Raw genomic sequence first — 57671 nt, 5'->3', positions numbered from 1 at the left:
GGATGGCGCCCTTTGAGCTCGACCGAGCCGCTGAGCTGTCGCCGCCCCAGCAGCCACGTTTGCAGCGGCGCATCGACCGTGTCGATACGATCGCCGGCCCGGACGTACGTCCTCGCGATACCGGTCTGCATATTGGGTTCGACCGCGACGATACCCGACGTCGTGCCGTGCCCCGCAAGGAGCGTGTCGGATGGATTCACGTCAGCGACCTACCGCGCATCGCTGCGCCGTCCCTCTCTGAAAATCGTTAATTATCTGCGACCTCGTAGTCGTTCGGCATTCTCTCCTGCTCTGCGAAAGGGTGTCCTTTGAAGAAGCGCACGTCGTCGTTTTCCGTCGCGTTGGCCGCCGTCGCGTGCCTCCTTTGGGTGGCACCCGCCAGGGCCGATACGCTCACGACGGTCGATGTGTTGCGCCGCCTGGTGAGCGCCTACGGCGTGAGCGGCTCCGAGGCGCCCGTGCGCCGCGAAGTCCAGAGCATGCTGCCCAGCTGGGCTCATCCGAAGACCGATGCCATGGGCAACCTCGTGCTCGACGTCGGGCACGGCTCGCCGTCATTGCTGTTCATCGCGCACATGGATGAGATCGGCTACTACGTCACCGGCATCACTCCAGACGGTTATCTTCGCGTCGAACCGGCCGGCGGTTTTTGGCCCGGCACGTTCGAGGGCCGCCTCGTGCTGATCCACACCGACAAGGGCGACGTCCCAGGAGTGGTCGCGACAAAATCTATTCACCTCACCGCGGGCGAGGCGCCCCCGGTGACCAATTCTTCGATCTTCGTGGATGTCGGCGCGAGTTCGCGCGCGGACGTCGATTCGCTCGGCATCAAGATCCTCGATACGATCACGATCCGCAAAGATCTCACCAAGCTCGCCGGCGACCGTTACGCAGCGCGCTCGATGGACGACCGGTTCGGCTGCACCACCCTCGTGCAGGCGGTGCGCGCGCTCGATCCGGCAAAGCTCACCGGCACTGTGACCTTCGTCTGGTCGGTCCAAGAAGAGCTCGGCACACGCGGCGCAGCGGCGGTCGCGAAATCGTACCGGCCGGACTTCGTCTTTCCCGTGGACATGTTCGTGACGTCGGACACGCCGCTCGAAACGTCTCAAGAAGCCTACGCGCCGATAGGGCACGGCACCGTCATGCGCGCTTTGGACAATTCCAACATTAGCCCCGTGGATTGGAACCGCCGCATCCTCGCCTGGGCGAAGGCCAAGGGCATCGCGCTCCAGATCGGCGCGACCGGCGGCGGCAATGACGGCGAGAACTTCTGGAGCGAGTCGACGCTCGTCATTCCGTTTGGAATACCGATCCGCTACTCACACTCGATGGAAGTGATCGACATGCGGGATCTCGACTCGATGATCCAGATCGTCAACGGTCTGATCGGCGACGGCGGGTGGCGCACGGTCAAAGAGTAGCGGCGTCACGAAGACGTCGGCGTGGGGCCGGGCGGAGGCGAAGCCACCGGTTGGTCGCTTGGATTTGAAATGGGCACGGGCGGCAGGGATTCGTCCGGCGATGGAGCCGCCGTCGGCGGTGCGCTCGCGTTCAGTCTGTCGATGACATCGGGATCGATCGACGCGGGCTCGAAGACGTCGGCGGGCGAGCTTGGCGAGTACACGTTGGTCGCGGCCGGTGCCGCCCCGCCCATTTGCGTGACCGGAATGCCGATGCCCGGCGAAATACCGGGACCCGGCAGCGTGCCGGGCGCATAACCCGCGAGTTTGATCGACCAGTGCGACAATAAAGTGTATGCGCCGTGCCGGTTATGCGCGTCAGTCACGTTGCCGTTGCTGACCATAGTCAAGTCCATGCCGAGCAGCAGCCGCCGTTCCGGCGAAAAAAATGCGGTGCCCGCCAACGCGCCGTCGCCGGAAAGCCGGATCGCGCCGAATGGAGCGACGACCGGCCTTCCCGATATGCCGGCGTCGCCCGTCAGAAGCGCCTGCAAGAGGGTCATCTGCGCGTCGCCCGACCTGAAATTCACCTGGCCGTTGAGCCGTAACGCCGCCGTTGCGAACGGCAGTGGAAGGTCGCCTCGCCCGTGCCACGTCATGCCGATGTCGAGTGCTTGCGCATTGAACCCGTTCATGAGAGCGGCCGTCGGCGCGAGGTCCGCGAAGCTCTCGCTTTGCACCCGGCCGTCGTTTTCGATGACCGGACTTGCCGTCGCCGCCGGACCGGATGTCGTACCGCTGCGATCGGACTTGCGTAGGGTCGCTACGCCGAGCACCGGCGTTCCCGCGTCGGTGAATCCCTCGACGGTGAACGCCACGCTGCTCTCGTCGACGGCCGTAACGGTCTTGGATAATGTCGATCCGTCCGGCCGCGCGAGCCGAACCGTCAGGTGAGCGTCGCGGTCGATCAGGTATGTCTGGTGCTCACCCAATCCATACGCGCGCCCCGGAAAAAATATCGGCCCGGTGGGCGCCGCCGCGGCCACGCACGCAAGACCCAAAGCGGCGATGATGATCGCGAAACCAGATGGACGCACCGCTCAATTTCCCGTCGAGATGGGACTCGGCGTGGTAGTCGTAGCGGTCGCGGGAGTGTACGCGGGTGCCGGCGCCGGCGAAACATCGCCGGTTGCGGATCCGCTCGGTTCCGGTGACGCCGCCGCGCTCAGCGTGGGCGACGCGGCTGCCGGCGACGCAGCCCGCGCATGGTTCCACGAGCGCATCTGCACGTTGACCATCGTTGTCGCACTGATATGGGCGATGTTGGCGTGGGTCAGCGCCATTTCCGTTTGCCCTCGAGCCGCGCCGCCGATCAACACTTGGTCGGCTTTGTCGTAGTACACCGTTCCACCCATCGCGACGCTTCCGACACCGGGAGAACCCTCGACCGACTGGGTGAATGAGCCAGCGCCGTTCTGCTCGATGACGAACGTGCGAAATCCGTGATACGGCTGCACTCCGATGACTCTGCTCGTGACGAACATCGAGCCCGACGAAGATCCGAGCGGTTCTTTCGAGGTCCACGTCGAGCCGGATGCGAGCGCTCGCGAGCCAAGTCCCTTGGCCAACGCGTTGATGTACGAAAGCGCTTGGTCGAGGTTGTCACTGAGCGCCGGCCGAGCGCCGACTGAGAGGATCTCGCCATCGGGCGCGAGCTGTGCGCGCCACGACCGGTTGAACTTTATCGGCCGGCCGTCGGTGGAGCCGCGATACGTCAAGGTCAGGCCCGCGTAGGCGGTGCCGTCCGACAAAACACGATCGACGGCGAGCGTCTCCGTGCCGGCGCCGCTCGTGACGCTCGTCATGGATGTCCGAGAATTCGGTCCGAGCGCGTACATCTGCACGTCGACGGTGACATCGTACACCAGCGTGTCGCCCGGCGCGATCGACCGCGATGCTGCGAGGATGCGACCGCTATCGAATGCTGCGGACGCTGCGACAAGTGCCACGCACGCCGCGATCGCCGGCGCGACAATTCTTTTCATGCTGTTTCTCCGGTGGTGCCGCGCTGATATCTCGCATAGCAGGTTTGACCTGAAGCGAGCCTAAACCCTCGCCATGCCCGATCGATGGCGGTCGAATCGCACCGTGGTGCGCACGTCGGCCATGCCAATCGCGCTCATCGCAGCGCTGCTCGCGTCTATCGCCACGATATTACCTGCGCACGCCGACGACGGCTACGACACTGCGTTCGCCCGCGCCGTGCGCGTCGCGACTGAACCGTATCGTTTGTCGGTCTGGGCGCGCGCGGACGGCTACGTCCAGTCCACCGATCCTGTCGCCGGCATCGGCACCGTATTCACAAACCACGACGACTTCAATCCGCCGGATCTCGCGCATCCGACGGTATTGTACTTCAACGACGCCGGCCAACTGGTGGCGTGCGGTTATCAGTTCTCGAAAGGTGTGGCGTTCGGCACGGATTTTTCCAGCGTGCCGCCGGGCGCGTGGTATGACATCCCACGCCACTTGCACTACAACATCACGGTCGGAGCCAAGGCATACTACGCGCAGGCGCAATGGGATGACGATGCGCAACCCACCGCGGCGGAGCTTATCCGCCGCGGGCTGATGCCTGCCGACGGAACGCTTCTTTTCGCATTCGTCCATCCGGCATCACGCGCGCTGCTTGTTTGGGCGTGGCTGCCGAACGAGGACGGTTTGTTCGCCGGCGAGAACGCGGCGCTGCCTTGACGACGCGCGTGCCGGAGTGTCAGATCACTTTTTCCAGCCGCGCGTTTGGCCGGTACGGTCTTCCGGCTTTGTGGCAGCTCACCATGGTGCCGTCTTTTTCGGCGAGCGCGATATCGGCGGTGAAATCGAATTTGCCTTCGAACAGCACGGAGCCGACGGCATAGGCGTCCACTGGGATGCTCGCCGATTCGAACGCGCGGATCTTTTCGACGTTGAATCCGCCGGATACGATGATCTTCACCCGGTCGAATCCCGCGTCGTCCAAACCGCGGCGCACGTTGAGGACGAGTTGCGCGTTGACGCCGGTGGGATCGAAAGTGCCCATCTGATCGAACAGGCTCTTGTCGACGAGCGTGGCCGACGTGTCCAACCGCACGCCCCATAGCCTCGGACCCAACGCCGCCGCGCACGCCTTTGCGGTGTTCACGCAGTCGTTGTCAAAATCGACCAGCGCGATGACATTCACCGACGATTCCGCATACTGAGCGAACTTCTTCACCGCCAATACCGTGTCGCCGCCGTATGCCGCGATCAAACCGTGCGGCACGGTGCCGAACCCGCGGCTGCCCCACCACTCCGCTTGCGCGTCGGTGCTCACGCCGAGCGCGCCGCTGATATATGCCGCGTAGCCGTCGCCCGTCTGAACGAGATGATGGTCGAAACGTGCCGGAAAGAACAGGACATTCTTGCCGCTCGCCGCCGCGACGACCGCGCTCGTATTCGTCGCCACCCTCGTCCGGCGAGCGAGCACGCCCAAGTAGTCGGTTTCGAGATGCGTGAACAACGAGTAGTCGCCCTCGATCGTCATCACGGTCTCGTACGGTCCGACCCGATCGCCGTCATACAGCGCGCGCACGTCGAGCGCGCTCCAGCCCTCTTGCCACGGGCCGCCGGCGACGGACCGGCCGCTGCACAACTTGAGGATCGCGATCGCTTCGTCGATGCCGCACAGCACAGCATCCTTCTTGTTGAAGACCTGCATCAGCACGCGCGGATTTCGGCCGTCGCGCTCGAGGATCTCCTTGACCCGGTTGAAGTAGGCGTCGGAATAATATCCCGCGCGCATCTTCTGGACCGGCAAGTTGAAGATGGCGGGATCGAGGCGTCGTCGGGCCGGTGCCGGGGTCATGGTGGCCGCCAATTCTTGCGACGCGGGGCGGCGGCCTGTGCGGCGCGAACGCCCCTCCAATGAACAACGTCGACATCGCCGCCCGTTTGGGTGAGATAGCCGCGCTAATGGAGTTCGACGGCGAGCCTTTCTTCAAGATCCGGGCGTACGAACGGGCGAAACGAAGCCTCGAAGATGCCGAATCGACGGCGCGTTCCATGATCGAGGCGCACACGCTCCAGGATCTTCCCGGCGTCGGAAAAGCCATCGCGATAAAGATCGACGAGATCGACCGTACCGGCACATGCCCGTATCTCGATGAGCTGCGCGGCAAGTATCCGCCGACCGTGCTCGAGCTGCTGACGGTGCCCGGCGTCGGGACGAAGACCGCAGTCGCCCTCTACAAAGACCTTGGCGTCGTGAGCGTCGCCGGCTTGCGCAAAGTGGTCGACGACGGGTCGATCGCAAATCTGCCGCGGCTCGGCGCCAAAGGCATCGAGAATCTGCGCACGGCGCTGGCCCAACTGGCGCAAAGGACAAAACGCATGCGCCTGGGCGACGCGTGGCCCATCGCGCAGTCGGTGGTGGCGGCGCTCGCCGAAAGCGGGTTAGCGAAGAACGTCACCGCTGCCGGTTCGTTGCGGCGCATGGAACCTACGGTCGGCGATCTCGACATCATCTGCACGAGTTCGACTCCCAGCGAGGCGCTGGCGTTCTTTGCCGCCCTGCCGATGGTGGAGCGCGTCGCAGGTCTCGGCGACACGAAAGCGACGGTGTGGGCCGCCCCCGGTATCTCGATCGACTGCCGGGTGGTGGCGCACGAGTGCTTCGGCAATTTGCTTCAACATTTCACCGGCAACAAAGAGCACAACGTCCAGTTGCGCGAGCTTGCTAAGGCGCGCGGCCTCAAAGTGAGCGAATACGGCGTCGAAGAGATCGCCACCGGTAAAATCCGGACGATGCAGAGCGAAGAGGACGTCTACGCGGCGCTGGATCTCCAATACATCCCGCCCGAGCTGCGCGTGGGATTGGACGAGATCGACCTCGCGAAGAAACATTCATTGCCGCAGCTCGTCACGCTCGACGACATCCGCGGCGATCTGCACGATCACACCACATGGAGCGACGGAACGCGCAGCATCGAGCAGATGGCGCGCGCGGCCGCCGAACGCAAACGAGAATATCTATCGATCTCCGATCATTCGCCGGGGCGTGCAGTGGCGAACGGCCTCAATGCCGAGCGTCTTCACGCGCAGATCGCCGAGATAAAGAAAGCCCGCGACCAATTCGGCGTCCGCCTGCTCTGCTCGTCCGAGGTCGATATCCGCGCAGACGGATCGCTGGATTGGCCCGACGAGATCCTTGCGGAACTCGACATCGTCGTCGCCTCGATCCACTCCGCGTTCACGCGTTCCAAAGCGGAGCAGACGGAGCGCCTGATCCGCGCCATCCGCAATCCGTTCGTCAATATCATCGGGCATCCGACCGGCGCCCTCATCGAAAAGCGCGCCGGATACGAATTCGATCAAGAAGCGGTGTTCCGCGCCGCCGCTCAAAGCGGCACCGCGATGGAGATCAACGCCAATCCGAAACGGCTCGACCTCAACGCTGCGATGGCGCGCCGTGCGAAAGAGATGGGCTGCACGATATCGATCGACACCGACGCGCATAGCGTCGAGATGCTCGATCATATGCACTTCGGCGTCGGCACCGCCCGCAAAGCCGGCCTGACCCGCGCCGACGTGCTCAACACGCGGCGGCTTTCCGACGTGCTGAAGTTCGTGAAAGCCAAGCGCTCGAAGTCATCAAATCTGTAGGAGGGCCATTGTACTAGGGCAAGCATCGCTTGCCCCGTTTTTTTTTCAAATAAAAATGGGGTGAGCGTTGCTCACCCTCCTACAGAACGGTGACCATCAAGACGCGCGGAGGCGTGCGAGCAGCTCGGGCGGCGCTTCGAATTTCGGATTTTGGTACTTGCCGAAGAAATGGCCATGGTAGTCGCTGCCGCAAGAATATAGTAAGCTATTGGCCCGCGCGATTTCGAGCAGCGATTCGCGCTGCGCCGGCAGATACGTCGCATACATCGCTTCGATGCCGTCCATGCCGTCAAGGATCTCGTGCCACGAAGCATCTTCTGCGATCCTGTACGGATGCGCGAGTATCGCGATCCCGCCGGCGGCGCGGATCGTATCGGCCGCCGCGCGTGGTGAAGGAAGCGGGGCGTATGCCTTGCCCGGCAGCGCGCGAAAATACGCCCGGAACGCAGCGTGCACGCGCTGAGGGTCGCCGCCTTCGAAGCCTCGCTGGCACAGTCGTTCGATGAGGACCGGCAGCCGCACGGCGCCGTCGGGAAAGTCGCGCTGCCACCAAACGGTGGCACCCTGTGCTGCGAGCGCGTCCACCCAAGTTTTCTGGTTTTGCGCGAAGTTGGCGCGTGCGGTTTCGCCCGCTCTGACGAGCCCTTCGTTGTGCGTCCGCACCCCAAGACCCAAGACATGTATGACGCGGTCCATCGCATACGTCGTCATTTCGATGCCGCGAACGAACGCGATTCCGCGCTGTCTGCAGCGCGCTTGCGCTTGAGCGTGGCCCGACGTCGTATCGTGGTCGGTGAGCGCCATGATCGCGACCCCCGCGTCGGCGACCACGTCCACAAGCGCCGAAGGCGAGAGCTCGCCGTCGCTGTGATTGCTATGGAGATGAAAATCTGCGATCAATCGGGCAGTGCGGCTTACAGTCTACGCGCCGCCGTAACGGCGTGCGCGTCGGGCAAAATCGGCGATCGCGAGCGAGAAAGTTTCGCGCGTGAAATCGGGCCAATAGACGTCGGTCAACCAAAGCTCGGTGTACGCGAGCTGATAGAGCAGGAAATTGGACAGACGCGCTTCGCCGCCCGGCCGGATGAGCAGATCGGGATCCGGCATGCCGCGAGTATGAAGGTAGCGGCCGATCGTGTCTTCGTCGACAGCAGACGGCGCGACGGCTCCCGATGCGACATCCGCGGCTAGAGCGCGAGCGGCATCGCCCAACTCCGCACGTGCGCTGTAGTTGACCGCGAGGTTCAAAATCGTGCCGGTGTTGGCGCGCGTCTTGTCGACCAGATCGGCGAGCGCTCGACGTGCGGCAGGCGGCAACTCCTCCGGATGCCCGATGAGCTGCACGCGCACATTTTCGCGCACGAGTCCTGCGAGTTCTTTGCGCGCGAACGCACAGCACAATTCGAAGAGAATGGAGAGCTCCGCATCGTCGCGCTTCCAGTTCTCAGTCGAAAACCCGTAGACGGTCAGGTACGGCACGTGCAGCTCGCTGCATGCGCGCGTCACCTCGCGCAGCGAGATGATCCCGCGGCGGTAACCCTCGACGAGCGGCAAGCTCCGTTCGCGCGCCCAGCGGCGATTGCCATCCATGATGATCGCGATGTGACGAGGCGATGTCTGCGGTGCGGCTTCGGCCGCGGCGCTCGCCGTTTTGCGGATGATCATGCTATGTGGTCGCCAATCGCGGCATGGCACGGCTTCGCGATTCACGTTGCGCGTCTTCCGCGCGGTCGTGCACGTCGCGCACGACCGACTCCAATTCATCCACGTAGGCGAGAAAGCGGGCACGGCCGCCCTTCGTGATGCGGCAGACGCTCGTCGGCCTGCCCGGACCTGTGAGCCGCACGATCGAGACGATGTCCATATCCGCGAGTGCGCGAAGATGACGGCTGAGATTGCCGTCGGTCAGGCCGCAGGCGACCTGCAACTCAGTGAAACTCATGCCTTCCGGATGCGCGATGAGACACGTGCAGACCGCGAGCCGGCCGCGCTCGTGGAATATCCGCTCGAGCCCGGCATAGGCGAACGGCGCCTCGGCGGATTGCGAGCCGCCGGATTTCTTGGTTGCTTTCTTCGCGCTCATGCGGTTACGGGAGACTCCTCTTCGCGAGCTAATATCCAACCGATGTAGGTCTGCATAACGCCGAATCCGAGCGGCATCACCCACCACGACAACGGCAGCGATTGATCCGGCACGAGCAAGAGCGCGGCACCGGCGATCGCGAATAAAATGCCGGCTGCCGCGACCTGACGCGGAACCATCGCGCGCGATGCGAACAGACCGACCGCGTAGCACGCATACCAGACTCCCGGCAACATCCAGTACATGCCGTGGAGCGAGAGCGACGCGCTCAAGATCGCCCCGAGCACGACGGCCGGCAAGATGCTCAAGCCCGCGGTGCGCGTCTGGCTGCGCTCTTGCAATCCAGCAGTGCGCGCGTACCATATCGCGAGCGCCCCGTAGTTCGCGGCGAGCGCGACGCCGAGGCAGACGCTCCAGATGAGAAAATACGCCTGGATTTGTGCGCTTGTGACCGGATACGGCGCGACGATCAGCTGCACGAGGCCTGCGGCGATCGCACCGATGCCGCTGAATGAGGCGGCCGGGCCCGAATACCCGCGGAACTGTTGGCACGATGCCAGCCGGTCGCGGACTTCAGCGAGATCGGCTAACGCTCGTTCGACTTCCATGCGCCCTCACTTTGCATGACAAAGCAAAATGTCCTGCGGCCGTGCGGCCCATAAGCGCCGGAGGGTGGTCACTCGATCGGTGCGCGCTTCAGCGTGAGCGCGTTGAGAACGACGGAGACGGATGACAAGGCCATGGCGAGCCCCGCGAACTCGGGCCTGAGCATAGCATGCGTGACCGGAAAGAGCACGCCGGCCGCGATCGGAATTCCGAGCACGTTGTAGGCAAGCGCCCAGAACAAGCCGTTTTTGATCGTACGATACGTCGCGCGCGCGAGACGCAACGCGCGCGAAACGTCGAGCAGGTCGTTGCTGACGAGCACGATAGAACCCGCTTGGGCGGCCGCGTCCGCGCCGCTGCCGAGTGCGATGCCGACGTCCGCGACAACGAGCGCGGGCGCGTCGTTGATGCCGTCGCCGACGAGCGCCACCTTGTGGCCCTCGCGCTGCAGCGACCGGACCGCGTCGGCCTTTCCGGATGGCGTCACGCCCGCCCGGACGTCGCTGATGCCGACCGAATCGGCCACCGCGCGTGCTGTGAGGACATTGTCGCCGGTGACCATCGCTACCGATACGCCAAGTGCGCGCAGACGATCGATCGCTGCGGCGGCGCCGGCTTTCGCTCGGTCGCTGACGGCGAACGCGGCGATCGCGCGCTGGTCTCGCGCTGCGATCACCACTGTGGCTTCCGGTGGTAACGCCGCGAGCGCCTCCGGCGCCACCTTCACGCCGTACGACGCCACGAAGTTCGGACTTCCGACGAGGATGTTCGCGCCTCGAATCCGGCCCCGCACGCCGCGACCCGCTTCGGAGTGGAAGAGCGTCACGGCGTCCAACGCCGCTCGCGCGCACCCGCGCCGGCGAGCCTCGTTCACGATCGCACGCGCGACCGGATGCTCGGAAAGCGCCTCCACCGCCGCGGCGTCTGCCAGTGACGCGTCGATATCGGCGCCCGCCAATGCGATCGAAGCGGTGACCTCGGGCTTGCCTTCAGTCAACGTGCCGGTCTTGTCGAGCAATACCGTGTCGAGCCGGCCCGCCGCTTCGAGCGCGGCACCGTCGCGGATAAGAATCCCGGCTGCGGCGCCGCGCCCCAAACCAACCATCAGCGCCGTCGGCGTCGCGAGGCCGAGCGCGCACGGACAGGCGATCACGACGACGCTGACCGCCGCCATGACTGCGAACTCAAGGGTGGCGTGCAAGGTGAAGAACCAGACGAGAAACGTCAGCGCTGCGATGACGATGACCACCGGAACGAAGACCGCCGAGACCGCGTCCGCGAATCGCTGAACCGGCGCCTTTGCCATCTGCGCCTCGTCCACCATGCGCACGATCGATGCGAGCGCCGTGGCGCTCCCGACCTTGGTCGCGCGAAAGCGCAGCGCTCCGTCCAGATTGACCGTTCCGGCGTAGACCGGGTCGCCTGGGCGCTTGGCGCGCGGCATGCTCTCGCCCGTCATGAGCGCTTCGTCGGCGGACGATGCGCCGTCGGTCACAATGCCGTCGACCGCGAACGATTCGCCCGGGCGCACGATGACTTCATCGCCTGCTAGAACGGCAGCGGCGTCGATCTCGACTTCCGATTCGCCGCGCACCACGCGCGCGCGCTTGGGCGCGAGATGCAGGAGCGCGCGAATCGCATCGCCAGCCCGCGTCTTCGCATTGATCTCGAGAGCTTTTCCGAGCAAGACGAACGTGATAAGCAAGGCGGAAGTCTCGAAGAACACGTCGCCGCTGCCGCGGATCAAGTTCACCAGCGAGTAGAAGTAGGCCGCACTTGTGCCGAGCGCGACCAAAGTATCCATATTGGCGCTGCCCTGACGCAACGCAGCGAGCGCGCTTCGGTAGTAGCGTGCACCGGCGACGAATTGCACCGGCGTGGCCGCTGCGAGCATCCACCAATCGCGGCCCGGCACGCCCATGAAGACCATCGAGAGGAGCAAGATGAACGCCGCCGGCAGCGCTGCCGCCGCGAACCACCACCACGCCGCTTTTGCTTCGCGGTCCTGAGCTTCGCGTTGGGATTGACCGCTGTTCGCATCAGAAAGGGCGGCCGCGCGATACCCCGCGTCGGTCACCGCCGCCGCGATCGTCGTGGGCGACGCGACGTCCGGATCGTAACGCACGCTGGCGCGTTCGGTACCGAGGTTGACGGCGGCGCGAACCACTCCCGGTTCGCGCGCGAGACGGCTTTCAATCGATGCGACGCACGATGCGCACGTCATGCCGTAAATGGCGAAGTCGGCGCTCGCGTCGGCCTTCGAGCGCACCTGATCATTCATTGGAGTTTTGCGTGGAGGAGGCTCGACGTTTGGACGGTAATATACCCCCTACCCCTATAATACATCGGGACTTTTGGAACGTCAATATGTCTTTACAGTCGCGGACCACAGGCGTACCATGAGGCTGCGGCAGCATGGGGTATACCCCAACCGCCCAGGAGCAGATCGATAGTGGCGCACCCGTACTTCAAAGACAAGACCGCGCTCGTTTCGCGATTGCACAAGATAGAAGGCCAAGTCCGTGGTCTCGCGCGCATGGTCGAGTCCGACGAGTATTGCATCGATATTCTCACGCAGATAGCATCGGCCCGATCCGCGCTCGAAAGTCTTGGGATGGTGCTCTTACAAGAGCACATCGAAGGCTGCGTTCGCGATTCGCTGAAAGCCGACACAGGGCAAGAACGCGTTGACGAATTGATCGCCACTGTCAACCGCTTCATCAAGACGTAAAGACGACAAAGGGAGCGCGACTTCGCATGGACCTCGGTGACGTTCAGATCTATCACGGCGGCAAATACAAGGCCTATCGCGACGCGAAGGTCGGCCTGCTCACCCACGGACTCAATTACGGCACCGGCTGTTTCGAGGGCATCCGGGGTTATTGGAACGCCGAGGAAAAGCAGCTGTATTTCTTCAGGCTCGCCGAACACTACGATCGCATGCGCGCTTCGGCCAACCTTCTTCTCATCAAATTGCCCGCCAACACGAAGGCGCTGTGCGATCACACGTTGGAGCTCGCGCGGCTCAACGATTACCGGCAAGACGTCTACGTGCGGCCGATCGCGTTCAAAGCGGCCGAAGAGATCGGCGTCCGCCTGCACAACGTCAAGGATGATTTTGCCATCGTCGCCGTGCCGCATACGTCGTACTTCGACGCGACGCAAGGTTTGAAGGTCTGCGTCGCATCGTGGCGGCGCATCGATGACAACAGCGCACCCGCGCGGGCCAAGCTCACGGGCGTCTACGTCAGCTCCGCGCTCGCCAAAACAGAAGCCGTGACGAACGGCTTCGACGAGGCTATCTTGCTCTCAGGAGATGGCCACGTCTCCGAAGGCAGCGCAGAGAACATCTTCGTCGTGCGCAACGGCGTCGTCTTCACGCCGCCCGTCACCGACAGCATCCTCGAAGGCATCACGCGCGAAACGCTCATGGAACTTTGTCGTGCCGAACTCGGCATCGATGTCGTCGAGCGCAGCATCGACCGGAGCGAACTATACGCAGCGGATGAGATATTCTTCTCGGGCACCGCGGTCGGCGTTGGTCCGGTCGTCGAAGTGGACCGCCGGCAAATCGGAACGGGATCCGTCGGCCGAATCGCCGCCGCACTGTCCGATGTCTACCGCGATGCGTCACTCGGCAAGCTAGAGAAGTACCGCAAATGGGTCACGCCTTGCTTCCCGACGCTCGTCGCAGGCCGCGCCTAACACGGAACAACGCAATTCCGCATCGTGGATACTAGGTAGTTCTTAATAATTAATATTCGATCAGCCGAACATAGGCTATAATACTATGTGTGACGGGGGTCACTTGCTGGCCCCGGATCATCGATGTACGAATCGGGCGCTCTGTCGACACAGATTGATTCGAACAGCGAAGTTTCTTGAGGATCGTTGAGCCGGCAATTTCACGGCGCAAGGAATCGTACCACTTGAATCAGTGGGGCGGCTTCTGTGAAAACCGGGTCCGTGGGCAAGTTTCGGGATAGCCGTGGGCCGGCGATCTTGTGAACTTATCCCAGAAGCGGATGTCAAAAAGATCCTGAGCTCGCGAGCGAATCACTGGAAAAGGACTACTAATAATGCATCTTCATGAATTCGGCGGCGTTCTGTTAAACGTCATCAACAACATGGGCGGCGTACTAGCCAGCATCGGCCACTTCATGCACACGCTCGACACTGGCGTCTTCGGCGTTACCCCGCATGACACCGGAGTCTTTGGCGCCAACAAGCCCTAAGCGTTGTTCCAACAACTCAACTAGTTCGGGGTCATACAGCGCTCCGCCGCCTGCAGCCAGGCGCGCGAGCGCTGTTTCTTTATTGGTCATCTCCACGCCATCGTAGCCCGTGAGCATCGCCACGTACTGGCGCGCGATCGCGATGATGCGGGAAGCGATCGGGATCGCATTGCCGCGCAATCCTCGCGGCCCGCCGGTTCCATCGAAATGTTCGCGGTGGAACTCGATCCAGTCCGCGATCTCTCTCGGCAGCAGTGCATCGGTGCTTCGGATCATCACCGCCCCGAGGCGCGGATATGTGAGATTCTGTGAGAGCTCGGCTTGATTGAGGCCGGCGTTCGTCCGCACCCGCACCGCCAACCGGCACTTCCCGATCTCGTGCAATTCTGCCGCCAGGCCCACCATCGTCACTTCTCGCCGGCTCATGCCGACCTTACGCGCGATCATTTGGGCGATGTTCTGCACCTCGCTCCCGAACTCGACGTTTTCGGCGTCGAGCAGGTGCGAAAGGTCGCGCGCGAGCGTGGTGGCCTGCTCTTGCGCTCGATCGAGCTTCAGCAAGCGGACTGACGTGCCAAGCGTTTGTTCTATCAGATTGAATTGCGCGACGACGACGTAGAAGAGCGCGGCCGCGAAAATGCCGCCGAAGTTGAACATCGCGACGAGCATGTACGCGTAGAGCGATGCCACAAGACCCGGCCGCACGAGGGCCAGCACCGGGAACGACCCGCCCGCGATCTTGTGTTCGAATGCGACCATGAGATTGAACGACGTCTGCCAGGCGAAGCCGACGGCGATGACGCCGACGAACGAGAAGAGCCCGGTCGCAAGAGGCCATCGGACGATGAGATCTTGGACCGTCGCCCACGTCGCCAACATCGCGTATGTGCTGATCGTGGCAGCGCCGGCCTGACAGGCGATGAGGAACGGGGCGAATGCGTTCGTGATTTCCTTCGTGCGAAGACGATGCACTTGGATCGTCACCGCCGCGACGAACCCGATGACCAGCGCCCACGGTCCGAACGTCACCGCGGATGCGGTCATGATCGCGGTGAGCGGCGCTACCGTCGAGCCGGCCGCGGTCTGCGATCGTTCGACGAATACGAGAAACCCCGCGATGATCGCCACAGCGACGATCGTGCCTGCGCGGATATCGAATATCGGCGGAAATGCGAGAATCAGTGCGATTCCGGCGAGCGCCAGGAACACGTGCAAGATTCGCCGGGCAACGTAGCGCCATCGCTCGGGCTTCGTCGCATGTTGCCGTCCGGCTGCGGCCACGTTCGTGCTCAAAAAACTGGCGTCGTACCATCGCGGTGTGCGTCGTCATTGCGCGCATGACTATTCGCACGGAGGTCCTATATAATGAATATCGTGCAAAAGCGCGTTGGGCAGGACCTCACGGGAAGTAAGCGCAGGTTGTGACGGACGTCACACACACATGTTCGACCGGCGGAGATGCGAACTCTCACCTGCGTCGGGTGGACGCTTCCGACGCGAATGCCTGGTAGGTCAGTCTCGACGCGGCGCGGATAAATCGTTCGCCATCGTCGAGATCCGTCAAATGCGTGGCGAACGCGCAGAAGACATACGGTGCGCCGTCGAGGTAGACGATGCCGACGTCGTTGAGCGTGTCGTGGAGCGTGCCGGTCTTGTGCGCGATGGCCAGCCCTTTCGGGAGATACTTCGGCAAAAGCTCGTTATGGCGCTGGCCCATGAGGATCGCAAGCATCTCGTCACATGCCCGATCGTTGACGATTTCGTGGCCGGCGATCATGATGAGCAGCTGCATCATCTCGTTCGTGGTCGTGCGAAGCTCGCGGATATCGCCGTCCGAACGGATGCTGTCGCCGAGCCGCGTCTGGACCAAACCAAGTCCCGCCATAGTCGCGTTGACGTTTTGCCTGCCTACTTTGCGGATCAGCATGTTGGCGGCGGTATTATCGCTGCGCGTGATCATCAGCGATAAAAGTGTGCTGATGCTGTAGCGTGTGCCCCACCGCGCGTCGCAGAGGCTGCCGTAGCCGCAGTCGCGGTCGCCGTCGGTCAACGCGAGCGTGGTCGCCTGCGTGAAACGGCCTTGCGCGATTTGCCGAAATACCTCGACCATCACCGGTATCTTTATCGTGCTCGCGGCGGGCAGGTTGTCGTCGCCGTTGATCGCGATTTCGTGGCCGCCGTCGAGGTCCGCTATCGAAAGCGCGACGATGCCGGGCATGTGTACGGCAAGCCGTTCGAGTTTGGGCGCCAACGCGGCAAGCGTCGAGTCGGAAGTCTTCTCGGGCAGCGCGGCCGTCGCGGCACGGTCGACGTTTGAGACAGTCAAAAATGCGCAGGCCATCGCGGCGCTGAATATCCGGCTGACCAACATCATGATAGGGTATCGTCGCAATAATGGCCCTCCCGCACTATCGTTCATGGTTCGTACACCACGCCATCCGAGGCCGGCGGGCGCGCTCGGCCGATGAAGCCGGCGATCGCGACGATCGTCAGCAGGTAGGGCAGCATTTCGAGCAGTTGCGCCGGCACGTTCGCGCCCTGCAGCACGATCTGCAGGCCGGAGAAGAACGCGAAGAACACGCAGGCTCCGGCGGCGCCGAAGGGCGTCCACTTGCCGAAAATTACCGCGGCGAGCGCGATGAAGCCCCGTCCGGCCACCATGCCGTCGGAATAAATATCGGTCTCGCCCACGGATAGGTAAGCGCCACCCAGGGCGGCGAGCGCTCCGCCGGCCATGGTAGCTCCGTAGCGATATGCCGCGACGTTGATGCCCGCGGTCGCCGCGGCGCGCGGCTCCTCGCCGACCGCGCGAAGATGCGTGCCGGCGCGCGTGCGGTACAAGAACACGTGCAGCGCCACCACGATCGCGGCGGCGGCCCACGTCAACGCCGATTCATCGCGCAGACCCGCTACTTGAGGCGAAGCGCCGGGCTGGCCGAAGACGGCCGACACGAGATAGGCCGTGCCGCCGATCGCGAAGATGTTGATGGCCATGCCCACGATGATCTGGTCGGCACGTTGAGCGATGGCGAAGTACGCCAGCACGAGAGCCAGCAGTGCGCCCGTGACCAGCGCACTGGCCAGTGCGAGCGCGACGCTGTGCGTGTAGTACGACGTCGCGACCGCGGCGAACGCGCCGCCCGCCATGATGCCCTCGAGCGCGATGTTGACGATGCCGGCATTTTCCGAAAGCACTCCGCCGAGCGCGGCGAAAACCAGCGGCGTCGCTTTCTTGGGCAGAACTTTGACGACGGCAGCGGCGAGAATCCCTGGCGACATCATGGCGCGTCCGCCGCCACTGCCGGACGGCGCAGGCACGTGCGCCCTTTCGAGAACCAGCGCGCTGCCATGAAGAGGATGACCAAGCCTTCCACGACGGACACTAGATCTTTCGGCACGCCGGCGAGCGCTTGCATCGCGAGCGCGCCATTTTGCAGCGCGCCGAAGAAGAACGCGCTGAAGATGACGCCGATCGGGTCGGAACCGCCGAGCAACGCGACGGCGATCGACGTGAATCCGTACCCGGGCGAGAGCCCGGCATTGAAGCGATGCAACAGGCCAAGCACCTCGGTCGCACCCGCCAAACCGGCGAGCGCGCCGCTCAGCGCCATGGCTTGCACGATGACGCGCCCGGCGTCCACGCCGGCGTAGCGCGCTGCGCGCTCCGCGCTGCCGACGGCACGAAGCTCGTAGCCGGCGACCGACCGGCGCAGCCACCACGCGAGCGCACATGCGAGCGCGAGAGCGACGGGCAACGCTGCCGTCAGCCGGGTGTCCGCAAGAAGCGGCGGCAACACCGCGCTGGCCGAGATCGGCGCGGTCTCGGGCGCGTTGGCATCTCCGCGCAATGGGCCACTGACGAGATAACTGGAGCCTAAGAACGCGACGTAGTTGAGCATGATCGTCGTGATCACTTCGCTTGCGCCGAATCGCGCGCGCAAGAAGCCAGCGATGCCGCCCCAAATCGCACCGCCGGCGGCGCCCGCGATGAGACACAGCGGTACTTCAAACAGCGCGTTGAGATGGAGCGAAGCGCCGGCAACAGCCGTGCACAAACCGCCTGCCGCGAGTTGGCCTTCGGCGCCGATGTTGAGCAAGCCGGCGCGAAATGCGATTGCCACGCCCAGGCCGGCGAATAGAAGGGCGGTGGTCTGCACCAACGTCTCGGCGACGCCTTGCTCCGACCCGAACGCGCCTTGGAACAACGCCGCGAGCGCTTGCAGAGGGTTGGCATGAAAAGCAAGCATGATCAACGATGACAACGCGAGCGCCGCGGCGAGAGCGGTGAGCGGACCCCCGGCTCTGCGCAGCGCGTCAGCCATTCGAAGCGGCGCCAGACATGAGATTGCCCATCGTGATATCGTCCGCCAACTCCGGCATGACGACGCCGCTGATCCGGCCTTCGCTGAACACGATGATCCGATCTGACAACGCGCGGATCTCATCCAAGTCGTACGATACGAGCACGACGCACGCTCCGCGATCGCGGACTCCGCGAAGCTGTCGGTGGATGGTTGCAGCCGCGCCGATGTCGATGCCCCGGGTAGGCGCGACGCAGATCAGCGCGTGCGCTTCGTCGGTCATCTCGCGGCCGATGATCAGTTTTTGTTGCGTGCCGCCGGAATAGGCGCGCGCCGGCCGGACCGGATCGTAGCCGGCCAGCGCGTAGCGCGCGTCGATCGCATCGGCGCGCTCACGACCGAGGCGCAGGTTCACCGCCGCGCCCACGCGCGTGCGCCGCTGGTCACCGAGCAAAGCGTTTTCAACCGTATCGAAGTCGAGGACCAGGCCTTCCCGTTGGCGGTCCGCGGGAACGTAGCGCATGCCGGCGGCGCGACGTTCGGCGGCGGAACGGGAAGTGATGTCGGCGCCGTCAAGTGAGATGCTGCCGGCCGACACGCTCCGCAATCCGTAGAGCGCCTCGGCGAACTCCAATTGTCCGTTGCCTTCGACGCCGGCAACACCGATTATCTCGCCCGCACGGACGTCGATGGCGGCGTCGCGCACCGCCGGCGCGCCGTCGTCGCGCGCGGCGCAGAGCCCGCGGACGGACAGCGCGACATCGCCAGGCGTCGTTCTGCGCGGTTCGCGCGCGTTGAGATCGATCGCACGTCCCACCATCATCGCCGCAAGTGTGTTCGCATTCGCGTCCGCTATCGGCAACGACCCGGTCACTTTGCCGTGACGCAGCACGGTGACGCGATCGGCGAGCGCCAATACTTCCTTGAGCTTGTGCGCGATCAAGATGACCGCGCGGCCTTCGTCTCGCAAGCGCCGCACGACCACGAACAATGCATTTGCTTCAGCCGGCGAGAGAGCGGCCGTCGGCTCGTCGAGAATGACGATCCGGGCGTCGCGCTCCAGCACTTTGAGCAATTCGACTTGTTGGCGGGCGCCGACGCTCAGCGATTCCACGCGCGCCGAGGAGTCCAGTGCAAACTGGTATTTTTGCGCGAGCGACGCGACCTCGGACCGCGCGGCGGCTGTGTCGATGAAACCCGCACGGCCGGGCTCGCGGCCGAGCAGCACGTTCTCGGCGACCGTGAATCGATCGATGAGGAGGAAGTGCTGGAAGACCATGCCGATGCCGGCGCGCATCGCGTCGGCGCACGAAGCAAAACGCGTCTCGCGGCCGTGCAGCACGATAGCGCCGCCGTCCGGTTGCAACAACCCGTAGAGCACGCTCATCAGGGTGCTCTTGCCGGCGCCGTTCTCGCCGATCAGCGCGTGCACTTCGCCAGCACGCACATCGAAATCTACGCGGTCGACCGCTACAAGATCGCCGAAGCGCTTGGTGATGCCGCGAGCCGCTAGGCCGAAGACCGCGCCGGGCGGCTCGCCTGCGATCACCTCGTCGCGGCCGGATGCAACGGAACGAACGTCTTCAATTGCGCGAGCGTGGATGGGATCACAAGCTTCCCGGACACGATCAATTTTTCGTACGCCGCTTCGGTCGCGAGCGCGCCTTTGGGGAGCAGTTGCTTTGAGTACTTCATTTCGGTGAGGCCGACGCCGCCGTCCTTAAGACCGAAGACGAGCGTGCCGCCGGGAATCGTTCCGCGGACCGCATCCTTGGCAAGCGCGAGCACGGCGTTGTCGACATGTTTGAGCGCGCTTGTCAACACTTTGCCCGGCGCCAGCGCGTCTTGGTCCGAGTCCACACCGATGATGTAGTCGCCGGCCGGCCGCGATCTCGCTTCGTCGATCGCCCCGAGGCCGCACTTGCCCGCAGCGACGTAGATGATGTCTGCGCCTTGATCGTAGAGCACACTCGCGTATTCCTTGCCCGTTGCGACGTCATCGAACGAACCGGTATATTTCACAAGGACGGCGACGCGCGGATTGACCGACACCACGCCCGCGGCAAAGCCCGCCTGAAATTTCTCAATGAGCGGCGATTCGATGCCGCCGAGAAAGGCGACCGTAGCCTTTTTCGTCGTCAGTCCGGCGATCACGCCGGCCAGAAACGAACTCTCTTCCTCTTTGAACGTGATTGAGGTGACGTTCGGCTGGTCCACAACCGAATCGACAATCGCAAAATGCGTGTTGGGAAAGCGCGGCGCCACGTCGTTAAGCGAATCGTGCATGAGAAAGCCGATGGCGAAGATGAGGCCGTTGCCCTGCTCCGCCAACGTCGAGAGATTCGGTTCGTAGTCGGTGACCGCGCGCGACTGCAGAACCGTCACCTGCGCGCCGAATTGCTTTTGCGCGATCTGCAGTCCGCGATTTGCGGAGTCATTGAACGACTTGTCGCCGAGTCCACCCACATCGGTGACCATCGCAAACTTTCGTGCAGGCGTGCCCGATTGCGATCCCGCGCCGGAACCGCCGCTGGAGCAACCTGCGAGCAGCACTGCCGCCGCCAACGCTAAGAGATGCCGCATGAGCGGACCTTCCGGAGCCTCGCGATGACTTACTGCAACGAGCCCCAGCGGTGGTCGAACGTGATCGTCAGCATGTGCGGGGCGCGAGAGTAGGCATTCGTACACACGAATCCCGCCTTGCCGAAACAGCTGCCCGTATAGCCGGCGGCCGCCGGATACGGCACGCCATTCTCGAAGTTCTCAAAGATGCCGGCGTTCGTGTTCGTGATGTTCGACCAGCCGATGTGAACCGTCGAATCTCCCACGGGCATATTGAGCGAGCCGTTGTATACCCAAAATGGCGGGACGTTGAGGCTATTGTTGCGTGCGTAGTAGTCCGCGCCGATCGTGGCATATGCGCGCGCGGGATTGTGGTAGGCGATCTGCCATCCAACCTTGTGGATCGGAATGCCCAGATATTGCTGGTTGTCGACGACGTCACCCAAGATGACTTGGGTCTGGCGGTCTACCGAGGTCGGGTAAGCTGTTTGGATGTTGTAATAGGGTTCGAAGTCGAAGTTTTGAGACAACGCAAGCGACGCGTTCGCCTCGATGCCGCTATATACCGAACCCGCGAGATTTATCGGACGTTGGATGAAGAGGATCGGCGTCGACCCGACAGGGCAGGTCGGCGGAGTCGGGGACGGATCAAAACAAAGGCCCGGGGGCGCAGGAAAGGCACCGGTAAAGATGTGGTTCGAGAGATTTGTGCGGTATAGATCGACCCCTATATTGCTGTTGCCGAACAAATGCTGCCATCCGACATCGACGCCAGTCGCCGTCTCTGCTTTGAGATTTGGATTCCCCTGCACTGCCGCGCAAAACTGATTCGGTGGTGGCGGACAGCCCGAAGCGGTACCCGAATCTGACGAATTCGTATCGAGAGTTGGATTGAGATCCGACAACCGTGGCGCCGCAAATCCCGTGCCGATCGACGCGCGCAGGACGGTGTCGTTGTTCGGCTTATTGACGACCGCTAGGCGCGGATCGAATCGCTTTACCTTGAGCGTATCATAGTCGCTGTAGTAGCCCGCAGCCGTCAAATCGAATTTCGGACTAATCGCCACGTCGTCGCGCACGAGAATGGTACGCTCGATTTCGGTCGCCTGCCCATTACCGGGGCCGTTGAAATTGATAGCTGACGTCGGGATAAACTTATCTTCGAAGTCCTCCGCCGTGCCGAAATTATAATAGTCGCCGTTGCCGCCGACGCCGAGCACGAGCGTGTTGTTGCCGAAATCGCGAGTCCAAATGCCGCTGAGACCGGTCAGACGATCGGCGCTCGACTGGATGAAGCAGCAACCGACGTTGAAGCTGCTATTTGGCGTCGCGAGGTTCTCGCCGTCGACGATGCGCCGGAGCCACTGGTGATAGGTCCGCAGTTCGAGGCTGCCGCCCGCAAGCGCAGTGTGGAGATCGAACGAGTATTTCGGTTGCAGATTCCAAACGTAGTTGCCGGGGAAGCCGAAAAAGTAGGTATTTCCGGCCGGGTCTTGCTTGCACGAAATATCATTTGTGAAGCAAACAGGGCTTGGGCTTGACAAAAGTCCCGTCTCGTCTCTCGTGTCGGATTCATCGGAAACCGAGAGAACGCCGTACGTTGAATTTGAAAAATCGTAGCGCACTTTGCCCAGACCCGAACGCACGTTGAAGCCGAGCGTCGGGTTGGTGACGAATCCGAACTGACCTTTCTTACGCGCGCCGAAGTCGGCACGGTATGACGGCGAGATGAATCCGTCGGAGCCGTACTGGTGAAAATCCAGCAGGTAACCAAATCGGCCGATCGTATCGGTCTCCGAGAAGTTGTAGTCCGATGTGCCGAAGCCGCTGAATCCAAGTTGAAGCTCACCACCCTCGGTTTTCAGCGGATCGCGCGTGACGAGATTCACCGTCCCGCCGATCGTGTTCGCTCCGAACAGCGACGTGCCGCCAACGCCCTTTACAACTTCGACCCGGCTGTATATCGCCGGTGTCAATGTCGATACGTCGAAATCGCCGAATTCACCATTGCGCATAGGCTGGCCATCCTGAAGAACGAGAACTTCGTAGCCAGTGTTGTTGGTGCCGGCAAAGCCGCCAGCTCCCCTGATCGTGAGCGTCGCGACATTGCCAGGGGAGCCGTTGTTGAAGTGCTCGATGGTGATGCCGGGGACTTGTTCGAGCGCGGTTTGCACCTGCGGAATGGCAGAATTCACGAATGCCTGGCTCGATATCACACTGCTCGACGCCGATGAATGATTCAAAACCCGTTGGCCTGTGACGGTCACGCGGCCGAGCGAACTGATCGACGCGCTGCTCGCCGGCTGGAGAAACATGGCCAAATCGAACTGCTGCGAGGCGGCCAATGCGAACGGAGCGGTGTCGTACGGCAAGAACTGCGCCGCCGAGGCGCGCAAGTCGTACGTGCCGGCTGCCAGGCCCTGGAACGCAAACTTCCCTTGCGCATCCGAAGTCTTCACTTGCGGCGTTCCGTTGGCCAACAGCACCACCCGGGCGCCGGCGATCGGAGCACCCGTCGTCTCGTTGACGACCGTGCCGGTGACCGCAGCATCGTCGGCAGCCGCTGCCGGAGTCGCGAACGCAAAAAGCGAGATAATAGCGACGGTGACACCTGCCCATCGAATGAAATTCTTTGACATCGTACGCTCCATATAACAGTGCACAAAGTGAAACCGGGATACGCGCGAGTTTGCGCGGCGGACCCGCCTCTTGCCTTCCAATATTTCTTAAGAATATTTAAGGACATCGAGCGGATTTGCCCGGCCTTCAGGACAATATTCCGGTCCTTCCCGGCTTCGTCCTGAAAGCGAGCCTTCAATCATGGCCGGACTTGCCGGCAGACGCGTGGATTTGATCGGCGTTCCCGTTGATATCGGCGCAGGGCGGCGGGGCGTCCGGCTGGGTCCCGACGCGCTTCGCGCCGCAGGCGTTCTCGAGCAGCTCAAGTCGATTGGTTGCGACGTGCGCGACTGCGGCAATGTGGTCGTGCCGCAATCCGAAGAGCGAAATCTGGGCGGTCCCGGCCTGCCGCGTCACGTCGCCGCCATCCGGCAGATGTGCCTGAACACCGCGGCGGCGGTCGAAGCGTCGTTGCGCGGCGGCGCGTTTCCGGTGGTGATGGGCGGCGACCACTCATTGGCGACCGGCGCTTTGGCGGGTTGCGCCCGCGTCCTTGGCGCGCAAGGTCTGATCTGGATCGACGCGCACGCGGACATGAACTCGCCGGACTCCACGCCGACCGGAAACCTGCACGGGATGTCGCTCGCCTCCGCGCTCGGCGATGCCCCCGACCTCTTCCCCAATCCCGATTTCCATACTCCGGCAGTCGATCCGTCGAGAACCGTTTTCATCGGCTTGCGCGACCTCGATCTGCACGAGCGCCGAGCCATCCGCGAGCGCGGGATGAGCACGTTCACGATGACCGACATCGACCGGTACGGCATGGCGCATGTTATGGATCGCGCCATCGAGACGGCCGGGCGCGGCGCCGGAACCGCGCACATAAGCCTCGACATCGACTCGGTCGATCCGGCCATGGCGCCGGGAACCGGCACACCCGTACCGGGCGGACTCACCTATCGCGAAGCGCACCTCGCGATGGAGATGCTTGCAGATAGCGGCATTGCGCATTCGTTGGAACTCACCGAGGTCAACCCAGCCCTCGACGACCACAACATGACCGCGCGCTTTGCGGTCGGCCTGATCGCCTCGCTGCTCGGCAAGCGCATCATCTAGGCACGAGGATCGGCACACGCATCCCGCCGTCTTTTCCGGCCTTCTCGCGTTGGGCATCGTCTACACCCTGATCTCGGGGGCGAGCGACGGGGGCAATCTTCTGGCGGCGGCCGCGGCGAGCAGAACCGTTTCGCAGCGGCAAGCGCTGTGCGTCATCGCAGCGGGTGTGCTCTTCGGTCCGATCGTTTTCGGCACCGCGGTCGCGAGCACGATCGCCGGCGGCATCGCCGACTATCAGAACCTCGGCTCGGCGCTGCTCGGCGCCGGCATCGCCGGGGGCATCGTCACGCGCCTCATCATGTACTATGCGAGCGTGCCCACGAGCGGATCGGTGGCCTTGGTCGGTGCGATGGTTGGAGCGATATGGGCGGGTCCGGGATTGGCGGCGGTTGAGTGGCACGGCGTCGAAAAGGTCGCTATCGCACTGGTCGTCTCGCCGGTCGTGGGGTTCGTCGCCGGCGCACTTGTGTATGCCGTCGTCTTGCTCATCCTTTCGTTCGTCTCGCGCCGGACCGGCGATCGCATCATGCAGCTGCAATGGGGTACAATCGCCTTGCAAGCGCTTGGCTACGGGGCTAACGATGCGGAAAAGACGGTCGGGCTTTTCGCCGCTGCGGTGCTCGTGGCCGGCGGCCAGTCGTTTGCGACGCCGTTTTGGATGATCGCGCTCACCGCGGCTACGTTTGCGACCGGGATGATTCTCGGCGGGATCCGGATCGCGCGCACGGTCGGCAATCGTCTGTTCTCGATCCGCCCACCGCACGCACTCGCGTTCCAGTTCGCGGCCGCAGCGACCGTGATCGGCGCCGCGGCATTCGGCGCGCCGGTCAGTTCTACGCAGGCTGCGACAAGCGCGATCTTCGGGGTCGGTGCGAGCGACAATTTGCGGACGCTGCATTGGCAGACCGTGATGAGGATCGTCGGCTCCTGGGTGCTCACGGCGCCCACGGCACTCTGCGCAGGCGCGCTCGCGACAACGGTGCTCCGTCTTTTTGGGAGATGATGTCATGTGGCTCACGAACATATTTCGTCCGGCGCAGTCCGACCGGTTTTATGGTTTGTTGCACGATCACGCAGCCTTGCTCGGCGAAGCCAGCGCGAAGCTGCTGCGTTACATCGAGACCGGCGACGCCAGTCTCTCCGAGCAAGTCCACGATATTGAAAATCGCGGCGACAAGGTCTTGCGCGACATGATCGACGCGCTGCAAGACACGTTCGTCACACCGATCGATCGAGGAGATCTCTATACGCTGAGCGAGGCGATCGATGACATGCTCGACTATCTCAACAACGCCGCGCGCGAGCTCAAACTCTTCGGCATCGGCGCCACGCCGGAGATGGGCGAGATGGGCACGATCTTGTTGGATTCGTCGAACCACATCCTCGATGCCGTCACTTCATTGCCGCACGAAACGCGGCGCGCTATCGACGGCGCGCGCGCGGCGATCCAATCGGAACATCGCGTGGAGGATGTCTACCGACGGACGATCACGCGGCTATTCGACAATCCCGATCTGCCCACGGCGCTCAAACGCCGCGAGATCTACCGCCATTTGAGCAACAGTGCGGACCGGGCTGAAGCCATCGGGCGCCTCATCCTCAAGATCGTCGTCAAGGTGACTTGAGGGGGCGGCGCCTACTTTATCGCGAGCTCTCCGGTGAGGGTCTGACCTGGTTTTAGATCGATGATGCGCAACCCAGGTACGTCGGCCGACAATTCGCGCAGTTGGTCCGGCGTGCCGGTGAGCATCGGAAATGTTCCGTAGTGCATGGGTACGACGACTTTCGCGCTCATCAGACGAGCGGCATAGGCCGCCTGAAGCGGATCCATGGTGTAATAGCCGCCGATGGGCAGCATGAGGATATCCGGACTGTAAAGATCGGCGATGATCTTCATGTCGCTGAACACGGCCGTGTCGCCCGCGTGATAGACGCGAATGCCGTTTTCGAATGTGAAGACGTAGCCGGCTGCCTCTCCGCCGTACAGTCTTGTGTTCCCATCACCCTGGATTCCGCAACTATGCACGGCGTGCGTCATTGTGGCTTTGATGCCGTCGACATCGACGGTGCCGCCTTTGTTCATGTTGATGGTGTTCTCGACGCCCTGAGCGCCAAGCCATGCGGCGGTCTCGGGAATGGCGATGACCTTGCAGTTCAAACGCTTCGCGAGCGGCACAGCGTCGGCGATGTGATCGGAATGGCCGTGCGTGACGAAGATCGCGTCAAGCGCGCTTGGACGCTTGAGCTTGGGCGGGCACATCGGATTCTGCTCCAAAAACGGGTCGACCATGATGTGTTTGCCGCTTGGCGATCGCATGGCGAATGTCGCGTGACCGCAAAATGTGATTTCTAGTGTGCCCAAATTCATGCGGCGGGGCTTTTTGTCCCAAAGGGGCTTTCCCTACCGCCGCTAAAACGAAAGAATTCATGCAACGAGTCCGCATTCTCACCGCCGACGCGAGTTCGCTTGGAAGCCAGCTCGAATCCGCACTTGACGTGCACGCGCCTGACGTCGTGGCGTTGACCGGCATAGGGCCTGCGCGCGCTTCGCGGCTCGCAGGACCGCGGTCGATGCGCGCCGCCACGCAAGCGTGGAGTGCGGACGATAGCGCCGGCCTCGCGCTCCTTTGGAAGGGCACGCTCGCCGTTGGATCGATGGAACGTTTTGATTTCGGCCAGGTGCGAGAGCCGTGTGGCGCGCTCCGGATCACGTTTCCGATCGAAGGGCGGTACGTCATCGTTTTCTGCGCGCTGCTCTCGTCCGGGCGCGCGGACGCGGCCGCGCAGAAGGCTCGCCTCGTGGCGCTGATCGATTCGGCGCACCAGCCGACGCTCGTGGCCTGCGACGGGGCCATCGCTTCAGCCGATGATCGTTGGTCCCGCTGCGCGGATGCCTGGGCTGTCGCGCAGCGGCGCATCATCTCGCTCGCTGCATCGACCGATGTCGGGTTCGCAGCCCGCCGGGCGTTTGGAATCGCCGGCGGATCCACCGCGGCCGATCATCGCTCGCACGCCGGACCCGTCTGGCACTGCTCGGAAGAATTCGCCGTCGTCGAGGCTCGGTCGATCTCCGTCGATGCGGCGCCGGATCGTCCGATCCGGACTGTGACGGTCGAACTGCGCGCGGGCGCCGCGAAAATCGACGCGGCCGCCGGTCAGTGATTTCTAACCGGCGCTCAACCGCGAAAGCGCGAACTCTGCTTCTTCACGCACCCATGTCACTTGTTCTTTCGCGCGCAGATCTTCGAGGGCAGCTCGTCCGGAGTCGCCGCTTTGCGCACCAAGCTCGCCCAGCGCCCATGCGGCGTGGCCGCGCACGAGCGGCTTGCGGTCACGCAGCGCCTCGATGAGCGGAGCGACAGCCCGCCGGTCGCGCGAATTGCCGAGAGCGACGGCCGCATTGCGCTGAAGCACGGCTTTCCCGCGCCAGGCCATGGATGTCGGCGCGAACCACCGTCGGAACTCGCCTTTGGTCATGCGCAGCACGGCGGGTAAGTCCACAGATGTGCCGACATCGGAAAGCGGTGCGAATGTCGTGCTCGTACCGGCTCCGTCGCGTTCTTTGCGCTCGTTCACCGGACAGACCGACTGACAATCGTCGCATCCCCAAATGCGGTTGCCGATCGCCGAGCGCAACTCTCGCGGTATGGGCGCCTTGAGCTGCGTAAGGTCCGATATGCAGCGGCGGGCGTCTATCGCACCGTCGGGTCCGATAGCGCCGGTCGGACAGCGGGCGACGCACGTCACGCACTCGCCGCAATTTTTGGCAAGCGGTGCATCGGCCGGCAGTGATAGCGTCGTGATGACCTCGCCGAGCAAGACCCACGACCCGTATTCTCTCGTCAGCACGTTTGCATTCTTGCCGAACCATCCGATGCCCGCGCGCACCGCGGCCGCTCGGTCGATGAGCGGACCTGTGTCGACGCACGGCAGACATTTCGCGCCGCTGTACTCCGCCTCGATCCAGCTCGCCAGCGCGCGCAAACGCCCACCGATGACGCGGTGATAGTCGCGGCCCCATGAGTGGCGAGAGACCGCGCCTCGAAGGCCGGGCGCGTACGGGTCGTACGGTTCGTCGTCCGTCAGATACGACGTTGCGGTGCAGACGATCGACGCAGCGCCAGGAAGAGAGGCGCGCGGATCGGCGATTACCGCGATCCGATCGGGCGGATAGCTCCATTGACCGAGCATACCCGCGGCCGCTCGGCGCTCGAACGTCTGGCGCTCGACGTCGAACGGCTCGGCCCCGGCGATGCCCACGAGGTCGAATCCAAGCTCGCGCGCATGAGAAATTATCTGCGCTTTCGCGAGCGCGTCTGTCGATGTTCCGGGAGCGATCAGGTCGAGCTGGCCTCGCCGGTGTTGAAGTCGACCGTGCATGTGCCGTGCACGGGCAGACCGTTGAGCGTGGCCGGCGCGTACATCGATTGCTTGGCCGCGGCGAGCGCGGCTTCGTCGACGTTCGAATCGCCGGACGATTGCACGAGCGAGACGCTGATCACGTTGCCGTCGGGTCCGACTTCGACTTCGACGCGCGCCGGCCGCGACGTGGAGGCAAGCCCAGTCGGCAATCCGGCTAGCCGCACGATGTGCGCTGGATTATCGTCGCCCCAGACGATCGCGCTTGCGAGTTCGTTTCCGGTTCCGCCGGTGTCGGCGCTGGCCGACGTGGCTGAATGTGACGAAACCGATGGAACTTCAGTGGCGGCGACCCGAGGCGCGCTATCTTCGGGAGTCGTCTTTGCTTTTTCCGGCCGCTGCATCGAGATAAGGGATACGCGTTGCGCCAAGGTGGTTCTTCGGCTCCGCGCCGGGTCGGCAACGCCCAGTTCGCGATATTTCAATTGCGCGATATGCAGCACGGTGCGTTTGGCAACGATGGGTGGTGGCGTGGGGGTCGGGGTCGGACGAATATAATCGCGGATCGAGCGTGAGAGCGTCACGACAGAGACTGTGCCTTCATCGGCGGGACCCGCATTGCGCCAAAATGAGGACATCGCTGCGACCGATGATCCGAACGAGATGTGGACTAGAGCGGAGCCGACAACGAAGAGGACGAGCGCGACAATGACACGACGGCGGATGCGCGGTCGTTCTGTGAGCACTTCGCTTGAAGCCGGAATCTGGTCGAACATTCAAATTCCCCGGCAACCGGTCGCGGGTGGCTACCCGCCTGCTTCAATTTCCACTCCGGTGCGGACGGTGCCTTTCCCCGAGTTCATATACCGAGAAAAGCGCAGCGCGGCGTCCCTCGAGCCTTGCTCGGCCGCCTTGCCCCCAAGGGCTCGCGCCGCCCCGAAGCGCACCTCACCCTAGATGGATTCGCCGCGACCCAAACTGAAATTGTACAAAGCCGATTGGTGCGGCTACTGCGTGCGGGTCATGCGCGTGCTCGACAAGCTGGGCTTGGAATATGAAGGCATAGAAGTTCCAATCCCTCACTCGCAACGCCGCGAGGTTTTGGCGATTTCCGGTCAGCCCGAAGTTCCAGTCTTGGTCGACGGCGACGTCGTCATCGACGACGACGACCGTATCATCCCGTACTTGGAAGCGACCTACGGCGCGAAATAGTAAGTAGTAGGACAAGCCGAACTGTGGCGAGCCGTACTAGGGCAAGCCGTACTAGGGCAAGCATCGCTTGCCCTAATACGATAGTCGGATAGATTATGCGTAGAAGCCGCGGGTGGTGTAGCTGTCCGCGACGCGCCGGATGGCCACCATATACGCGGCGGTGCGTAGATCCGTGCCATGTTCCTTTGCGGTCTGCCAGACCGCGTCGAAGTTCTCGCGCAGCACGTCCTTGAGCCGCTCGTTGACCTCGCTCTCCTTCCAATAGTAACCGGCCCGGTCTTGCGCCCACTCGAAGTACGACACGGTCACGCCGCCCGCATTGGCAAGGATGTCCGGAATCACCGTGATGCCGCCTTCGGCCAGGATCTTATTCGCGTCGGCGGTCGTGGGGCCGTTCGCGCCTTCGGCGATGAGGTGTGCCTTGATATTCTTGACGTTCTTCTTCGTGATCTGATTCTCGAGCGCTGCCGGCACGAGAATGTCGCACGGAAGTTCGAGCAATTGCGTGTTGCTGATGGTGTCGCCGCCCGCAAAGCCTTCCAGACTGCGCTTGACGTTCGTTGGATTGGTCACGTGGCTGATGGCAGCCGCAACGTCGATCCCATCCTTATTATGGACGCCCGTGAAGGCGTCGCTAATGGCGACCACTTTCGCGCCGTGCTCGTGCAGCAGCTTCGCCGAGATCGAACCGACATTGCCGAAACCCTGAACGGCGACCGTCGCGCCGTTCAGCGACTTGCCTTGCTTTTCGAGCGCCGCTTCGATCATGATCATCACGCCGCGGCCGGTGGCTTCGACTCTGCCCCGCGATCCGCCGACGCAGAGCGGTTTGCCGGTGACGACGCCGGGCGTGTACCCGCGAAGGTGCATCGAGACGGTATCCATCATCCATGCCATCGTCTGGGGATTCGTGCCGACGTCCGGAGCGGGTACGTCTTTGTCCGGACCGATGATCTCGATGATCTCCGCCGTGTACCGCCGCGTGAGCCGCTCGTTCTCCGCCGGCGACAGCGTGGCCGGGTCACACGTGACGCCACCTTTCGCGCCGCCGAACGGCAAGTCGACGACCGCGCACTTCCACGTCATCCAAAAGGCGAGTGCCGTCACTTCGTCCAGCGTCACGCCGGGATGGAATCGAACGCCGCCCTTTGCAGGTCCGCGCGCGAAATTGTACTGCACGCGAAAACCCGTGAACACTTCAAACGACCCGTTGTCGCGGGCGAACGGGATGGAGATGATGACCTGCCTCGACGGATGCGTGAGGACGCGCTTCATGTTCTCGTTCAGTTCGAGCTTTGCGGCGGCTTCGTTGAAATACGCGATGCCTTCGCCGAAAACCGATACCTGACCGTCGTGGCTGGATGCGGGCGCGGTAGCAGTGGGTGACATAACATTGCTCCTGGTGCGGCGTGAAACGCCGTTAGACGTTGAACCGGAAGTTGACGACATCGCCTTCTTGCATGACGTATTCGCGTCCCTCGGAACGAAGAAGACCGGCTTCGCGCACGGCCTGCAAACCCTTCAGGCGAACCAAGTCCTCGTACGCCGCGATTTCCGCCCGGATGAACCCGCGCTCGATGTCGCTATGGATCGTCCCTGCGGCCTGAGGCGCTTTGGTGCCTCGCGCGATCGTCCACGCGCGAGTCTCCTTTTCGCCCGCGGTGAGAAAAGTCATCAGGTCTAGCAGGCGATAGGCGGCGAGAATCAGGTTATCCAGTCCGCTCTGTTCTAGACCCAGCTCCTTTGCAAACGCCGCTGCCTCATCCGGAGGCAAATCGGCCAGCTCGGCCTCGAGCTTCGCGCAAAGGACGACACATTGCGCCCCCTCGGCTTGTGCGTAGCGCTGCACCGCAGCGACGCGCTCCGCCGAAGCGTTGGAGCCTGCCTCGTCCACGTTCGCGACGTAGAGCGTCGGTTTTGCGGTGAGCAAAGTTAGTTCCTTGGCGAGGGACATCTCAAGCCCCGAATGGGCGAACGCTCGTGCGACCTTGCCCGCGTCCAATGCGTCGCGCAGGTTTTCCAACGCGGTTACTTCGGGCGCGAACTTCGGCTCCGCTTTGGCGCGCTGGCGCGCCTTGTCGAGCTTTTTCTCCACACCGACGAGGTCGGCAAGCGCGAGTTCGATGGTGATGGTCTCGATGTCGCGCAGCGGGTCCGGCGCGCCGTCCACGTGGACGACATCGTCGTCATCGAAGCAACGGACGACCATCGCGATCGCATCGACTTCGCGGATGTGCGATAGAAATGCGTTGCCAAGCCCCTCGCCCTTCGATGCGCCGCGAACGAGTCCGGCGATGTCCGTGAATGTGGTTGTGGCCGGTACGATCTGCTTGCTGACGAAAATGCGCGCAAGCTCGTCGAGACGTTTGTCCGGCACAGGCACGATGCCGACGTTCGGCTCGATCGTGCAAAATGGATAGTTGCTCGCCGCAACGCTCGCGCGCGTGATCGCATTGAAGAGCGTGGACTTGCCGACGTTCGGCAGTCCGACGATTCCGCAAGAAAGGCTCATGCGTCGGCGGTCTTCGCGGTCGCGCCGCCGGGAAGCCAACCGCGCGACTGCGCCGCCGCGATGACGCGTTCGCGAATTCGCGACCGCACAACGGCGGCATCGGTGCGCGTCGTGGGAAAGTCTATGCGAAAAGTCGCGGCGTCGAGCCCGACGTCGTCCACGTAGACGTTGACCGCCGTTGCGTCGATGCCGGCTGCGGCGCCCGCCTCGCGGCCGATCTCGGCCAACTGCGATCGTTGTGCATCGATATTCTGCCGGAGCGGCAGCGTGAGGGTGAGCGACGCGCCGTACGCGAGCTTGTTGGCGTTGGCGACTATCAGGATGTTGCCGTTGGGAATCGCGTACCGGCGCCCGCCTTGGTCGGTGATGACCGTCAGGCGCAAGCTCAAGTTTTCAACCGTGCCCGCGACGACGCTGTTGACCGTCGTCGTGATCTCGACCGCATCGCCGATCTCGTAGACATCCTCGAAAAGGAACATCAAGCCGGCTAACATGTCGCGCACCACGGACTGGGCGCCGAAGGCCAAGCTCGCGGTGACGATTCCCGCCGACCACAGTTCGGGCGTGATGTCCATGCCCCAGATATGGAGCAGCGCAAGTATGAAAGCAATGACGGCGACGGCGGCCGCAGCCGATTTGAACAGCGCGCCGAATGTGATGGCGCGCGGCATGAAGCGCCCTGCAAAGCGCTTGGCGAATAGGCGATCGATCGCCATGACGGCGATACGCCATACGATAAGCACCACCGCAAGCGCGATGAGGGATTCCCAGACGCGATTGACGAGATCGTCGACGTTGATAGGAGGAAGCAAAGCGAACATTCCAGCTTGCTTCTTTACCATCGGGACCGGCCACGGCCTTCCAGGAACCCCCATTTTTATAACCGAAGGGCTTATAACGTCGTTCCTGGACAAGCGAGGCCGCACGCGTCATGCGTCAGATGAAAGTGGATAAACTCGGCATCGACTTGCTCACGCACGACCCGGTCGTCATTCTCAAAGACATGGACGGCAAGCATTATCTGCCGATCTTGATCGGGCCGTTCGAGGCAACCGCCATCGCGATGGCGCTCGAGGGGCAATCGGCGCCTCGCCCGCTGACGCACGATCTCATGAAATCGGTCATGGACGGGGTCGACGCCAAACTCACGAAGATCGTCATCCACGACATGCGCGACAGCACGTTCTATGCCAAGCTGGTGATCGAAACCAACGGCGAGACCAAAGAGATCGACGCGCGTCCGAGCGACTGCATCGCGGTCGCGCTGCGCTGCGATGCGCCGATCTTCGTCACCGACAAGATCGCCCTCGAAGAAGCCGTGGTCGACAAGAAATCCGAGGAAGAAGATATGGCGCGCTTCAAAAAGTACATCGAAACATTGAAGCCGAGCGATTTCAGAGGGTCGTAGCGCCTGCTCACCACCCGCGCGGGCCGGCCGTCTAGGTCGGCTATTTTTTGGAGAACGATTGAAGAATCACGCAGAAATCGGAATCTTCGGCGGTTCGGGATTCTACTCGCTGCTCGAAGACAAGCACGAGGTCAAAGTCGAGACGCCGTACGGTTCGCCGAGCGATGTTCTCGCGCTCGGAGAAATCGCCGGTCATGGCGTCGCGTTTCTGCCGCGCCACGGCAAGAGCCATTCGCTGCCTCCACACATGATCAACTATCGCGCAAACCTGTGGGCGATGAAAGAACTCGGCGTCACGCGCATCATCGGGCCGTGCGCTGCCGGTTCGTTGCAAGCGGCGGTCAAGCCGGGTCATTTCGTGGTCTCGGATCAATTGATCGACCGTACGAATGCCCGCAAAGACACGTTTTACGACGGACCGATCACCACGCACGTCTCGTTCGCGTACCCATACTGCACGCAGATAAGGCCGCTGGCTATCGAGGTCATCAAGAGTCAAGGGATCACGTGTCATGATAAGGGGACGGTGGTCACGATCCAGGGACCGCGCTTTTCCACCCTTGCCGAAAGCCGGTGGTTCTCATCGCACGGCTGGGAAGTCATCAACATGACGCAGTATCCCGAAGCGTACCTCGCGCGCGAACTGGAGATCTGTTACGCGAACATCGCGTTGATCACCGACTACGACGCGGGCCTCGAAGGCGTGGCGGGCGTCGAACCGGTGACGCACGAGGGCGTCATCGAGGTCTTCAACGCCAACAACGAAAAATTGAAGAACGTCCTGTTCGAGATCGTAGGGCGCATGCCGCGCGAGCGCACCTGCTCCTGCGGCCATGCGCTGACGGGCGCAAGGCTTGGCTAGGAAATCAAATGTGGGGCCGGCTCTCAAGGCAGGCCTTGATGAGCCTGCTCGAAAGCAAGCGCCGCTCCCATTCGTCGGGCAGCAGCACGTCGTCGACTATTTCGCCCGGCTTGGACCGGACCGGCTCGCGCATGCGTACATTCTGCACGGTCCGCGCGGCACCGGCAAGCGTACGTTTGCGCGCATGCTCGCGTGGACGCTCAACTGCGAACATCCTACCTCGTTTCCCCTCGGCTACTGCGGCGTCTGCGGTCCGTGTCAACGCGGCATTCACGGATCGTCGGGTGACATCATCGAGGTCGACCTCGCGTTCATCAAGGCCACCGACACCACCGAACGCAAGACCGACGATTTGGGCATGGCGCAAGCGCGCGCGATCGTCGATCGGATGCAGTACAAGTCGTACGAGGGCGGCCGCCCGGTCTGCATAATCCCCGATTTTGAAAACGTCACCAAACAGGATGTGCCGAACGCGCTTCTCAAAGAACTCGAAGAGCCGGGCCAACAAAAACTGTTTCTGCTCACCGTGGAGCGGGAAGAATCGTTGCTCTCGACCATTCGCTCCCGCGCGGTCGCGTTGCGCTTCGGCCCGCTCGGCGACGACGAGATCGCCGCTCGCCTCACGGCACATTTCGGCGAAACGCGCGAGCGCGCGCTTTCACTCGCCCGTCGCGCTCAGGGGAGCCTCGGCGAGGCGATCGCCGACCGAGACGGGAGTACCGGCGCCGCGCGCGATGGAGCGCGCGATTGGCTCCTGGCGTGCCTCGCACAACCCGACCGATTGCCGGCGATGCCCCAACTCGGAAAAGACGATGCGCGCACGCAGCTCAATGGCGTGCTACGGCAATCCTTGATCAGCGCGCGCGATCTTATGGTGAGTTCCATCGGTGGTGAAGGCGCACTCTTCGACGCTCACGCGAGCGCCCGGTACGCGGATACGAAACGGGCCATAGGACCCGCCACGGCGATGAAAGCTGCGCGAGCGATCGAGCTCGTCCAAGAAGCCACCCGCATGGCCGACACCAACATCGCACCCGCGACGGTATTGGGCTGGCTGCAAGTCCAGCTTCGCTCGCTCACCGGCCAGCATCCAGCCCGGTGACGGCGATCCGCTCATCGCTCTCGCATCTCGAGTGTTCGAAATGCGAAGCCCATTATGACGCGGACGTCATCCAACACCTCTGCACGTGCGGTGCGCCGCTTCTTGCACGATACGACCTGCCAAAAGCCAAGGCGTCGCTTACCGTTTCCGGGCTCGCGCGAAGGCCGTGGAGCCTGTGGCGATATGGCGAATTGCTTCCGATCCGCGACCCCGCCCGGAATACGGTGAGCCTCGGCGAAGTCGTCACGCCGATCGTGCCGTTGACCCGTCACGGGGCGGACATTGGAATCGGCGGCCTCTCCTGCAAAGATGAAGGCCTGCTGCCGACCGGCAGTTTCAAGGCGCGCGGCGCCGCCGTCGGCGTGTCGCGCGCGCGCGAACTTGGCGTGACGTCGTTTGCGATGCCCACCAACGGAAATGCAGGCGGCGCCTGGGCCATGTACGGCCGGCGTGCCGGCATCGCTGCGCGCGTCGTCATGCCGAAGAGCGCCCCTGCGATCCATCGCTTCGAGTGCGAAGCGGCGGGCGCAGAAGTCACGCTCGTCGACGGCGTCATCTCGGACGCTGGAAAAGTCGTCGCAAAAATGGTGACCGAGGCGGGCGTGTACGACGCGTCGACGCTCAAAGAACCGTATCGCATCGAAGGCAAAAAGACGATGGGATTCGAGCTTGCCGAACAATTCGACTGGCGAACTCCGGACGTGCTCTTGTATCCGACGGGCGGCGGTGTCGGTCTTATCGGGATATACAAAGCGCTGCTCGAATTGCGCGAGATAGGATTTCCGATCGACAAACTGCCGCGCATGGTGGCCGTGCAAGCCGCAGGTTGTGCGCCGATCGTCCGCGCGTTTAATGCGGGCCTGCGCGAATCGCAGTTCTGGAACGATTCGAAAACCGCGGCATTCGGCATCAACGTGCCGAAGGCGCTCGGTGACTTTCTCGTGCTCGATGCCGTTTATGCGACCGCCGGCTGTGCGATCGCCGTCGACGACACTGCGATCGCCGCGAGCCGCCACCGCGTGGCCGCTGCTGAAGGATTCCTGCTATGCCCGGAGGGCGCGGCCACGATCGCCGCCGCCGAAGAACTCCGCAAGAACGGATGGATCCGCGACGGCGAGCGCGTGCTCGCGATCAACACCGGCAGTGGGCTTAAATCAATCCCGTAACGCTGTGGGCATCCCGTACTAGGGAAAGCAACGCTCACCCAAATGGGCAAGCGATGCTTGCCCTAGTACGGCTTACCCTAGTACTAATCTGAGTTATTGACCCTGCCAGCGCGAGAGGATCATCTGGCGCACGTCGATCGCGATCTCATCCTCTGCGCGCGTACCGTCGATCGTCACAAAGCGATGGGGTTCGGCGGCTGCCAGTCTGCGGTACCCGGCGGCGACTCGCTCGTGAAAGGCGCTAGATTCGCGCTCCATCCGGTCGGGAATGGCGGTGCGCGATTTCAACCGTTCGCGCGACACCGCCGTTGAGACATCGAGCAAGAACGTGAGATCCGGTTGGAGCCTGCGCGCCGCGAACATCGTGATGGTGAGCAGCGTGTCGATCGGAAGTCCGCGACCGAATCCTTGATAGGCAAGCGTCGCGTCCCAAAAGCGGTCGCACACAACGAGTCTGCCTTCGGCCAGGCCGCGTTCGAGGATCTTGTCCACCAACTCCGCGCGCGACGCGCTTAAGATCAGCGCCTCCGCCTCAGGCGCCATCTGGCCGAGTGGGTCGATGAGCAATTGACGCAGCTTTTCGCCGAGCGGCGTGCCGCCGGGCTCGCGCGTGAAGACAAAAGGTATCGAAGTGCCGGATAGATATTCGTGCAAGAGCCGGACTTGGGTCGATTTGCCGGCTCCTTCAACCCCTTCGAAGGTGACGAAAAGACCGGCGGCTATTGCGCGGCCTCTTTGTAGACGCGGACGCGGCGATTAGGTTCGATGCCCGTCGACCGCGATTGCAGATGATACTTCTCCACGATCTGATGCTGCAGCCGGCGCACGTAGGACGACTGCGGCGAGAGCTCGACGGATTTGTGGTGCAGCATCACTTGATACACCGCTTCCTCGGCCTCGCGGACGGCGAGCTCTTCGTCGTCCACCGTCGGAAGGTCGTAGAGATCCTTGAGACAGGTCTGGATCTGCGCCGTGGTGTTGGTCTTGAGCGCATAGATAGGAATATTCTGCGCGGCGATCTCTCGCAGTTTGCCGTTGTCTCGCCGTTCCAGCGCCTTCAGCGTGAGCACAACGTCGGCGTCATCCCACTTGCGCGCGATGAGCGCGGGCACGCGCAGGTTGGCCACCGCGCGCTCGATCTTCGCCCGGCTCACGCCGTACGGGAAGATGCGGATGATGTCGGTGGCCGGCTCTTCGTCGTCGTCGTCCGCACCTGAGAACACCGATACGGCGGCCGGCATGCGGTCGAAACCGTGCGAATGAGCGCGCGACGGTGCCGAGCCGTAACGCGGCTGCACGGTCTGCGTTTCCGCTTCTTGCACCACTTCCACGGCGCCTTGATCGTTGCGAACGCGTATCTCGGGCTTGGGTTCGTGGCTGCGCAGCATGGCGTCGACGATGTCCGCGACCGGCTCGTGAAGCGCCAATCGGCCCCGGTCTTGGATCTCGATGACGACGTCGAACGTGGGGGGCGCCTTGCGTTCGAGCACTGTTTTACGCGTTCCGCGGCGTTTGGCTTCTTCGTCCGACAGGGTCACCGCGCCCACGCCGCCGACGAGATCGGAAAGCGTGGGATTCATGAGGATGCTTTCGAGGTCTAGTCCGTGCGCGGTGCCGATGAGCTGCACGCCGCGTTCGGCGATGGTGCGCGCGGCTATGGATTCGGCTTCGGTGCCGATCTCGTCGATCACCACCGCTTCGGGCATATGGTTTTCGACAGCCTCGATCATCACCGCGTGCTGGTTGGCGGGCACGTCGACTTGCATGCGCCGCGCATGACCGATGCCGGCGTGCGGCACGTCGCCGTCGCCGGCGATCTCATTCGACGTGTCCACGATGACGACGCGCTTGCGCAAGTCGCCGGATAGCACGCGCGCGACTTCACGAAGCATGGTGGTCTTGCCCACGCCCGGCCGGCCCAAGAGCAAGATGGACTTTCCCGACCGAACGACATCGAGAATGATGTCGATGGTGCCGTAGACAGCGCGGCCTACCCGGCACGTGAGACCGATGATCTTGCCGTTGCGGTTTCGCAAGCACGAAATTCGGTGCAGCGTCTGCTCGATGCCGGCGCGATTGTCTTTGCCGAACTCGCCGACGCGCGCGACCACCGCGGCGATGTCGTCGGGGCTGACTGGTGTCTGAGAGAGGTAGCAATAGTCGCTTGGAAAGCGCGCTTCGGGCAAACGGCCCAAGTCGAGGATGACTTCGATGAGATCCTTGAAATTCGGGAGGTTGACGAGCGCTTGACGAATGGCCGGTGTGAAGATGTCGAGGAGTGCGTAGAGTTCCCAGTCGCCAGATTGTTGTTGGGCGAGGTCCTCTTTCAAGATAACGTCACCTCGTGCGACTGTTATGGTAGGACCCTTATGGTGCGCAATTTTTCGTCCACCGGTCCTTGGATGTGGACGCCTGCGTGCATTTCGGATTGCAGATAATCGATCGTGTCTTCGTCGATCCGTTCGCCCGGACAGATGATGGGTATTCCGGGCGGGTACGGCGTGATCACCTCCGCGCAAATTCGGCCGGCGCTATTTCGAAACGGCACTTCGACGTGGTCGCGCGTAAAGGCCTCTCGCGGTGTGAGAACCATCGCGGGTATCGGCGGCATCGCATATGTACCGTGTTGCATCCTGTGCTCGAGGATGGCGAACGCCGGCTCGGACCCGGCCGGCTTTTCATCTCTGGCGAGACGATCCACCGCGTCGATGAGCGCGTCGATCGATGCTTCGGTATCGCCAAACGTCACGAGCGCGACCACATTGCACAGGTCCGCCATGTCGGCTTGCACTTTGTAGCGCAGTCTGAGGATATTCGACGCCTCGTAGCCCGTGTAGCCCAAGTCTTTGACGGTGATCACGAGCCGCGTCTCGTCATATGCAGCGATACCCGGACGTCCGACATGTTCGACGCCCATGCAGAAAACGCCGGGAATGCGATTGAGGCGCTCGCGCGCGTTCCGCGCCAGCGCAAGCGCGCCGGTGAGCAATGCTTCGCCTTCAGTAGCCATCTGCATGCGCGCGACATCGAGCGAGGCGAGCATCGCGAGTTGGGGACTCGTGGACTGGAAAATACGTAGCGTGCTGCGTAGCCTACCTTGGTCGATGCGGTCGCCGACCGTGTGCAGCATCGCGCACTGGCTCATCGCGCCCGTCAGCTTATGGGTGGAGTTGACGCAAGCGTCGACGTTTGCAGAGGTCGCCGATTGCGGCAGCTCGGGATGGAAGTGCAGGTGCGGCCCCCACGCTTCGTCCACCAGCAGCATCTTGCCGCGGGCATGGACGAGCTTTTCGATTCCCGCGACATCCGCGGCCGATCCATAGTACGTGGGACTAGTCAAGAACACGGCGCGAGCTTCCTGGTTCTTATCGAGTGCGTTTTTGACAGTTTCGACGGTGACGGCGTGGTCGATGTGCAGGTCTTGATCGACCGCTGGCTGCATGTAGACCGGCCTCGCCGCGCTCATGATCAGCGCGCTCACCGCCGACTTATGGCTGTTGCGTGGGATGAGCACGGTATCGTCGGGCCGCAGAGCGGTCATCAACATCGCCTGATTGCCGGCCGTCGAACCGTTGATGAGGAAATAGGAGTAGTCGGCGCCGTAGGCGTCGGCCGCCAACTCGTGCGCGTGCTTGATCGCGCCTTCGGGCTGGTTGAGGTCATCCAAGCCGAGTACTTGAGTGAGATCGATCTTGAGGATATTCTCGCCGATGAAGTCCTTCAGGCGCGGATGCATGCCTCGGCCATGCTTGTGGCCGGGCGTGTGAAACGATACGACGTGGTCGTCCACGTAGGCGAGGAGCGCGTCAAAATAGGGCGTGCGGCTTTGATCAAGGCGCGGCAAGGCTTACATCCCTCCGGTGGTCAGTTGTTTGCGGTCGAGTTCAATCGACCGGGGCGCATGTGCGCGAACGGAATGGCCCGGAGGTTACCAGAACTCCCAGAAATGTCTGCACGAAGGAAGGAGCGGATTGCTTGCCATTGCGCGATATAGATTTTCTGACGACGCCAGGCCGACCTTCATGAAAGCACTCCGCCTTCGCGGATTCGGCGGTCCCGAGGTCATGGAAGTCGCCGATGTCGAAACGCCCGGCCCGCCGCGCGCCGACGAGATTCTCGTGCGCGTTCGCGCCGCAGGCGTCAACCGCGCTGACTTGCTTCAGCGTCAAGGCAACTATCCAGCGCCGCCTGGTTCGCCGCCGGACATTTTGGGACTCGAATTTGCCGGCGTTGTGAGCGCAGTGGGCCCCGATGTTCACGACTTGCGAATCGGCGATCGCGTGATGGGCATCGTCGGCGGCGGCGCACAAGCCGAATTTGTGCTGACCAACGAGCCCCAAGTCGTGCTTGTCCCCGACGGCGTCTCCGACACCGAAGCCGGCGGAATCCCGGAGGCATACATCACCGCGCACGACGCGCTGTACGTGCAGGGAGCGCTTGGCGCGGGCGAACGCGTGTTGATTCACGCCGTCGGATCGGGTGTCGGCATCGCCGCACTGCAACTCGCGAAGGCGCGCGGTTGCACCGTCTTCGGTACGTCGCGCAGCAAAGAGAAACTCGATAAGGCGACGGCGCTGGGCCTCGACGTCGCGATCGACCCCACCGTCGGCCCCTTCGAATCTCTCGCGCACGACATCGATGTCATCATCGACTTCATCGGCGCTCCGTATTTCGAGAACAATCTCAACGCGCTTGCGGTTCGCGGGAGGCTCATCAGCGTGTCGACGCTCGGCGGGGCGGCTGCCGCGCTGTCGCTGCGGACGCTCATGACAAAGCGTTTGCGCATCGTCGGCACGATGCTGCGCTCTCGTTCGTACGAGGAAAAAGCCGAGGCGACACGATTGTTCGCACGCGATGTCGGTCCTTTGCTCTCAATCGGCGCCGTACGGGTCCCAATCGACCACGTCTTCAAATTAGAAGAGGCTGCCGACGCCCATCGCTATGTCGAAGAGAACCAGAACTTCGGCAAAGTCGTATTCAGCATATAGGTGTGGCCGGGGCGTAACGAAGGTCTTTAGATAGGCGACGAAAATGGAGATTGAAGTTCCAAAGACGAAGCCGGCGACCGAATGGGTCAACGGCTGCGCTCTACAAAAGAAAAGACCAAGGGAACGGCACAGTCGCGCCCAATCGGCATTTCTCGTCGCACTATTGACGGTTGTCGCACCGAATGCCGTCGTCGAGATTCTCTCTCCTGGTGACCAGCGACGCGATGTCGACGAGAAGATCCAAGTCTATCTCGCGGCCGGCGCAGACGTCGTCCTCATGGTGGATCCTATGCGGGAAAGAGTCGACGCTCACAGTGTGCTTGGTCTCAAGACGTTCTGGCGCGGCGATGTAGTGACACATCGATCGCTTGTCGGATTTTTCATGAAAGTCGCAAAAATCTTCGAGAAAATTCCGCCGCGAGTCCAATCGTAGTAGGGTGAGCTGAATCTACGCTCACACTTTCTTTTGGGCAAGCGATGCTTACCGGACTCCGATCACTCGTCTGCCGACAGCTTTGCGCCGCTCCCGAGAAGCCACCCACGCACACGCACCGAACATCGCGATGACCGGCAATAACGCCAAAAATGCGTGCGCGACATTCAAGGCTCCGTACTTCAAGCTGATTGGAATCTGAGACACGTGCTCGAACTCGAAATTCGTCAGAACTGATGCCGATCCCCAGCCTATCCACGCACCGAGTATCGTTGCCACTAGGCCGGGCGCGGCAATCGAAGTCACATTATTCGTGCGCGCGACCCACGCGTAGGCAATCGGAAAGGTAATGAGACCTATCATTCCTCCGACGATCGCTGGCCACCATAAGGCACCGAATAGGATGTCGGTCACGCTCCATTGTAGCGGTACGTGCAAAACATAGAGCCGGAAAAGCGCCGGGACAGTCGCTCCTTCATATATTACGATACCGGCAAAACGCACCGCCGAAGAAGCCGATCGGAATCGCTATGAGGACATTGCGCCAGAACTGCGTGGCGCTAGGTTTCACCTCGGTCACTTGAAGTACGACTCCCAGCAGGATTGGTCGCCACGTCGCTCACGTTGCGCGTACATTGCGGGGCATGACAACCAAAACCCGAGCGACGCGGACAGCGCGAGCGGCGCAAACGGCCCGGCAAGTAGCCCAACGATGCCGAAGAGCACAGTCCCGACGCAAGCGCCGAGCAGTGCCGGCAATAGCTCTTCCCGGCGCAAGAACAGCAGATAAGCGATGGGTAAGTAAATCGCGCCAAGGGTCGCGCCTTTGGTCAAAGCGAGGTAAAACACCGACGGCCAGAGAGCGGCGTTCGTCATGAGGCCGGGCTGCAGTCCGGTTCCGCGGATGTACAGGATGACGATCGCGCAGATGAATCCGGCGACAGCGCCAAGAGGAACGCAGCCGAGCGCGCGCCACCATACTGCGATGGAGCGGAGGTTGGTTGTTTCGTCGGGATCAGCACTAGGTTGGCTCACAATTCCGCCTACAAAATTTTGGCCGACCATAAAGGTCGGCCCCACAGAATTGGTTTCGACCCAGAGAAGTGCTACGCTTCGATGCGCTCGTCGATGGAGACGTGATACAAGAACAGGTACTTGTACCATTCGCCAGGCAGCGTGTGGCGCTTCACCTGGATCCACGGGATGTACTTGGGAGTGCGCGGTTTGCGCAGCAGATGGAGGTTTGCATCCTGCGGCGTGCGATTGTTCTTCCTATTATTGCAAGCAAGACAGGCGCACACGAGGTTCTCCCACGTGGACGGCCCGCCGGTGCTCTTGGGGACGACGTGGTCCACCGTCATCGGGCCCTCGCCCTTGCGCCCGCAATATTGACACATGTAGTCGTCGCGCAATAGCACATTTTTCTTCGTGAGCGCGACCTGCTGGCGCGGCCTGCGGATGTAGTACAGCATGCGGATGATGGAGGGCATTCGCATTTCGAACGTGGCGGCGCGCAACGGGCGGTCGTGCGTGTGGAGGACCTCGGCCTTGCCCGAAAAGACGAGCTTAACCGCGCGCTGCAACGACGTGACATTCAGCGCTTCGTACGTGGCGTTGAGGACAAGGACGTCCACCATGCTTAAAAAAGACCCCCGTTCGCGCTTCATTTAGGGCGAACCGGAGCGGTCCCCTGCCTTGAAATGCCCGCTGGGACTAGGATTGCGTCGCTAGTACCATGTCGATGAAATAGCGATGCACGCGCAGATCCGATGTCAGTTCGGGATGGAAGGACGTTCCGAGGACGTTATTCTGACGGACCATCACGCCCTTGCCGTCGACCTTTGCCAATATCTTCGCATCGCGTCCGGCCCGCTCGATCCATGGCGCACGGATGAAAATCCCGGGGAATGGCTTGCCGTCGATCCCTTTTATCTCGAGCTTTTGTTCGGCGCTTTCGACTTGGCGGCCAAACGCATTGCGTTTCACTTCGATGTCCAGCAGTCCGAGGGTCGGCTGCACGGAGCCGGTCACCGTGCGCGCCAGCAGGATCATGCCCATGCACGTGCCCCAAATCGGCACGTTTCGTGCGGCCATATCGTGCAGAGGTTTGGTGAGGCCGAATCGATCCAATACGATGCCGAGCGTCGTGGACTCGCCACCGGGAACGATGAGACCGTCTACTTTTTCGAGTGCGTCGGCGGTCTTGACGCCGCGCGCCTTCACGCCGGCTGCGCGCAACGCAGCGAGATGTTCTTCAACATCGCCCTGTAGCGAGAGCACGCCGATGGTGAGCTTCTTGGCCATGGTAGCTACGTTCGCCCATGGGCAAGCGATGCTTGCCCTCCTACAGGGCGAGCGATGCTTGCCCTCCTACAAATAGGGGTAATTAAATGGGCTACCAGCCGCGGCCGGCGAGCAATTGATCCTTTGGAATCTGCGAGATCTCGAGACCGGCCATCGGCGCACCGATCGACTTCGACGCCTCCATGATCTTGACCGGGTCATCGAAGAAGTGCGTGGCCGACACGATGGCTTGGGCGGTCTTCTCCGGATCTGCCGCTTTGAAAATGCCGGACCCGACGAAGATTCCTTCGGCACCGAGCTGCATGCAGAGCGCCGCGTCGGCAGGTGTGGCGACGCCGCCGGCGACGAACATCACCACCGGCAACCGGCCAGCCTTGGCGACCTCTCGCACGATCTCGACCGACGCTCCAAGATCGCGGGCCATCGCGACAAGCTCTTCGGTGGGCAACGATGCGAGCCGGCGGATGTCGTCGTTCACTTGCCGGAGATGACGGATGGCTTCGACGATGTTGCCGGAACCGGCTTCGCCCTTAGTGCGGATCATCGCCGCGCCTTCGGTGATCCGGCGCAACGCTTCGCCGAGGTTGCGGCAGCCGCACACGAACGGCACCGTGAAGTCTCGTTTGTCGATGTGATATGCGTCGTCCGCCGGTGTGAGCACTTCGCTTTCGTCGATGAAATCGACACCCATCGCCTGCAGCACTTGCGCCTCGACGAAATGACCGATGCGCGCTTTGGCCATCACCGGGATGGTGACGGCATCCATGATGCGTTGCACGACTTCAAGATCGGCCATGCGCGCGACGCCGCCGTCTTTGCGGATATCGGAGGGCACGCGTTCGAGCGCCATGACGGCGACGGCGCCTGCCGTCTGGGCGATGATCGCCTGTTCGGGCGTGGTGACGTCCATGATGACGCCGCCTTTGAGCATCTGCGCCAAACCACGTTTGACTTTCTTAGTGCCTTTGTTCTTCACGGCATCTCCTAGAGCGGATCGGCCTGGCACGGAGCCGGCCAAAATTGGATCGGTATTCAACGTAGCACAACGGAGGTCGCTTTGAGTACCCCGATAGGTACAATCGATACGCTTTGACGGGACGGAGCGGAATGCGAGCGCGCGAACGGGCGCTCTACCAGGCCGCGGTCTCCTGCATGTCGGCGCCGCTCGTGACGTGACCTTCGATGGCGAGGCGGAATTCGGTGGGCTTGTCCGCTTTCGAGTACGCTTCTTTTTCCGTGACCAATCCGCTTTGGTACAAATCGAGCAACGACTGCGTGAACGTCTGCATGCCGTCGTACTTGCCGGCAGCCATGTACTGATACATGTCGCCGAATTTACCCTCGAGAATGAGACTGCGAATCGTCGGCGTCGCGATGAGCACTTCTACTGCGGGCACGCGGCCGCCGCCGTCGAGACGCACGAGCAAACGCTGAGAGACGATGGCGCGAAGACTCGTCGACAATTGCACCGTGAACTGTTTGCGATTGCCTTCGGGCAGCGCATCCATGATGCGCTCGAGCGCTTGGATCGTGTTCTGCGTATGCAGCGTCGACAAGACGAGGTGACCCGTTTCGGCCGCGGTGAGGGCAGTGATGATCGTTTCCGGATCGCGCATCTCGCCGATGAGAATGACGTCGGGATCCTGGCGCAGCGATTGCTTGAGCGCGATCGTGAATGAGCCGGTGTCGATGCCCACTTCGCGCTGTGAGATGATGGACTGCTTGTCGACGTGGATATATTCGATCGGGTCTTCGATGGTGACGATGTGGCGGCGTTGCGTCGCGTTGATGTAATCGATCATCGCAGCGAGCGTCGTCGACTTGCCGGTGCCGGTGGCGCCGGTCAACAAAACGATGCCGTCCTGCAGTTCGCACAGTTCTCGCAGCACGGCCGGAACGCGAAGCTCTTCCATGCTGGGAATATCGAGACGCACGGTTCTAAAGGCGGCGCTCACGGTGCCGCGTTGGAAAAACGCGTTGACGCGGAAGCGGCCGTGACCGTGAAGGCCGTAGGCGAAGTCGAGTTCCTTGGTCTCCATGAACTCTTGCTGCTGCGCATGAGTCATAGAAGAGAAGATGATGTTCTCGCACTCGGGCAACGACATCGGTTTGTCGCCGAGCGGTTTGAGGACGCCGTGGACGCGCACGATCGGCGGCACTGCGGCTTTGAGATGCATGTCGGATGCACCAAGCGCGACCATCTCGCGCAGAAGACCATCGAGGTCTCTGCCTTGTGCCGGCCGGCCGTTGAAGCTATCCACTCATCGTCTCGCTTTAAGGTGTTTTGGGATAATAAGGACTGCGCGGCGAGTTGGCCGCTCATGTCCTTATGTTATCGGCGCTTCCGGCCTGAATTGCAAGTCCGCACGTTTCTGCGGGACAGCGGAGGACGGGTTTATGGCCGATTCGAACGTGATTGACGATGGCCGCTTGGACCCGTGCTTTTCGCCTTAAAGCACGGGCGAAGTTGAATTTGACGCTCTACGTCGGCGCCGTTTTGCCAAACGGGCTGCATGAGTTACGCTCGCTTGCGGCTTCTTTGACCCTAGCCGACGACGTCTTGTTCGAGCCCCATGACGGCGATTTCGGCGTCATCTGTGAGGGACTAGATATCCCGGAACGCGATAATCTCGCCTTTCGAGCCGCCGCGGCGCTTGGGGTTAAAGCTCGCGGCGTGAGGATTCGGGTCGGCAAGCGAATCCCAGCTCGAGCGGGACTCGGCGGCGGCAGCGCGGACGCTGCGGCTGCGTTGATCGGGCTGGCTCGCATTTCCAGGGAAGGCGGATCGGTCGAATATTCCGATGCCGAGTTAAATGCGGCGGCGGCGGCGCTTGGATCCGATGTCCCTGCCTGCCTGTTGGCCGGGTTCAAAGCAATCGCGGGGACGGGCGATCTCGTGCATCCCTTATCCATCGCTTCGCCGCCATGGGGGGTGGCGTTGCTCAAGCCGGCTGATGGTCTCTCAACCGAAGTCGCATACAAACTCATCGATACGAACGCCGACGATCTTCAACGATCGTCCGAATCGATCGCGCGCCGCGACCGTTCGGGCGATCTATCGGCGCACGTCCGATCGGGAATGTACGCCGAATTTTGCAAGAGCCTGCACAACGATTTCGATTCGATGGTCCGGCGCGACCTGCCCGACGTTGCGCGCGCGCACGATCGTCTGCGATCAGCGGGTGCGGATGCGACGATGCTGTGCGGAAGCGGTTCCACGGTCGCCGGAATCTTCCGGTCGGTCGCGGACGCGGAGGCCGCGCTGGCGCGCATCGCGCTTGCCCGCGACGAATGGTCGGCCGCCGCGGGATTTAGCGATGGCGAATGAACCGATGATCGCCGTGGCGCTGGCCGGTGGTCGACTCGAACGCGATTTTCGCGACGCAGGTTACGACGTCGCGAACAAGGCCTACTTATCGATACGCGGCGTGATGATGCTCGAACGAGTCCTGTCGTCGCTGCGCGGCGCGTCGTCGGTCGGGCGCATCCGCTGCGTCACGCAACCTGAGGCGTTCGACGCAGCGTTCGGTTCGCGCGGCGCCGATCTATGCGACGAGGTGCTGACTCCCGGCGCCGGATTGATCGAAAGCATGCTGGCTGGTCTCGCCGGGTTGCCGGAAGATCGACTCGTGTTGATCGTCGCCACCGACATCCCGCTCGTTCGCCCGTCGGACGTCGACGCGTTCACCGCGCGGGTTATGGCGGCGCCGTGCGACGTCGCCTATGGTTTTGTCCGGCGCGAACCTCATGAGGCTCGCTATCCCGGCGTTCGTCATACGTGGGTACGTCTGCGGGAAGGAACGTTTTGCGGCGGCGGCGTTTCGGCGATCCGCGCCGGCGCGGGCGTTGGTCTCGCCGACGCGCTGCGGCGCATCGTGGCCGCGCGCAAGTCGCCGCTCCGGCTCGCCGCGATCTTCTCACCGGCGCTGCTGTTCCGTTATGTGTTCGGCATGCTCGGCATCGCGGATGCGGAGCGGCGCGCAGACGTCATCACGTCTTGCCGCTGCCGCGGCATCGCGTGCGACGAGCCGGAACTCGCGGTCAATGTCGACCGCCTCGAGGACCTGCGCGAGGTCGAACGGATCTTGGATGCCCAAGAAAAAACGTAGGGCCGCTTCCTCTGAGCCCGGCCGCACGGCCCGCGCGGCCGCCGCACCGCCTGGTCCGATGTCGCAGCGCGGCGCGCAGGCCGTGTTCTTCATGGCGATCGCGTTCGTCGCGGCTCATCAAGGCATCGTCGGACTTGTAGATCCGGCGCGGACGTACTTGTTGTGGGCGCTCGCGGCTGCCGGTTCGCTCGTCGGCGTGATGCGACGCAAGGACGCGCGCTTTACCGACGATTTGTGCTTGTCGCTTTCGCCGCGCGCCCGCGGCGGCGTGTTGTTCGGCGTGCTGGCGTGCGTTGCGCTTGCGATCGGCGGCGCCGGAAATCGCGAGCACGGATTATTCGCGACGTCGACCGTCGACGCCACACTTGTGGGCTGCCTCGTCTTCGCGGGCGCGATGCTGGCGTGGGGCGGGGCGGCCGGCGCAGTGACGACGATGTTGGGACGATCGGCGCCCGGCATTTTCGCGGGCGCACTCGTGTTCACGATGTCGTTCTTCAACGGCAATCTATATTCCGATGCTGCCGTCTTCGTCGCGGCGATCGCGGCAACCATCGTCACGCAGCGGACGCGGTCGGTCGGCTTTGCCGCGATCGTTTTCGCCTACGGCGCCGGCGGCGTGCCCGCGGCCATTGCGACGTCCGCGCTCTACGTGCTCGTCGCCGCCGCGCGCCTGTAGGAGGGTGAATTTCCTGTACTAGGGTGAGCATCGCTCACCCATTTTTTGGGCAAGCGATGCTTGCCCTAGTACAATGGCCCTAGTACAATGGCCATCCTACATATTGTTATAATCGCTTGTCCAGGTCTTGCGCCAGATATTCGGCCGTGAGCCGAACGTATGCCGCCGTCGAAACCTGCGACCACGTGCGTGAGCTGCCTTCAAGTTTTTTCTTGACCTTGGCAGGCGCTCCGGCAGCCAGCACATCGTCCGGTATCTCCTGATCTTCGAGCACCACCGTCCCGGCCGCGATCAACGCACGCTCTCCGACCGTAGCTCGATTGAGGACCACCGCATTCATGCCGATCAATGCGCCGCGGCCGATGTGGCACGCTTCTAGTATCGCGCCGTGCCCGATGGTCACGTCTTCTTCCACAACCGTGTCGTGGTCTTTGTAGACGTGAATCACGGCGTTATCTTGCACGGACGTGCGAGCGCCGATGCGGATCCCAGCTTCGTCAGCGCGGAGCACCGCGCCGAACCACACGCTTGCCCCGTCGCCGATGTCGACGTCGCCGATAAGCGTGGCGTTAGGAGCGAGGAAGACGCCGCGTCCGATCTTCGGCGTCTTCCCGTTGTACGTGAGGATGTGGGCCATCGCGGTGTTAGAAGTTGTCCTCCCCGGAGATATCCCACGGCGTCTTGGGAGCCGGCGCGTCCGGCTCATCGGTGGGTTCGATCCGGCGGCGCTCTTCGGCGCGTTCGCGCGCGCGCCGTCGCCGATCTTCAAGTTCGTCGGCATCGCTCACGAATATCGAACCCGCGGCAGCGTCGACGCGCTCGGCCGCGCTCTCCTCGATCCCTAATTCGAGTGCCGGCGGTGCGAAAACGACGTCTTCGCCTTCATGCCTGCCATTGACGGGAACGTCGTCCAGCGGCGGCGCCGCCAGATCTGCTCCTTCGGGCGCGGGATATAACTGCCGGACCTTTCCTTTCGGCGGCGGCGGCTCGCCGGGCTTGCGCATCATCGGTCCGCGAGGCGTGCGGCGCGAATCAAAGGGCGGCGCCTTGGGAGAGCCTGGCGGTCTTGGCGTGTCTTCCATATCCGCTGGCGGATAGAGCTGCTTCACCGATGGCCCGACGCGCGGCGGCTTCACCTCGCGCGGTCCTCGATCTCGGCCTCTGCCGCGTGACGGTTCGCCGGTTTCGGCGCGCTCCGGTCGCTCCGCGCGATGCGGGCGCTCGGGGCGCTCGACTTGCTCGCCGATTGGTGCTCCGTCGCGGCCTTCGTCGTGGGGACGGTGACGCGCGTCGTCATGTGCCGGTCTGCGTCGAGGCAATAGGTCCGGTTTGAACTCGACGTCGACGATGGCCGGCGCGTCCGGCGCGATGACGATATCGAGATCGTCCACAGGCTCGTCGAGATCGGCGTAGTCGCCAGGCAGAACGTCCGGTTCTCGAACAGGTCGATCGAACGACGCCGCACCGGGTCTTGAGCCTCGTCCGCGTCCGCCGATCGGCCCGCGCGGCTCACGAACGAGCGGTCCGGGGACGTCGTCGACGTCGACAAAGTCCCGGATTGGAATCCGCTCTCGCGCTTCAACGCGCGACGGCGGTTCGGTCCGATCTATCGGCCCAGTTCGTGCGGGCGGCTCGCGGCGCACGCGCTCCGGCCGATCGGCACGGCCGCGATCGACCGGCCGCTCTCGTTCGGCGGGTCGCGTCCGCTCCGCGCGCGGCGGTTCGTCATCGTCAGGGTCTATCGTGACGGGCGCGCCGTAGAGCTGCTGGATCGGACCGGTGAACTTATGACGTCGTCGGGTTTCGGGGCGCTCGTCGCGGTCGTCAGCATCGACGCCATCGATATGTGTGCCGATTTTTTCCGGCCGGTCCGCGCGATCGCTGCGGGCTGGGCGTTCCACACGATCGACATCGAGTCGCTCGCCACGTCCGCGCACAGGTCGAGACTCGCTGCGGAATCGGTCGGGATCGGTTTGGATCGTTCGCGCCCGCGGTGCGTCGACGATCTCGACGTCCGCATCGGCCACGTCGAGCGCGTCGCGATCGACGCCCAACGGCGCTGCGCCGAGAGAACGTCCGCGACCGCCGCGGCGCCGCCGCCGACGCGGTGCGTCGCCGTCGGTACGGTCATCGGCGTCCACGTCGGGATCGACATCTCGCGCGTCAAGCGGTTCGCGACCTCTGAGAGGTTCGCGGTCGCGCAACGGCTCGCGTCCCCGCACGGGTTCGCGGTCACGTACCGGTTCGCGCCCTCGTGCGGGTTCGCGGTCACGGACCGGATCGCGGTCACGAATCGGTTCGCGGTCACGTACGGATTCGCGGTCACGCAATGGTTCTCGGCCGCGAACAGGCTCGCGGTCGCTCGATGATTCTCGGCTGCGAACAGGCTCGCGGTCGCTCAATGGTTCTCGGCCGCGAACAGGCTCGCGGTCGCGCAATGGTTCGCGGCCGCGAACAGGCTCGCGCTCACGGACGGGTTCACGGCCGCGAACAGGCTCGCGCTCACGGACGGGTTCACGGCTACGGATCGGCTCGCGATCTCGGATCGGCTCGCGATCTCGAATCGGCTCGCGGTCGCGGACCGGCTCGCGGCTCCTCGACGATTCCCGGCCGCGCAGTGGTTCACGATCTCGGACAGAGTCGCGATCTCGTGCCGGCGCACGATCGCGCACCGGCTCACGGTCGTGATCTCGTTCACGCTCTCGCCCGCGCGCGGGCGCCGAGCCGCGATCGCTCGCGACTGAAGCAGTGACCGGACGCTGGCTGCGGGCAGCCGGCACCACGACCACCGCGTCATCATCGCTATCCTCGTAGTCGATGTCGCCTTCACCGCCGACGATCAGCGGTTGCGGCCTGTCGGCATCGCGATCCCGGTCGCGACTGCCGCCTCGACCGCCTCGACCACCGCGACCATCTTCGCGTTTCGGTTCGTCGCGCCGTCCGTCCGGGCGCTTCCGTCCGTCGCCGCGGCCTGCGGCCGGCCGGTCGTCTCGCGTGCCCGTTGCGGCGGGGCGCTCGTCGCGGCCGCTGCCGACTGCTCCGCCGGCCTGTCGGCCGCCGCGAAGCGTGTAATCTTCTTCCTCGTCGGTGTCCATGCCGAACGGCACGGCACGGCGCGGGGCGCGTGCTGCCGGTTCTTCGTGGACGTCGCGATCGCGCTGCGCGGGCACCGGCGGCGCGATCGGCGCCTCGGTCTCCACGGCGCTTTTTCCGTGGCCGCGACCCCGGCGACGGCGGCGCTGCGCAGTCTGGAGGGGTTCGGCCAGTTCGCCGCTGGCGAGGTTGCCGGCCATCGCGGTGATCTTGATCTTGACGGTCTGTCCGACGCCGTTCGCGGCGTCCTTGACTTCGATCAGATTCCCGTCCACCGCGGCAACGCCGGACGACGGGTCGGGCATGCGGACGGACAGCAACTCGGTCTCGACTTCGCGGCCGACCGTGAGCGGTTTGCGGGTACGGTGACCGTTTTCAAGCAAGACATTTTCGCGATGGCGCTGGGGCTCGACGAACATCTGCAAGTCGAAGGTGCTGGCTTTTCCGAGTTTTTCGAATTCTTCGCGGTACCAGCCCATCAACTGCGTGCCGACCGACGGGTCGATGACGACGTCGAGTTTTCTGTCGCGTTCTCCGTTGCGCGCGCGCTGCCGGATGTCGCGCAGCAATTTGATGGCGAGCGATTCGCTCGACATCACCGTGCCGAGACCCGTGCAATACGGACAATCCGATCGCAGTTGACCGCCGAGATCCTTGCCCACGCGCTTGCGTGTGAATTCCAATAACCCGAGGTTGGAGAACGATTGGATTGTGCTGCGCGTGCGATCTCGCCGCAGCGCGTCGGAGAGCGTGTCGATGACTTGCTGGCGGCTGCGCTCCTGCGCCATGTCGATGAAGTCGACGACGATGATGCCGCCGATGTCGCGCAACCGCACCTGCCGCGCGATTTCCGCAGCGGCTTCGATGTTCGTGCGGACCAGCGTATCTTCGAGATTGCGTCCACCGGTGAACTTTCCGGTATTGACGTCGACCACCGTGAGTGCTTCGGTATGTTCGAGCACGAGATGGCCGCCCGACGGCAGCATGATCTTCGGTTTGAGCAGTTTCTGCAGCTCGTCATCGATGCCGCGCGACTCGAAAAGGTTGCCCGGCCCTTCGAATAGTTTCAGCCGGCTCAAATATTGCGGTCCGAGCAGCGAGAGCGTCTGGCGGATCTCGTCGAATTGTTCCTTCGAATCGATGACGACTTGCTCGACGTCGCTCGTCATGAAGTCGCGGACCGCCTTGAAGACGAGGTTTAGATCCTTGTGCAGCAGCGCCGGCGCAGTCTCGCGTTTGAACGATTCGAGGATGCCGTGCCAGAGGCGCAATTGTACGCCGAGATCGGCGATCAGCTCCGCTTTGCTCACGCCGCGCGCGGCGGTGCGCACGATCGTGGCCATGCCGTCGGGCCGGACATCGCGCATGATCTGTTTGAGGCGATCGCGCTCGCGCTCGTCCTCGATCTTCGACGAGACGCCTGAATAGCGGCCGGTCGGCATCAGCACGAGGTAGCGCCCTGGCAGTGAGATGTTGGTGGAGACGCGCGCTCCTTTTAGGCCGCGCGGCTCCTTGACGATCTGGACGAGAATCTCGTCTGCGGGATGGAGCAGTTCGTTGACGGTGTGTCCCTTGCGGCGGTCGGTGATCTCCGTCTCGCCGATATTGATGGGATCGCGCATGACGTCGTCGACGTACAGAAACGCGTTGCGGCCGAGCCCGATGTTGACGAAACTTGCGCCCATTCCGGGCAGGACGTTCTCGACGCGGCCTTTATAGATGGAGCCGATGACTTTCTCTTCACGTTCGAAGTAGATCTCGGCCAACGATCCCTCTTCGAGGACGGCGACGCGGTTCTCCCAATCGTCGCACGAGATGAGCAACTCGGTTTTCAAATCATTCTACCTTTTACCTGAAATAAAGACGCCGCGACCCCGGCTCAGAGGAGCCGGTGTAACGGCGAAAGCGGAAGGCGATTGCGTGATCGGTCTGGTTCTCAGGTGATCGTGGCGATCGTGTCGGTTGTAGGATCGGCGTCGTGCCCTCTAGCGACGGTATGCACGCATAAGCCTCGCCTCTGCTCGCCCGTATGGCAGGCGCAAGCTAAGGCGTCGCGTGGAACCGGCATGCCCTATTGCGGGCTTCGGAGCGGGAGCGTACGGCGCGAGACGGGGCGTTGCGGAACCTGTGAAATCTTGGGAAGAAACTCTTCTCGGTGGCGGCGTCGTGCTCGAAAACTGTTGGACGACGTCTTCGCCGTGAATGCAACGCGCGAGCGGTTCGTGGTACGGGCCTCCGGCTCGTAGTCCGGTTCGCCCTGATGGTTCTCCAGGAGGGACGGATTGGCCTTTTCGACGCGTTGAGAGCGGTACGAGCGTAGGACGGCTCGAAACGCGCGCCATTCAAAGCAGTCGTGAAAGGAACAACCCATGCCAATCGATCTAGCGCCTGAGCGCACCGGCGTCGTCACCTGGAAGGGCAACCCCATCACACTTCAAGGCCGGGCAGTGGCGGCAGGCGATAAGGCGCCGGATTTCCAGCTCTCGGGCGGCGATCTCTCGGAAGTCACGCTGAACGATGCGCTCGACGGAGGTAAGCGTGCAGTGATGTTCCTTGTCGTACCGTCGCTGGACACCGGCCTTTGCTCCCTCGAGACCGGGAAGTTCAGCAAGCGCGTTGACGAGATTCCCGCGGACAAGCTCAAGACGTATGCGGTCAGCATGGATCTGCCGTTCGCGCAAAAGCGATGGTGCGTCGCGGAGACCGTGCAGAATATCGGCATGCTGTCCGACTACCGCGATCATTCTTTCGGCTATGCTTTTGGCGTGCGCGCCAAAGAAAAAGGCTTGCTCACACGTGCGATCATCATCATCGGCGGCGATGGTATCGTTCGCTACGTTCAGCTGGTCCCCGACGCGACATCCGAGCCGGACTACGAAGCGGCGATGACCGCCGCGAAAGCAGCCGCCGGAGCCTAAGCCGTACTAGGGCCAGCCGTACTAGGCAAGCCGTACTAGGGCAAGCATCGCTTGCCCATCGTAAAAAAAACTAGGGCAATCGATACTTGCCCTAGTACGGTCACCCGGCGATCTTCACACGGCGCCCTAGCGCCTTGAAATACGCGATCACCGCGTCGCGTTTGTCGCCCTGCAGTTCCACGATGCCGTTCTTCGCGGTGCCGCCGGTCGCGCAGCGGCGCCTCAGATCCGATCCCACCGATTGGAGCTCCGCTTCCTTCAGTCCGGTCACCACGGTCACCGAACTGCCGCGCCGCTTCTCGCGGAAAACGCGCACGACGCCGTCGTCCGGAATGCCGGAGTTGGTTGACGTTTTCCGGGGTGAAGGCGTCTTCTCCGGGACTACGCTGCCGCCGTCGGTCGAATAGACGAGGCGGCGGTCTTCGGCCGCGTGGGTCATGCGTCGTCGAACGAGATCTTATCGCGTTGTAGATGGATGTTGAGCAGCACGCCGACGGCCATCAGACACGTGATCAAGCTCGATCCGCCATACGAGATAAATGGAAGCGGAATGCCTGTGATCGGCATGATCCCGACCGTCATGCCGATGTTGATCAAGATGTGAAACGTGAACATCGCGGTAATACCCGCGGCGACGAGCACGCCGTAGCGGTCGCGCGCGGACGCGAGCGAAAGCAATCCCATCGCCAGCAAGACGGCGTACAGAACGAGCAGCGCAAGAGCTCCGATGAAGCCCCACTCCTCGCCGATCACCGTGAAGATGAAATCCGTGGCGTGTTCGGGTACGAAACCAAGTTGCGTCTGCGTGCCGTTGAATAGACCTTTGCCGAACATCATGCCGGACCCGATCGCGATCTTCGACTGGATGAGCGACCAGCCCGCGCCTTGAGGGTCGTTTTGCGGATTGAGAAAGACGAGCAGCCTCGCGCGCTGGTAGCCGTGCAAAAGATATGGCGTGGTCACGGCGAGCGTACCCAAACCCGCAAGCACGCCGGCATAGACCGCGAAATAGCGCGCCTTCGGCAGCGCGAAGAACAGCATCGCGGTGAAGATCGCGACGAGGACGAGCGCCGTGCCGAGATCGGGCTGGGCAAGCACGAGCAGCACGGGAACCGCCAGCGCGACGATCGGGATGAGGTAGTCTTGAAACCGGTCGTACGAACGCTTAGGATTGCCGAGCGCCGCGGCGACCGACAACGTTGTGAACAGCTTCGCCGGTTCGGACGGCTGGAAGATGACCGGACCAATACTGATCCACCGCTGTGCGCCGAGCGCGGAGTGGCCGGCCGCGAGAACGGCTGCCAACATCAGGAGATTCGCTGCGTAGACCGGCCACGCGAAGCGTTGCCACAGATGATAGTCGGTGAACGTCATCGCCGCCATCGCGATCACGCCGACAATGAGGTAAGCCACTTGGTGATCGAAATCGGTGCGCGCGTCGCTGGCGTGCAGCGTCGCGCTTTTGATCACCATCAGGCCCATAGCCGCAAGCGCGATCGCCACGGCAGCCATCACGTAGTTGAGCGACTGGTACCATGGACGCTCGAGCATGTCCGACTCTTATCCGGGCGGCGGCGGCGACCCCTCAATCTGGTCGGAAGGCAACTCGGGCTGCGGCGCGGCCGGACTTGCGGCTCGCGGGCGTCTCCGGCGGCGGCGGCGCTGGGGCGGACGAATCGGTTCGGACGAGCCCGAGGGATCCACCGGATCGGAATTCGCCCGCCCGTTTTCGAGCACGCCGGCCGGTTGCGCCGCGGGCAGCCGCGCGAGGGCGATCGCGTCGTGCGTCCGTACTTCGCGCACCGGAATGGTCGCCAGCAACGCGAACTGGCGCTCGGCATTTTCAAAATGAACATCCATGCCGCGCTCGTCGATCTCCAAATAGCGTCGCAGCACTTCGAGCATCTCGCCCTTCATCGCGTCGA

Annotated in this window: 56 protein-coding genes (1 of these 56 running past the window's edge); 20 read left to right on the top strand and 36 right to left on the bottom strand. The window is 62.9% G+C overall.

The window, feature by feature from the left end; translation table 11 throughout:
* On the bottom strand, window positions 1-200 hold the start of the coding sequence (locus VII69_13095) for a 3'-5' exonuclease (GenBank protein HEY5096045.1). 1930 nt of this gene lie to the left of the window's left edge; the window shows 200 of its 2130 coding nt (coding positions 1-200); its start codon is at window positions 198-200; its stop codon lies beyond the left edge, outside the window.
* Window positions 201-308: 108 nt separating this feature from the next.
* On the opposite strand from VII69_13095, the gene VII69_13090 reads away from it, so the two are divergent.
* Window positions 309-1424 carry a M20/M25/M40 family metallo-hydrolase gene (locus VII69_13090; protein HEY5096044.1) on the top strand — a complete coding sequence of 372 codons (1116 nt, stop codon included), beginning with the start codon at window positions 309-311 and terminating at the stop codon, window positions 1422-1424.
* Window positions 1425-1429: 5 nt separating this feature from the next.
* On the opposite strand, the gene VII69_13085 is transcribed toward VII69_13090, so the two are convergent.
* On the bottom strand, window positions 1430-2500 hold the full coding sequence (locus VII69_13085) for a hypothetical protein (protein ID HEY5096043.1): 1071 nt from the start codon (window positions 2498-2500) through the stop codon (window positions 1430-1432).
* Window positions 2501-2503: 3 nt separating this feature from the next.
* A complete protein-coding gene (locus tag VII69_13080; protein HEY5096042.1) occupies window positions 2504-3448 on the bottom strand; it encodes a hypothetical protein in 945 nt (314 codons plus the stop codon).
* 73 nt (window positions 3449-3521) lie between these two features.
* Between VII69_13080 and VII69_13075 the strand changes: the two genes are divergently transcribed.
* Entirely contained in the window at window positions 3522-4157 is a 636-nt protein-coding gene (locus VII69_13075; protein ID HEY5096041.1) for a hypothetical protein, read from the top strand.
* Between the two features lie 19 nt (window positions 4158-4176).
* Here the strand turns inward: VII69_13075 and VII69_13070 are convergent, their stop codons facing one another.
* Window positions 4177-5286, bottom strand: coding sequence for a hypothetical protein (locus VII69_13070; GenBank protein HEY5096040.1), 1110 nt, complete (start codon window positions 5284-5286; stop codon window positions 4177-4179).
* 59 nt (window positions 5287-5345) lie between these two features.
* Between VII69_13070 and polX the strand changes: the two genes are divergently transcribed.
* Entirely contained in the window at window positions 5346-7082 is a 1737-nt protein-coding gene (polX, locus tag VII69_13065; GenBank protein HEY5096039.1) for a DNA polymerase/3'-5' exonuclease PolX, read from the top strand.
* Between the two features lie 96 nt (window positions 7083-7178).
* On the opposite strand, the gene VII69_13060 is transcribed toward polX, so the two are convergent.
* The 5 genes from VII69_13060 to VII69_13040 all read right to left on the bottom strand — a co-directional run bounded on the left by VII69_13060 (window position 7179) and on the right by VII69_13040 (window position 12052).
* Complete coding sequence (locus tag VII69_13060) at window positions 7179-7982, bottom strand: PHP domain-containing protein (protein HEY5096038.1); 804 nt, start codon at window positions 7980-7982, stop codon at window positions 7179-7181.
* Window positions 7983-8003: 21 nt separating this feature from the next.
* Window positions 8004-8747 (bottom strand): polyprenyl diphosphate synthase, encoded by a 744-nt coding sequence (uppS, locus tag VII69_13055; GenBank protein HEY5096037.1) that lies wholly within the window; start codon window positions 8745-8747, stop codon window positions 8004-8006.
* 1 nt (window position 8748) lies between these two features.
* Window positions 8749-9165 (bottom strand): transcriptional regulator, encoded by a 417-nt coding sequence (locus VII69_13050; GenBank protein HEY5096036.1) that lies wholly within the window; start codon window positions 9163-9165, stop codon window positions 8749-8751.
* Window positions 9162-9773, bottom strand: coding sequence for a hypothetical protein (locus VII69_13045; GenBank protein ID HEY5096035.1), 612 nt, complete (start codon window positions 9771-9773; stop codon window positions 9162-9164). Before VII69_13045 ends, VII69_13050 begins: the two co-directional genes overlap by 4 nt.
* 68 nt (window positions 9774-9841) lie before the next feature.
* Window positions 9842-12052, bottom strand: a complete 2211-nt coding sequence (locus VII69_13040) for a heavy metal translocating P-type ATPase (protein ID HEY5096034.1) — start codon at window positions 12050-12052, stop codon at window positions 9842-9844.
* A gap of 171 nt (window positions 12053-12223) precedes the next feature.
* On the opposite strand from VII69_13040, the gene VII69_13035 reads away from it, so the two are divergent.
* Both VII69_13035 and VII69_13030 read left to right on the top strand, forming a co-directional pair.
* The gene (locus VII69_13035) at window positions 12224-12502 is read left to right on the top strand and encodes a metal-sensitive transcriptional regulator (GenBank protein ID HEY5096033.1); all 279 of its coding nucleotides are present in this window, start codon (window positions 12224-12226) and stop codon (window positions 12500-12502) included.
* Window positions 12503-12528: 26 nt separating this feature from the next.
* Window positions 12529-13476, top strand: coding sequence for a branched-chain amino acid transaminase (locus tag VII69_13030; GenBank protein ID HEY5096032.1), 948 nt, complete (start codon window positions 12529-12531; stop codon window positions 13474-13476).
* 434 nt (window positions 13477-13910) lie between these two features.
* On the opposite strand, the gene VII69_13025 is transcribed toward VII69_13030, so the two are convergent.
* The 7 genes from VII69_13025 to VII69_12995 all read right to left on the bottom strand — a co-directional run bounded on the left by VII69_13025 (window position 13911) and on the right by VII69_12995 (window position 23508).
* Window positions 13911-15299 (bottom strand): HD domain-containing phosphohydrolase, encoded by a 1389-nt coding sequence (locus VII69_13025; protein ID HEY5096031.1) that lies wholly within the window; start codon window positions 15297-15299, stop codon window positions 13911-13913.
* 175 nt (window positions 15300-15474) lie between these two features.
* A complete protein-coding gene (locus tag VII69_13020; protein ID HEY5096030.1) occupies window positions 15475-16398 on the bottom strand; it encodes a serine hydrolase in 924 nt (307 codons plus the stop codon).
* A gap of 23 nt (window positions 16399-16421) precedes the next feature.
* The gene (locus VII69_13015) at window positions 16422-17324 is read right to left on the bottom strand and encodes an ABC transporter permease (protein ID HEY5096029.1); all 903 of its coding nucleotides are present in this window, start codon (window positions 17322-17324) and stop codon (window positions 16422-16424) included.
* Window positions 17285-18328, bottom strand: coding sequence for an ABC transporter permease (locus tag VII69_13010; protein HEY5096028.1), 1044 nt, complete (start codon window positions 18326-18328; stop codon window positions 17285-17287). The genes VII69_13015 and VII69_13010 overlap by 40 nt, the downstream gene beginning before the upstream one ends.
* On the bottom strand, window positions 18321-19856 hold the full coding sequence (locus VII69_13005) for an ABC transporter ATP-binding protein (GenBank protein ID HEY5096027.1): 1536 nt from the start codon (window positions 19854-19856) through the stop codon (window positions 18321-18323). The genes VII69_13010 and VII69_13005 overlap by 8 nt, the downstream gene beginning before the upstream one ends.
* Window positions 19853-20890 (bottom strand): BMP family ABC transporter substrate-binding protein, encoded by a 1038-nt coding sequence (locus VII69_13000; GenBank protein ID HEY5096026.1) that lies wholly within the window; start codon window positions 20888-20890, stop codon window positions 19853-19855. The genes VII69_13005 and VII69_13000 overlap by 4 nt, the downstream gene beginning before the upstream one ends.
* A 29-nt stretch (window positions 20891-20919) precedes the next feature.
* Window positions 20920-23508 carry a TonB-dependent receptor gene (locus VII69_12995; protein ID HEY5096025.1) on the bottom strand — a complete coding sequence of 863 codons (2589 nt, stop codon included), beginning with the start codon at window positions 23506-23508 and terminating at the stop codon, window positions 20920-20922.
* Window positions 23509-23689: 181 nt separating this feature from the next.
* Here VII69_12995 and rocF point away from each other — a divergent pair, with 181 nt between their 5' ends.
* The 3 genes from rocF to VII69_12980 are packed head-to-tail and all read left to right on the top strand — an operon-like array spanning window position 23690 to window position 26229.
* Window positions 23690-24604, top strand: coding sequence for an arginase (rocF, locus tag VII69_12990; GenBank protein ID HEY5096024.1), 915 nt, complete (start codon window positions 23690-23692; stop codon window positions 24602-24604).
* A gap of 49 nt (window positions 24605-24653) precedes the next feature.
* Window positions 24654-25607: an inorganic phosphate transporter gene (locus tag VII69_12985; protein ID HEY5096023.1), complete on the top strand. Its 954-nt coding sequence runs from the start codon at window positions 24654-24656 to the stop codon at window positions 25605-25607.
* 4 nt (window positions 25608-25611) lie between these two features.
* The gene (locus tag VII69_12980) at window positions 25612-26229 is read left to right on the top strand and encodes a DUF47 family protein (GenBank protein ID HEY5096022.1); all 618 of its coding nucleotides are present in this window, start codon (window positions 25612-25614) and stop codon (window positions 26227-26229) included.
* A gap of 11 nt (window positions 26230-26240) precedes the next feature.
* Here VII69_12980 and VII69_12975 read toward each other — a convergent pair whose 3' ends face one another.
* Complete coding sequence (locus tag VII69_12975) at window positions 26241-26972, bottom strand: metal-dependent hydrolase (protein HEY5096021.1); 732 nt, start codon at window positions 26970-26972, stop codon at window positions 26241-26243.
* A 59-nt stretch (window positions 26973-27031) separates the two neighbouring features.
* On the opposite strand from VII69_12975, the gene VII69_12970 reads away from it, so the two are divergent.
* Entirely contained in the window at window positions 27032-27766 is a 735-nt protein-coding gene (locus VII69_12970; protein HEY5096020.1) for a hypothetical protein, read from the top strand.
* A 3-nt stretch (window positions 27767-27769) separates the two neighbouring features.
* Here the strand turns inward: VII69_12970 and queG are convergent, their stop codons facing one another.
* Entirely contained in the window at window positions 27770-28984 is a 1215-nt protein-coding gene (gene queG, locus VII69_12965) for a tRNA epoxyqueuosine(34) reductase QueG (protein HEY5096019.1), read from the bottom strand.
* Window positions 28942-29739, bottom strand: coding sequence for an energy transducer TonB (locus VII69_12960; GenBank protein HEY5096018.1), 798 nt, complete (start codon window positions 29737-29739; stop codon window positions 28942-28944). Before VII69_12960 ends, queG begins: the two co-directional genes overlap by 43 nt.
* A 181-nt stretch (window positions 29740-29920) precedes the next feature.
* Between VII69_12960 and VII69_12955 the strand changes: the two genes are divergently transcribed.
* The gene (locus VII69_12955) at window positions 29921-30175 is read left to right on the top strand and encodes a glutaredoxin (protein HEY5096017.1); all 255 of its coding nucleotides are present in this window, start codon (window positions 29921-29923) and stop codon (window positions 30173-30175) included.
* Between the two features lie 93 nt (window positions 30176-30268).
* Here the strand turns inward: VII69_12955 and VII69_12950 are convergent, their stop codons facing one another.
* Genes VII69_12950 through VII69_12940 form a run of 3 tightly spaced genes read right to left on the bottom strand, consistent with a single transcriptional unit; the run spans window position 30269 to window position 33499 of the window.
* The gene (locus VII69_12950) at window positions 30269-31564 is read right to left on the bottom strand and encodes a Glu/Leu/Phe/Val dehydrogenase (protein HEY5096016.1); all 1296 of its coding nucleotides are present in this window, start codon (window positions 31562-31564) and stop codon (window positions 30269-30271) included.
* Between the two features lie 31 nt (window positions 31565-31595).
* A complete protein-coding gene (gene ychF, locus VII69_12945) occupies window positions 31596-32687 on the bottom strand; it encodes a redox-regulated ATPase YchF (protein HEY5096015.1) in 1092 nt (363 codons plus the stop codon).
* On the bottom strand, window positions 32684-33499 hold the full coding sequence (locus tag VII69_12940) for a mechanosensitive ion channel family protein (GenBank protein HEY5096014.1): 816 nt from the start codon (window positions 33497-33499) through the stop codon (window positions 32684-32686). Before VII69_12940 ends, ychF begins: the two co-directional genes overlap by 4 nt.
* A gap of 119 nt (window positions 33500-33618) precedes the next feature.
* On the opposite strand from VII69_12940, the gene VII69_12935 reads away from it, so the two are divergent.
* From VII69_12935 to VII69_12920, 4 genes are read left to right on the top strand one after another with little or no spacing between them, the layout of a single operon-like run.
* Window positions 33619-34095 (top strand): bifunctional nuclease family protein, encoded by a 477-nt coding sequence (locus VII69_12935; GenBank protein ID HEY5096013.1) that lies wholly within the window; start codon window positions 33619-33621, stop codon window positions 34093-34095.
* 58 nt (window positions 34096-34153) lie between these two features.
* On the top strand, window positions 34154-34957 hold the full coding sequence (locus tag VII69_12930; GenBank protein HEY5096012.1) for an S-methyl-5'-thioadenosine phosphorylase: 804 nt from the start codon (window positions 34154-34156) through the stop codon (window positions 34955-34957).
* 10 nt (window positions 34958-34967) lie between these two features.
* The gene (locus VII69_12925; protein HEY5096011.1) at window positions 34968-36059 is read left to right on the top strand and encodes a hypothetical protein; all 1092 of its coding nucleotides are present in this window, start codon (window positions 34968-34970) and stop codon (window positions 36057-36059) included.
* Window positions 36056-37225: a threonine synthase gene (locus tag VII69_12920; protein HEY5096010.1), complete on the top strand. Its 1170-nt coding sequence runs from the start codon at window positions 36056-36058 to the stop codon at window positions 37223-37225. Before VII69_12925 ends, VII69_12920 begins: the two co-directional genes overlap by 4 nt.
* Before the next feature lie 93 nt (window positions 37226-37318).
* Here VII69_12920 and tmk read toward each other — a convergent pair whose 3' ends face one another.
* Genes tmk through VII69_12905 form a run of 3 tightly spaced genes read right to left on the bottom strand, consistent with a single transcriptional unit; the run spans window position 37319 to window position 41069 of the window.
* A complete protein-coding gene (gene tmk, locus VII69_12915) occupies window positions 37319-37948 on the bottom strand; it encodes a dTMP kinase (GenBank protein ID HEY5096009.1) in 630 nt (209 codons plus the stop codon).
* Window positions 37945-39555, bottom strand: coding sequence for a R3H domain-containing nucleic acid-binding protein (locus tag VII69_12910; GenBank protein HEY5096008.1), 1611 nt, complete (start codon window positions 39553-39555; stop codon window positions 37945-37947). Before VII69_12910 ends, tmk begins: the two co-directional genes overlap by 4 nt.
* 23 nt (window positions 39556-39578) lie before the next feature.
* A complete protein-coding gene (locus VII69_12905) occupies window positions 39579-41069 on the bottom strand; it encodes an aminotransferase class I/II-fold pyridoxal phosphate-dependent enzyme (protein ID HEY5096007.1) in 1491 nt (496 codons plus the stop codon).
* Between the two features lie 178 nt (window positions 41070-41247).
* Here VII69_12905 and VII69_12900 point away from each other — a divergent pair, with 178 nt between their 5' ends.
* Together VII69_12900 and VII69_12895 are read left to right on the top strand one after the other, a co-directional pair.
* On the top strand, window positions 41248-42213 hold the full coding sequence (locus VII69_12900; protein ID HEY5096006.1) for an NAD(P)H-quinone oxidoreductase: 966 nt from the start codon (window positions 41248-41250) through the stop codon (window positions 42211-42213).
* 43 nt (window positions 42214-42256) lie between these two features.
* The gene (locus VII69_12895; protein HEY5096005.1) at window positions 42257-42646 is read left to right on the top strand and encodes a Uma2 family endonuclease; all 390 of its coding nucleotides are present in this window, start codon (window positions 42257-42259) and stop codon (window positions 42644-42646) included.
* 48 nt (window positions 42647-42694) lie between these two features.
* Here the strand turns inward: VII69_12895 and VII69_12890 are convergent, their stop codons facing one another.
* From VII69_12890 to VII69_12865, 6 genes are all read right to left on the bottom strand, one after another.
* Window positions 42695-43009 carry a hypothetical protein gene (locus tag VII69_12890; protein HEY5096004.1) on the bottom strand — a complete coding sequence of 105 codons (315 nt, stop codon included), beginning with the start codon at window positions 43007-43009 and terminating at the stop codon, window positions 42695-42697.
* A gap of 213 nt (window positions 43010-43222) precedes the next feature.
* Complete coding sequence (locus tag VII69_12885; GenBank protein HEY5096003.1) at window positions 43223-43681, bottom strand: hypothetical protein; 459 nt, start codon at window positions 43679-43681, stop codon at window positions 43223-43225.
* Between the two features lie 71 nt (window positions 43682-43752).
* Window positions 43753-44313, bottom strand: coding sequence for an HNH endonuclease (locus VII69_12880; GenBank protein HEY5096002.1), 561 nt, complete (start codon window positions 44311-44313; stop codon window positions 43753-43755).
* A 46-nt stretch (window positions 44314-44359) separates the two neighbouring features.
* Window positions 44360-44950: a pyridoxal 5'-phosphate synthase glutaminase subunit PdxT gene (pdxT, locus tag VII69_12875; GenBank protein HEY5096001.1), complete on the bottom strand. Its 591-nt coding sequence runs from the start codon at window positions 44948-44950 to the stop codon at window positions 44360-44362.
* Window positions 44951-45041: 91 nt separating this feature from the next.
* Complete coding sequence (gene pdxS / locus VII69_12870; GenBank protein ID HEY5096000.1) at window positions 45042-45926, bottom strand: pyridoxal 5'-phosphate synthase lyase subunit PdxS; 885 nt, start codon at window positions 45924-45926, stop codon at window positions 45042-45044.
* A 154-nt stretch (window positions 45927-46080) separates the two neighbouring features.
* On the bottom strand, window positions 46081-47211 hold the full coding sequence (locus tag VII69_12865) for a type IV pilus twitching motility protein PilT (GenBank protein ID HEY5095999.1): 1131 nt from the start codon (window positions 47209-47211) through the stop codon (window positions 46081-46083).
* A gap of 161 nt (window positions 47212-47372) precedes the next feature.
* Between VII69_12865 and ispE the strand changes: the two genes are divergently transcribed.
* The 3 genes from ispE to VII69_12850 are packed head-to-tail and all read left to right on the top strand — an operon-like array spanning window position 47373 to window position 49735.
* A complete protein-coding gene (gene ispE, locus VII69_12860) occupies window positions 47373-48278 on the top strand; it encodes a 4-(cytidine 5'-diphospho)-2-C-methyl-D-erythritol kinase (GenBank protein HEY5095998.1) in 906 nt (301 codons plus the stop codon).
* A complete protein-coding gene (locus VII69_12855; GenBank protein HEY5095997.1) occupies window positions 48268-49059 on the top strand; it encodes a nucleotidyltransferase family protein in 792 nt (263 codons plus the stop codon). Before ispE ends, VII69_12855 begins: the two co-directional genes overlap by 11 nt.
* Window positions 49040-49735 (top strand): hypothetical protein, encoded by a 696-nt coding sequence (locus VII69_12850; GenBank protein ID HEY5095996.1) that lies wholly within the window; start codon window positions 49040-49042, stop codon window positions 49733-49735. Before VII69_12855 ends, VII69_12850 begins: the two co-directional genes overlap by 20 nt.
* 106 nt (window positions 49736-49841) lie before the next feature.
* On the opposite strand, the gene VII69_12845 is transcribed toward VII69_12850, so the two are convergent.
* Both VII69_12845 and VII69_12840 read right to left on the bottom strand, forming a co-directional pair.
* On the bottom strand, window positions 49842-50372 hold the full coding sequence (locus VII69_12845) for a gamma carbonic anhydrase family protein (GenBank protein HEY5095995.1): 531 nt from the start codon (window positions 50370-50372) through the stop codon (window positions 49842-49844).
* Window positions 50373-50379: 7 nt separating this feature from the next.
* Window positions 50380-54663 (bottom strand): Rne/Rng family ribonuclease, encoded by a 4284-nt coding sequence (locus VII69_12840; GenBank protein ID HEY5095994.1) that lies wholly within the window; start codon window positions 54661-54663, stop codon window positions 50380-50382.
* A 534-nt stretch (window positions 54664-55197) separates the two neighbouring features.
* Here VII69_12840 and tpx point away from each other — a divergent pair.
* Window positions 55198-55746: a thiol peroxidase gene (gene tpx / locus VII69_12835; GenBank protein HEY5095993.1), complete on the top strand. Its 549-nt coding sequence runs from the start codon at window positions 55198-55200 to the stop codon at window positions 55744-55746.
* A gap of 100 nt (window positions 55747-55846) precedes the next feature.
* Here the strand turns inward: tpx and VII69_12830 are convergent, their stop codons facing one another.
* The 3 genes from VII69_12830 to VII69_12820 all read right to left on the bottom strand — a co-directional run.
* Window positions 55847-56185: a hypothetical protein gene (locus VII69_12830; GenBank protein HEY5095992.1), complete on the bottom strand. Its 339-nt coding sequence runs from the start codon at window positions 56183-56185 to the stop codon at window positions 55847-55849.
* Complete coding sequence (rodA, locus tag VII69_12825) at window positions 56182-57297, bottom strand: rod shape-determining protein RodA (GenBank protein ID HEY5095991.1); 1116 nt, start codon at window positions 57295-57297, stop codon at window positions 56182-56184. Before rodA ends, VII69_12830 begins: the two co-directional genes overlap by 4 nt.
* Window positions 57298-57306: 9 nt before the next feature.
* Window positions 57307-57671: cell division topological specificity factor MinE (locus VII69_12820; GenBank protein HEY5095990.1), on the bottom strand; the 365-nt coding region annotated here is incomplete at its 5' end.

The organism is Candidatus Eremiobacteraceae bacterium (genome assembly GCA_036511855.1).
Taxonomy (GTDB): domain Bacteria; phylum Vulcanimicrobiota; class Vulcanimicrobiia; order Eremiobacterales; family Eremiobacteraceae; genus JABCYQ01.
The sequence above is the reverse complement of the archived record's forward strand: the minus strand, read 5'-3'. Positions and strand labels throughout refer to the sequence as shown.

Bases quoted from the DNA above. Each gene is read 5' to 3' on its own strand.
- ispE (HEY5095998.1), top strand. From the start codon at position 47,373: ATGGCCGCTTGGACCCGTGCTTTTCGCCTTAAAGCACGGGCGAAGTTG.
- VII69_12980 (HEY5096022.1), top strand. From the start codon at position 25,612: ATGTGGCTCACGAACATATTTCGTCCGGCGCAGTCCGACCGGTTTTAT.
- VII69_13010 (HEY5096028.1), bottom strand. From the start codon at position 18,328: ATGGCTGACGCGCTGCGCAGAGCCGGGGGTCCGCTCACCGCTCTCGCC.
- VII69_12935 (HEY5096013.1), top strand. From the start codon at position 33,619: ATGCGTCAGATGAAAGTGGATAAACTCGGCATCGACTTGCTCACGCAC.
- VII69_13030 (HEY5096032.1), top strand. From the start codon at position 12,529: ATGGACCTCGGTGACGTTCAGATCTATCACGGCGGCAAATACAAGGCC.
- VII69_12970 (HEY5096020.1), top strand. From the start codon at position 27,032: ATGCAACGAGTCCGCATTCTCACCGCCGACGCGAGTTCGCTTGGAAGC.
- polX (HEY5096039.1), top strand. From the start codon at position 5,346: ATGAACAACGTCGACATCGCCGCCCGTTTGGGTGAGATAGCCGCGCTA.
- rodA (HEY5095991.1), bottom strand. From the start codon at position 57,297: ATGCTCGAGCGTCCATGGTACCAGTCGCTCAACTACGTGATGGCTGCC.
- VII69_12850 (HEY5095996.1), top strand. From the start codon at position 49,040: ATGCCCAAGAAAAAACGTAGGGCCGCTTCCTCTGAGCCCGGCCGCACG.
- VII69_12895 (HEY5096005.1), top strand. From the start codon at position 42,257: ATGGAGATTGAAGTTCCAAAGACGAAGCCGGCGACCGAATGGGTCAAC.
- rocF (HEY5096024.1), top strand. From the start codon at position 23,690: ATGGCCGGACTTGCCGGCAGACGCGTGGATTTGATCGGCGTTCCCGTT.
- VII69_12995 (HEY5096025.1), bottom strand. From the start codon at position 23,508: ATGTCAAAGAATTTCATTCGATGGGCAGGTGTCACCGTCGCTATTATC.
- VII69_12830 (HEY5095992.1), bottom strand. From the start codon at position 56,185: ATGACCCACGCGGCCGAAGACCGCCGCCTCGTCTATTCGACCGACGGC.
- VII69_13045 (HEY5096035.1), bottom strand. From the start codon at position 9,773: ATGGAAGTCGAACGAGCGTTAGCCGATCTCGCTGAAGTCCGCGACCGG.
- VII69_13075 (HEY5096041.1), top strand. From the start codon at position 3,522: ATGCCCGATCGATGGCGGTCGAATCGCACCGTGGTGCGCACGTCGGCC.
- VII69_12950 (HEY5096016.1), bottom strand. From the start codon at position 31,564: ATGTCACCCACTGCTACCGCGCCCGCATCCAGCCACGACGGTCAGGTA.
- VII69_12900 (HEY5096006.1), top strand. From the start codon at position 41,248: ATGAAAGCACTCCGCCTTCGCGGATTCGGCGGTCCCGAGGTCATGGAA.
- VII69_13070 (HEY5096040.1), bottom strand. From the start codon at position 5,286: ATGACCCCGGCACCGGCCCGACGACGCCTCGATCCCGCCATCTTCAAC.
- VII69_12845 (HEY5095995.1), bottom strand. From the start codon at position 50,372: ATGGCCCACATCCTCACGTACAACGGGAAGACGCCGAAGATCGGACGC.
- VII69_12855 (HEY5095997.1), top strand. From the start codon at position 48,268: ATGGCGAATGAACCGATGATCGCCGTGGCGCTGGCCGGTGGTCGACTC.
- uppS (HEY5096037.1), bottom strand. From the start codon at position 8,747: ATGATCATCCGCAAAACGGCGAGCGCCGCGGCCGAAGCCGCACCGCAG.
- queG (HEY5096019.1), bottom strand. From the start codon at position 28,984: ATGCACGGTCGACTTCAACACCGGCGAGGCCAGCTCGACCTGATCGCT.
- VII69_12975 (HEY5096021.1), bottom strand. From the start codon at position 26,972: ATGAATTTGGGCACACTAGAAATCACATTTTGCGGTCACGCGACATTC.
- VII69_12955 (HEY5096017.1), top strand. From the start codon at position 29,921: ATGGATTCGCCGCGACCCAAACTGAAATTGTACAAAGCCGATTGGTGC.
- VII69_12880 (HEY5096002.1), bottom strand. From the start codon at position 44,313: ATGAAGCGCGAACGGGGGTCTTTTTTAAGCATGGTGGACGTCCTTGTC.
- VII69_12890 (HEY5096004.1), bottom strand. From the start codon at position 43,009: ATGATAGGTCTCATTACCTTTCCGATTGCCTACGCGTGGGTCGCGCGC.
- VII69_13000 (HEY5096026.1), bottom strand. From the start codon at position 20,890: ATGCGGCATCTCTTAGCGTTGGCGGCGGCAGTGCTGCTCGCAGGTTGC.
- pdxT (HEY5096001.1), bottom strand. From the start codon at position 44,950: ATGGCCAAGAAGCTCACCATCGGCGTGCTCTCGCTACAGGGCGATGTT.
- tpx (HEY5095993.1), top strand. From the start codon at position 55,198: ATGCCAATCGATCTAGCGCCTGAGCGCACCGGCGTCGTCACCTGGAAG.
- VII69_13050 (HEY5096036.1), bottom strand. From the start codon at position 9,165: ATGAGCGCGAAGAAAGCAACCAAGAAATCCGGCGGCTCGCAATCCGCC.
- ychF (HEY5096015.1), bottom strand. From the start codon at position 32,687: ATGAGCCTTTCTTGCGGAATCGTCGGACTGCCGAACGTCGGCAAGTCC.
- VII69_12960 (HEY5096018.1), bottom strand. From the start codon at position 29,739: ATGTTCGACCAGATTCCGGCTTCAAGCGAAGTGCTCACAGAACGACCG.
- VII69_13040 (HEY5096034.1), bottom strand. From the start codon at position 12,052: ATGAATGATCAGGTGCGCTCGAAGGCCGACGCGAGCGCCGACTTCGCC.
- VII69_13080 (HEY5096042.1), bottom strand. From the start codon at position 3,448: ATGAAAAGAATTGTCGCGCCGGCGATCGCGGCGTGCGTGGCACTTGTC.